Source organism: Lentzea sp. CC55 (assembly GCF_021056325.1).
Taxonomy (GTDB): domain Bacteria; phylum Actinomycetota; class Actinomycetes; order Mycobacteriales; family Pseudonocardiaceae; genus Lentzea; species Lentzea jiangxiensis.
Genome location: NZ_JAJCXE010000034.1, coordinates 112,367 through 155,891 on the forward strand (window position 1 = coordinate 112,367; position 43,525 = coordinate 155,891).

Annotated in this window: 41 protein-coding genes; 22 read left to right on the forward strand and 19 right to left on the reverse strand. The window is 72.8% G+C overall.

The features are described from left to right. The 6 genes from L6E10_RS26190 to L6E10_RS26215 all read left to right on the forward strand — a co-directional run. Positions 1-318, forward strand: a 318-nt coding sequence (locus tag L6E10_RS26190) for an STAS domain-containing protein (RefSeq protein WP_236222352.1), incomplete at its 5' end; no start/stop codon positions are given. Continuing rightward, a complete protein-coding gene (locus L6E10_RS26195) occupies positions 318-731 on the forward strand; it encodes an ATP-binding protein (protein ID WP_236222354.1) in 414 nt (137 codons plus the stop codon). The genes L6E10_RS26190 and L6E10_RS26195, both read left to right, overlap by 1 nt. Then, entirely contained in the window at positions 728-1,753 is a 1,026-nt protein-coding gene (locus L6E10_RS26200; RefSeq protein WP_236222431.1) for an ATP-binding SpoIIE family protein phosphatase, read from the forward strand. The genes L6E10_RS26195 and L6E10_RS26200 overlap by 4 nt, the downstream gene beginning before the upstream one ends. Then, the gene (locus L6E10_RS26205) at positions 1,750-3,477 is read left to right on the forward strand and encodes a hybrid sensor histidine kinase/response regulator (RefSeq protein WP_236222356.1); all 1,728 of its coding nucleotides are present in this window, start codon (positions 1,750-1,752) and stop codon (positions 3,475-3,477) included. Before L6E10_RS26200 ends, L6E10_RS26205 begins: the two co-directional genes overlap by 4 nt. After that, on the forward strand, positions 3,474-5,042 hold the full coding sequence (locus L6E10_RS26210) for a fused response regulator/phosphatase (protein WP_236222358.1): 1,569 nt from the start codon (positions 3,474-3,476) through the stop codon (positions 5,040-5,042). The genes L6E10_RS26205 and L6E10_RS26210 overlap by 4 nt, the downstream gene beginning before the upstream one ends. Further along, the gene (locus tag L6E10_RS26215; protein WP_236222360.1) at positions 5,039-5,422 is read left to right on the forward strand and encodes an ATP-binding protein; all 384 of its coding nucleotides are present in this window, start codon (positions 5,039-5,041) and stop codon (positions 5,420-5,422) included. Before L6E10_RS26210 ends, L6E10_RS26215 begins: the two co-directional genes overlap by 4 nt. 340 nt (positions 5,423-5,762) lie before the next feature. Here the strand turns inward: L6E10_RS26215 and L6E10_RS26220 are convergent, their stop codons facing one another. Next, on the reverse strand, positions 5,763-8,390 hold the full coding sequence (locus L6E10_RS26220; RefSeq protein ID WP_236222362.1) for a SpoIIE family protein phosphatase: 2,628 nt from the start codon (positions 8,388-8,390) through the stop codon (positions 5,763-5,765). 250 nt (positions 8,391-8,640) lie between these two features. On the opposite strand from L6E10_RS26220, the gene L6E10_RS26225 reads away from it, so the two are divergent. Next, on the forward strand, positions 8,641-9,732 hold the full coding sequence (locus tag L6E10_RS26225; RefSeq protein ID WP_236222364.1) for a glycosyltransferase: 1,092 nt from the start codon (positions 8,641-8,643) through the stop codon (positions 9,730-9,732). 64 nt (positions 9,733-9,796) lie between these two features. On the opposite strand, the gene L6E10_RS26230 is transcribed toward L6E10_RS26225, so the two are convergent. Beyond that, entirely contained in the window at positions 9,797-11,074 is a 1,278-nt protein-coding gene (locus L6E10_RS26230) for a sodium:proton antiporter (RefSeq protein ID WP_236222365.1), read from the reverse strand. 176 nt (positions 11,075-11,250) lie between these two features. On the opposite strand from L6E10_RS26230, the gene L6E10_RS26235 reads away from it, so the two are divergent. Further along, a complete protein-coding gene (locus tag L6E10_RS26235; protein ID WP_236222367.1) occupies positions 11,251-12,273 on the forward strand; it encodes an LLM class flavin-dependent oxidoreductase in 1,023 nt (340 codons plus the stop codon). An 82-nt stretch (positions 12,274-12,355) separates the two neighbouring features. Here L6E10_RS26235 and L6E10_RS26240 read toward each other — a convergent pair whose 3' ends face one another. Both L6E10_RS26240 and L6E10_RS26245 read right to left on the reverse strand, forming a co-directional pair. Continuing rightward, positions 12,356-13,312: a pyridoxal-phosphate dependent enzyme gene (locus L6E10_RS26240; protein ID WP_236222369.1), complete on the reverse strand. Its 957-nt coding sequence runs from the start codon at positions 13,310-13,312 to the stop codon at positions 12,356-12,358. A gap of 35 nt (positions 13,313-13,347) precedes the next feature. Next, a complete protein-coding gene (locus L6E10_RS26245; protein ID WP_236222371.1) occupies positions 13,348-13,950 on the reverse strand; it encodes a TetR/AcrR family transcriptional regulator in 603 nt (200 codons plus the stop codon). A 105-nt stretch (positions 13,951-14,055) separates the two neighbouring features. On the opposite strand from L6E10_RS26245, the gene L6E10_RS26250 reads away from it, so the two are divergent. Continuing rightward, positions 14,056-14,964 carry a DMT family transporter gene (locus tag L6E10_RS26250; protein WP_236222373.1) on the forward strand — a complete coding sequence of 303 codons (909 nt, stop codon included), beginning with the start codon at positions 14,056-14,058 and terminating at the stop codon, positions 14,962-14,964. On the opposite strand, the gene L6E10_RS26255 is transcribed toward L6E10_RS26250, so the two are convergent. Beyond that, positions 14,961-15,377: a DUF3592 domain-containing protein gene (locus L6E10_RS26255; RefSeq protein ID WP_236222374.1), complete on the reverse strand. Its 417-nt coding sequence runs from the start codon at positions 15,375-15,377 to the stop codon at positions 14,961-14,963. The genes L6E10_RS26250 and L6E10_RS26255 overlap by 4 nt on opposite strands. A gap of 230 nt (positions 15,378-15,607) precedes the next feature. Here L6E10_RS26255 and L6E10_RS26260 point away from each other — a divergent pair, with 230 nt between their 5' ends. Then, positions 15,608-16,870 carry a GAF domain-containing protein gene (locus L6E10_RS26260; RefSeq protein ID WP_236222376.1) on the forward strand — a complete coding sequence of 421 codons (1,263 nt, stop codon included), beginning with the start codon at positions 15,608-15,610 and terminating at the stop codon, positions 16,868-16,870. 196 nt (positions 16,871-17,066) lie between these two features. On the opposite strand, the gene L6E10_RS26265 is transcribed toward L6E10_RS26260, so the two are convergent. Beyond that, on the reverse strand, positions 17,067-18,050 hold the full coding sequence (locus L6E10_RS26265; protein WP_236222378.1) for a YafY family protein: 984 nt from the start codon (positions 18,048-18,050) through the stop codon (positions 17,067-17,069). 108 nt (positions 18,051-18,158) lie between these two features. Between L6E10_RS26265 and L6E10_RS26270 the strand changes: the two genes are divergently transcribed. Continuing rightward, on the forward strand, positions 18,159-18,620 hold the full coding sequence (locus L6E10_RS26270) for a VOC family protein (protein ID WP_236222380.1): 462 nt from the start codon (positions 18,159-18,161) through the stop codon (positions 18,618-18,620). Between the two features lie 36 nt (positions 18,621-18,656). Here the strand turns inward: L6E10_RS26270 and rph are convergent, their stop codons facing one another. Then, positions 18,657-21,197, reverse strand: coding sequence for a rifamycin-inactivating phosphotransferase (gene rph, locus L6E10_RS26275; protein ID WP_236222381.1), 2,541 nt, complete (start codon positions 21,195-21,197; stop codon positions 18,657-18,659). Positions 21,198-21,339: 142 nt separating this feature from the next. After that, the gene (locus tag L6E10_RS26280; protein ID WP_236222433.1) at positions 21,340-22,275 is read right to left on the reverse strand and encodes a DMT family transporter; all 936 of its coding nucleotides are present in this window, start codon (positions 22,273-22,275) and stop codon (positions 21,340-21,342) included. A gap of 89 nt (positions 22,276-22,364) precedes the next feature. Between L6E10_RS26280 and L6E10_RS26285 the strand changes: the two genes are divergently transcribed. Then, complete coding sequence (locus L6E10_RS26285; protein ID WP_236222383.1) at positions 22,365-22,919, forward strand: CGNR zinc finger domain-containing protein; 555 nt, start codon at positions 22,365-22,367, stop codon at positions 22,917-22,919. 83 nt (positions 22,920-23,002) lie between these two features. Next, complete coding sequence (locus L6E10_RS26290; RefSeq protein ID WP_236222385.1) at positions 23,003-23,392, forward strand: hypothetical protein; 390 nt, start codon at positions 23,003-23,005, stop codon at positions 23,390-23,392. 6 nt (positions 23,393-23,398) lie between these two features. On the opposite strand, the gene L6E10_RS26295 is transcribed toward L6E10_RS26290, so the two are convergent. Both L6E10_RS26295 and L6E10_RS26300 read right to left on the reverse strand, forming a co-directional pair. After that, a complete protein-coding gene (locus L6E10_RS26295) occupies positions 23,399-23,800 on the reverse strand; it encodes an ankyrin repeat domain-containing protein (protein WP_236222387.1) in 402 nt (133 codons plus the stop codon). An 11-nt stretch (positions 23,801-23,811) separates the two neighbouring features. Beyond that, positions 23,812-26,070 (reverse strand): catalase, encoded by a 2,259-nt coding sequence (locus tag L6E10_RS26300; protein WP_240011330.1) that lies wholly within the window; start codon positions 26,068-26,070, stop codon positions 23,812-23,814. Positions 26,071-26,229: 159 nt separating this feature from the next. On the opposite strand from L6E10_RS26300, the gene L6E10_RS26305 reads away from it, so the two are divergent. Continuing rightward, positions 26,230-26,748, forward strand: a complete 519-nt coding sequence (locus L6E10_RS26305; protein ID WP_236222389.1) for a hypothetical protein — start codon at positions 26,230-26,232, stop codon at positions 26,746-26,748. Here L6E10_RS26305 and L6E10_RS26310 read toward each other — a convergent pair. From L6E10_RS26310 to L6E10_RS26320, 3 genes are all read right to left on the reverse strand, one after another. Beyond that, positions 26,715-29,450 carry a BTAD domain-containing putative transcriptional regulator gene (locus L6E10_RS26310; RefSeq protein ID WP_236222390.1) on the reverse strand — a complete coding sequence of 912 codons (2,736 nt, stop codon included), beginning with the start codon at positions 29,448-29,450 and terminating at the stop codon, positions 26,715-26,717. The two genes, L6E10_RS26305 and L6E10_RS26310, sit on opposite strands and share 34 nt — an antisense overlap. Before the next feature lie 96 nt (positions 29,451-29,546). Next, positions 29,547-29,741 (reverse strand): hypothetical protein, encoded by a 195-nt coding sequence (locus L6E10_RS26315; RefSeq protein WP_236222392.1) that lies wholly within the window; start codon positions 29,739-29,741, stop codon positions 29,547-29,549. A gap of 20 nt (positions 29,742-29,761) precedes the next feature. After that, entirely contained in the window at positions 29,762-30,988 is a 1,227-nt protein-coding gene (locus L6E10_RS26320) for a putative glycoside hydrolase (protein ID WP_236222394.1), read from the reverse strand. Between the two features lie 305 nt (positions 30,989-31,293). On the opposite strand from L6E10_RS26320, the gene L6E10_RS26325 reads away from it, so the two are divergent. Then, positions 31,294-31,794, forward strand: a complete 501-nt coding sequence (locus L6E10_RS26325) for a M15 family metallopeptidase (RefSeq protein ID WP_236222395.1) — start codon at positions 31,294-31,296, stop codon at positions 31,792-31,794. Between the two features lie 7 nt (positions 31,795-31,801). Here L6E10_RS26325 and L6E10_RS26330 read toward each other — a convergent pair whose 3' ends face one another. Together L6E10_RS26330 and L6E10_RS26335 are read right to left on the reverse strand one after the other, a co-directional pair. Then, the gene (locus tag L6E10_RS26330; protein WP_236222397.1) at positions 31,802-32,365 is read right to left on the reverse strand and encodes a TetR/AcrR family transcriptional regulator; all 564 of its coding nucleotides are present in this window, start codon (positions 32,363-32,365) and stop codon (positions 31,802-31,804) included. After that, on the reverse strand, positions 32,362-33,198 hold the full coding sequence (locus L6E10_RS26335; protein ID WP_236222399.1) for an NAD(P)H-binding protein: 837 nt from the start codon (positions 33,196-33,198) through the stop codon (positions 32,362-32,364). Before L6E10_RS26335 ends, L6E10_RS26330 begins: the two co-directional genes overlap by 4 nt. Before the next feature lie 350 nt (positions 33,199-33,548). On the opposite strand from L6E10_RS26335, the gene L6E10_RS26340 reads away from it, so the two are divergent. The 7 genes from L6E10_RS26340 (at position 33,549) to L6E10_RS26370 (ending at position 38,969) form a co-directional block, all read left to right on the forward strand. Then, positions 33,549-34,187, forward strand: a complete 639-nt coding sequence (locus tag L6E10_RS26340; protein ID WP_236222402.1) for a putative sulfate exporter family transporter — start codon at positions 33,549-33,551, stop codon at positions 34,185-34,187. A 142-nt stretch (positions 34,188-34,329) separates the two neighbouring features. Then, the gene (locus L6E10_RS26345; protein WP_236222404.1) at positions 34,330-34,524 is read left to right on the forward strand and encodes a hypothetical protein; all 195 of its coding nucleotides are present in this window, start codon (positions 34,330-34,332) and stop codon (positions 34,522-34,524) included. A 151-nt stretch (positions 34,525-34,675) separates the two neighbouring features. Beyond that, positions 34,676-35,074, forward strand: coding sequence for a molybdopterin-binding protein (locus L6E10_RS26350; RefSeq protein ID WP_090096368.1), 399 nt, complete (start codon positions 34,676-34,678; stop codon positions 35,072-35,074). A 4-nt stretch (positions 35,075-35,078) separates the two neighbouring features. Then, positions 35,079-35,846, forward strand: a complete 768-nt coding sequence (modA, locus tag L6E10_RS26355; RefSeq protein WP_236222406.1) for a molybdate ABC transporter substrate-binding protein — start codon at positions 35,079-35,081, stop codon at positions 35,844-35,846. Further along, positions 35,843-36,643 carry a molybdate ABC transporter permease subunit gene (modB, locus tag L6E10_RS26360; RefSeq protein WP_236222408.1) on the forward strand — a complete coding sequence of 267 codons (801 nt, stop codon included), beginning with the start codon at positions 35,843-35,845 and terminating at the stop codon, positions 36,641-36,643. The genes modA and modB overlap by 4 nt, the downstream gene beginning before the upstream one ends. Continuing rightward, entirely contained in the window at positions 36,640-37,686 is a 1,047-nt protein-coding gene (locus L6E10_RS26365; RefSeq protein ID WP_236222410.1) for an ABC transporter ATP-binding protein, read from the forward strand. The genes modB and L6E10_RS26365 overlap by 4 nt, the downstream gene beginning before the upstream one ends. A gap of 74 nt (positions 37,687-37,760) precedes the next feature. Then, on the forward strand, positions 37,761-38,969 hold the full coding sequence (locus tag L6E10_RS26370; RefSeq protein WP_236222412.1) for a PP2C family protein-serine/threonine phosphatase: 1,209 nt from the start codon (positions 37,761-37,763) through the stop codon (positions 38,967-38,969). A gap of 1 nt (position 38,970) precedes the next feature. On the opposite strand, the gene L6E10_RS26375 is transcribed toward L6E10_RS26370, so the two are convergent. From L6E10_RS26375 to L6E10_RS26390, 4 genes are all read right to left on the reverse strand, one after another. Then, positions 38,971-39,795, reverse strand: coding sequence for a hypothetical protein (locus L6E10_RS26375; RefSeq protein WP_236222414.1), 825 nt, complete (start codon positions 39,793-39,795; stop codon positions 38,971-38,973). Positions 39,796-39,832: 37 nt separating this feature from the next. Beyond that, on the reverse strand, positions 39,833-40,408 hold the full coding sequence (locus L6E10_RS39920) for a DUF305 domain-containing protein (RefSeq protein ID WP_236222416.1): 576 nt from the start codon (positions 40,406-40,408) through the stop codon (positions 39,833-39,835). Then, entirely contained in the window at positions 40,384-41,433 is a 1,050-nt protein-coding gene (locus tag L6E10_RS26385) for a DUF1996 domain-containing protein (RefSeq protein WP_236222418.1), read from the reverse strand. Before L6E10_RS26385 ends, L6E10_RS39920 begins: the two co-directional genes overlap by 25 nt. Before the next feature lie 65 nt (positions 41,434-41,498). Next, complete coding sequence (locus tag L6E10_RS26390) at positions 41,499-43,325, reverse strand: sigma-70 family RNA polymerase sigma factor (RefSeq protein WP_236222419.1); 1,827 nt, start codon at positions 43,323-43,325, stop codon at positions 41,499-41,501. Positions 43,326-43,525: the final 200 nt, after the last annotated feature.

Consider the following 43,525-nt stretch of genomic DNA (forward strand, 5'->3'; position numbering starts at 1 on the left):
TCCATCCAGATCGACCTGCAGGACCAGAGCGTGCTGGCCCTGCAGGAAGACCTGGCGGAGAGGATCAGCGCGACCGGCGCGCACGGCGTGGTCATCGACATCTCCGCGGTGGAGATCGTCGACTCGTTCATCGGCCGGATGTTCGCCACGATCGCGTCGATCTCGCGGCTGTTCGACGCCGACACCGTCGTGGTGGGCATGCGTCCGGCCGTAGCGATCACGCTGGTGGAACTGGGTCTCACGCTCGGTGGCGTGCGCACGGCGCTGAACCTCGAACGCGGCATGAAGATCCTGGAGCAAGTCCGGCGGGACGCCTGATGCCGCCCCGGTCCGACGGCCCGGAGGAGCTGTCGATCGCCGGCGACGACGACGTGGTGCGCGTGCGCCAGCTCGTGCGCACGTACGCGCAGCAGACGAAGCTGTCGCTGGTCGACCAGACGAAGCTGGTCACCGCGGCCAGCGAGCTCGCCCGCAACACGCTGATCTACGGCGGCGGGGGCTTCGCCCGCGTCGAGGAGGTCAGCGACGGACGGCGCGCCGGCGTCCGCGCGTCGTTCCACGACGAGGGTCCCGGAATCCCCGACCTGACGCTCGCCCTGGCCGACGGCTGGAGCAGCGGGAGCGGCCTCGGCCTCGGGCTGAGCGGCGCCCGCCGCCTGGTCGACCAGTTCGACCTCGACACCGAGGTCGGCCGCGGCACGGTGGTGACGGTGGTCAAGTGGAAGAGATGACCGCGACCTGCCTGCCGCTGGTGCGCGACGAGGCCTGGCTGCCGGTCGAGGAGACCGCCCACGTGGGCAGGGTGCGGCGGACGGCCACGGCGCTCGCCGAACGGCTCGGGTTCTCCGAGTCGCGCGCCGCCGAGGTGGGTCTCGCGGTCACCGAGATCGGGACGAACCTCCACAAGCACGCCCGGCAGGGCGTCGTGCTGGTCAGGTCCGTGCGCGGTGAGCAGGACGCGGCGGTCGAGGTCCTGGCGGTGGACCGCGGCCCCGGCATCGGCGACCAGGCCCTGGCGTGGCAGGACGGGCACTCCACCGCCGGCACGCTGGGCGTGGGGCTCGGCACGGTGCGCCGGCTCGCGTCGAGCTGCGCCATGACGTCCCGACTGGGCGAGGGGACGGCGCTGGTCGCGCGATTCGCGTCCCGGGCGGGGTGGGCACCCGACTGGGGCGTGGAAAGCGCCGCCGGGGTGACCAGGCCGATCAAGAACGAGGACGTGTGCGGTGACGCGTACGCGGTGTGCCGCAGCTCCGACCGGCTGACGCTCATGATGTGCGACGGCTCGGGCCACGGACCGCTGGCGGCCGCGGCGTCCGACACGGCCGTGCGGTACTTCCAGGCGAACGCGTCCCTGCCGGCGGACCAGATGGTCACGCGGCTGCACGCGGCGTTGCGGGGCACCCGCGGCGGAGCGGTGGCGGTCGCCGACATCGACCTGGTCGCACGGACGGTGCGCTACTGCGGACTCGGCAACATCGCCGCCGCGGTGCTGGCGGACGGGCGCAAGCAGGGCATGATCTCGGTGCCGGGCGTGGCAGGCCACCAGGCGCGCACGATCCGGACGTTCGACTACGCGCTGCCGGACCGCGCGGTGGTGGTCATGCACTCCGACGGCCTCACCGAGCGCTGGGGCGTCGACCACGGCAGCGACCTGGCCAACGACCCGCCTGTGCTGATCGCGGCGACGCTGCTGCGGGAGGCCGGTGTCCGCAACGACGACGCCTGCGTGCTCGTGGCCAGACCGACATGACGACGACCGAGCTGCTGCGCCTGGTGATCGGCGACGAGCGGGACGTGTTCCTGCTGCGTCAGCGCGGTCGCCAGGTCGCGGCCGCCGTCGGGCTCGACGGGCAGAACCAGGTCCGCGTGGCGACCGCGCTGAGCGACATCGGCCGGGACCTGGTGCGGCAGGACGTGAGCACGACCGCGGTCTTCCGGCTGCGGCGCACCCGTCCCTCCGCGCTGCTCGTGGAACTGTCCTGGCAGGCCGGGGTGACGGCGTCCGGACCCGGCTGGGACACCGCGACCAGGTTGATGGACGAGCTCGTCGTGACGGCGAGCGGCGCGACGCTGGTGAAGAACGTGCACCACGTGGTCGCACCGGACGAGAACCTCCTCCGGGACCTGCGCGAGGACAGCGGCACCAGTGCGCTCGACGAGCTGCGCACCCAGAACCAGGAGCTCCTGGAGACCCTCGAGAACCTGGAGGCGAAGAGCAAGGAGCTCGAACGCCTCAACGACGAGCTCGAGGAGACCAACCGCGGCGTCGTCGCGCTCTACCAGGAGCTGTCCGGCGAGCTGGAGCAGACCAACCAGGGCGTCGTGGCCCTGTACGCGGAGCTGGACGCGAAGTCCGCCGAGCTGCGGGACGCCGCGGCCGCGCGCATCCGGTTCTGGTCCAACATCAGCCACGAGCTGCGCGCGCCGATCAACTCCGTGGTCGGCCTGACCCGGTTGCTCGCGGCTCCCGGCGGCGACCCCCTGACCACCGACCAGCGCCACCACGTCGACCTGATCAACGAGTCCGCGGCGACGTTGCTCGCGCTGGTCAACGAGCTGCTCGACACCGCCAAGGCCGAGTCGGGCAGCCTGCGGCCCCGGATGGCGCCCGTCGCGCTCGACTACGTGATCACCCAGCTGCGCTCGGCCGTGCGGCCGATGCTGCGCTCCGGCGACGTGAGCCTGGTCGTGGACGCGATCCCGGAACTGCCGTCGCTGGTCACCGACGAGACGATGCTCGTGCGGATCCTGCGCAACGTGCTGTCCAACGCGGTCAAGTTCACCAAGCGCGGCGAGATCCGCTTCACCGCGGAGAAGGGGCCCGGCCCGGACGAGATCCGGTTCGTGGTCAGCGACACCGGCATCGGCATCCCGCCCGAGGAGCAGAGCCGGGTGTTCGAGGAGTTCTACCAGGTGCCGAACGCGTTGCAGGTCGGGGCGAGCGGCACCGGGCTCGGCCTGTCGTACGCGCGCAAGCTCGCCGAGATCCTCGGCGGCACGCTGGTGCTGAGCAGCACCCCCGGCGTCGGCACCGAGGTCGTGCTGACCCTGCCGACCGCGAAGGACGAGTTCGTCCAGCCGGCGCCCGTCGCGTGCGCGCTGATCGCGGACGGCGACGAGAAGGCCCGCGCGCGGCTGCGCGACGCGGTGCGCGACATCGCCTCCGAGGTCGTCGAGGCCGAGGACGGCCGCACCGCCCTGAACCTCGCGAAGGCCCGGCGGCCGGACCTGGTCGTGGTGAGCGCGAGCGCGCCCGTGATGAGCGGCAGCGCCGTGCTGTCCGTGCTGCGCCTCGACCCGGACCTGCGGACGGTGCCCGTCGTCGTCGTGTCCGGCGACGACCCCGGTGGCCTCGCCCGCAGCGTGCACAGCCTCGGGGCCGCGATGGTGCACGAGTCGCGGATCTCCCCCGAAACGGTGGGCCGCGCGATCAGGGACGCCCAGCTCACCGCTCGCAGAACGGAGGGCCGATGAACCCGTCAGCCATGGGGGGCGGACCGGCCAGGGTTCTCGTCGTCGACGACCTGGAGGCGAGCCGGTTCATCGCGTCCAGCTGGTTGCGCCGCAGCGGGCACACGGTCGTGGAGGCGACCACCGCGGCAGAAGCTCTCACGGCGCTGGGGTCCCAGTCGTTCGACCTCGTCCTGCTGGACGTGCACCTGCCCGACATGAGCGGCTACGACGTCACCGAGAGGATCAAGGCCGACCCGCGCACGAGTTCGATCCCGGTCGTGATGCTCTCCGCGACCTACATCGAACCCGAGGACAAGGTCACCGGCCTCACCAGGGGAGCGGACGCCTACCTCACCGAGCCCGTCGACCCCGGCGAGCTGCTGGCCAACGTCGAGGCCGCGCTGCGCTACCACCGCGCCCGCGCGCTCGCCGAGCACCTCGCCGTCCGGCTCACCCGGCTCACCACGGCGACGTTCGCCATCAACGCCGCGACGACGTTCGAGGGCCTGGCCGAGGCCGCCTCGATCGGGGCGGCGGACGTGCTCGACGCGGAGGCCACGGCCGTCCTGACCAACCCGGACGGCGTCGTCTGCGTCGCGACGTTCGGCGTGCGTCAGCCGGGGGCCCGGCTCCGCCCCGGCAACGCCGACGTCGAGCAGTGGATGACGTCGCACAACCCCGGCGTCGGCGTCACGGTGGTGGAGGCCGACTCGGTGCCGTGGCACGCGGCGGTCCCGGCCGTGGCGGCGCTGGCCCGCACGAAGCTGCGCAGGCCACCCATCGGCATCGCGGTGTCGCCGTGGGCCGTGGTCAGCGACGCCGACCGCAACCTCCTGCGCCAGCTCGCCCAGGCGACGGCACTCGCGGCGGAGGGCCTGCTGACGTTCGCCGAGGAGCACTCGCTGGCGCTGACGCTGCAACGCAGCCTGTTGCCCCGCGAGCTGCCGCACAACGCCGACCTGCCGATGACGGTCCGGTACGTGCCCGCGTCGAGCAACGCCGAGATCGGCGGCGACTTCTACGACGTGATCGAGCTCGACGGCCGCATGCTGATCGCCATCGGCGACGTCTGCGGCCACTCCATCGAGGCCGCCACGGTGATGGCCGAGGTGCGCCACACCCTGCGCGCCTACGCCGTCGAGGGCCACCGCCCCGCCGAGATCCTCCGCAGGGTCGACACGCTGCTCGAACGCTTCCACCCGACCGGCGGCCTCACCACGATGTGCCTGCTGCTGGTCGACCTGGAGGCGGGCACGATGGCCGTCGCGAACGCGGGCCACGTGCCACCGCTGATCGCCGACGAGGACGGCGCCCGCTACAGCACGGTCAAGGGCCCGCTGCTCGGCATCGGCCTGGACCGCCCCGAGGCCACCGAACTGCCGTTGCCGCGCGGCACCACCGTCCTGCTCACCACCGACGGCCTCGTCGAACGCCCCGGCATCGACTTGGATGAGGGAATGGAGAGGCTGCGCGCCGCCGTCTCGCACGACGACGACATGGACGACCTCGCCGACCGCCTGCTGGCCGAGCTCGGCCAGGGCAAGCAGGACGACATCGCCCTGCTCGTGCTGCGTCGGCGCGCGTGACGCCCCCCGTCGTGGACGTGCCGGTGCGGCCGGGCATGTCGATGTCGCGGCTGAGGCACGACCTCACCACCGCCTTGGCGGACGTCGGTGAAGACCACCTCTACGACGTGCAGCTCGTGGTCACCGAGCTCGTGTCGAACGTCCTCGACCACACCCCGGGCACCGGGTGCCTGCGGATCGTGCACCACCGCGACCCGTGCGTGGTGGAGGTGGAGGTGGAGGACGAGTCGCCGATCGAGCCGGTGTACGGCCGGTCCCGGCTGGGGGAGCACCGGGGACGGGGGATCATGGTGGTGGACACCATCTCGCGGCGGTGGGGGTACCGGGTGCGGGCCGGTGGGGGCAAGACGGTGTTCGCGCTGGTGGAGTGCACGGGCTGAGTGCAGCGGCGGGCGGCGGGCGGCGGGCGTTGCTTGCGGCGCCTGGGGCTCTCAGTCGTGCCGGATCACGGTTCGGTTGCGCGCGGGCTGACTGCCGGGTGCGGTGGCCGGTGGGCGTTGCCGTTGCTTGCGGTGCCTTCGCCGGGTCCTGTTCCCGGTCGTGCCGGACCACGCCTCGGTCGTGCGCGGGCTGACTGCCGGTAGGCGTTGTCGTTGCTTGCGGCGCCTCGGACTTTCAGTCGTGCCGGACCACGCCTCGGTCGTGCGCGGGCTGACTGCCGGTGGGCGTTGCCGTCGCGTGCGGTACCTCCGCCGGCTCCCAGCCGCGCCGGACCACGGCTCAGTCGCGCGTCGTGTGGGCGAGCCCCGACAGCTCCAGGATGCGGGCCGGAGCCCCTCCCGCCACCAGCGTCAGCTCCCGCCCCCGTCCTCTCGCGGCCGCCATCGCCTGCAGCAGCAGCGCCACCCCGGAGCTGCTGAGGTACCGCAGCCCCGTGAGGTCGACCTCCACCGGTCGCGGGTCGGCCACGTCGATCCGGCTCAGCAGCGGTGAGCGCAGCTCGTCGACCGTGGCGATGTCGAGGTCGCCGGTGAGCAGGACGACCTGCGCGCGTTCGTGCGGGACGTCGGTCAGGCCGGTGGCCGTGGCGGGTGGGACCGGGCGCTTGGCGGCCGCCGGGGTGGCCGGTGGGGTGGTGGCGGGGACGTGGAAGTGGATGGTGGTGCCCCGCTCGCCCGCGTCCAGGTCGACCTCGTCGCTGAGCGCGCGGATCATGGTCAGACCCCGGCCGCGGTCGCCCTTGTCGGCCGGCTGGGGGCGCCAGTGGCCCTGGTCGGCGATCGTGACGCGCACGCCGCGGCCCGACCACTCCAGGCTCGTGTCGAAGGTGCCGCCGCCGTGGGGGTAGGCGTGGTCGACGACGTTCGCGGCTGCCTCGCCGATGGCGAGTTCGAGGTCGTACACCGCGTCGTCGGACAGGCCCGCGGCCTCCGCCCAGGCCGTGGCGGTCCGCCGGAGCGCCGACAGCTCCGAGGCCGAGGCGGGCAGGTGGCGGTGCAGCGGCGCGGGCAGGTGGCGTGCCACCACCAGTGCCACGTCGTCCGACTGGCCTTCCGCCAGCAACGCGTCGAGGACGAGCTGGACCAGTGCCTCGGGAGGCAGGGCCGCGGCGGCGTCCACGGCCGAGGTGAGCCTGCGGACACCCTCGTCCACCACCTCGTCGCGGCGTTCGACCAGGCCGTCGGTGTAGAGCACGACCGAGGCGCCCGGTGGCAGCGGCGCGGAGTGTTGTGGGTGCGCCGCAACGGATCCCGCACCGAGGACGGGGCCCGTCCTCCCGGTCAGCGTGCGGGCTCCCGAGCCGTCGACGACCACGGGTGGCGGATGGCCCGCCGACGCCCAGCAGAGCTCGCCCGAGCTCCAGTCGAAGACGCAGCACGCACACGTGCTGCCCACCGCGCCGTTGATGCGCCTCGCGAAGACGTCCAGGCGTTGCAACGACTCCGCGGGCGAGTGGCCGTCGAGGAGGTAGCCGGCGAGCGCGCTGCGCAGCTGGCCCATGACCGCCGCGGCGGCCGGCCCCTTGCCGACGACGTCACCGACCGTCAGGCCGACGCGCGTGCCGCCGAGCGGCACGACCTCGTACCAGTCGCCGCCGATCTGGGAGTGCCGCGTGGCGGGCAGGTACCGCGCGGCGCACGTGAGCCTCGGCAGCGACGGGAGCCCGCGGGGCAGCAGGCCTTCCTGCAACGCCGCCGCGATCTCGTGCTCGCGCTGCAGCAGCAGTTCGCGCTCGGCCTCGGCGCGCTGCCGCTCGGTGACGTCCCTGCCGATCGCCTGCAGGCCCGCCGGGGTCGCCTGCGTGCTGAGCTCGAGCGCGACCTCGCTGCCGTCGGCGCGGCGCATCGTCACGACCTGGGACACCGACAGGTCGGCGGGCAGGCCGTCGACGAGCAGCCGGGCGATCCCGGTGCCGACGAGCTCGTCCGCCTCGTACCCGAGCAGGTGGCCGGTCGCCGGGTTGACCGACACGAACCGCAGGTCGTGGTCCAGCAGCCAGATCGCGTCCGTGGCGCGTTCGACGAGCTGGCGGTGGCGCTGCTCGCTGTCGCGCAACGCCCGGTCGGCGTGCGTGCGCTGCATCCACTCCCAGCACCGGTTCACCACCACGGACACCAGGTCGATCTCGGCCCGCGTCCAGTGCCGGACACCGGCCTGGTGCACCGCCATCGCGGCCACGAACCGGCCGCCGCGCAGCAGGGGCAGGCAGATCACGGCGCGGATGCCCGTCTCGCGGTAGGCGGCCAGGTCCTCGGCGCCGAGCCGTTCGTCGTTCAGCGCGTCGTCCACGACCCACGGCTCACCCGCGCGCATGGCCTTCAGGGCGCCGTCGCCGAACGCCCGCATCGCGAACCGGCCCGGCAGCGGCGGCAGACCGGTGGCGTGGTCACCGCTCATGACGAAGTGGTTCTCGTCGGCCTCGGTGCGGGCGTAGGCGCAGCGGTCGACGTCCAGGTGCTCGCCCAGCAGCCTCGTGGCGAGCGACATGAGGTCTTCGGCGTCGTCGAGCAGCTGCGACTCGCGGTCGAGCAGGTCGAGGAACCGCTGCCGCTCGTCCGCCGCCTGTTGTGCGGTCACGTCGATCAGCACGCCGCTGCGCCGCGTGCCGTGCACCCGAGCCTTCTCGAGCAGCCACACGAGCTCACCGGTGGCCGTGGTGACGCGGTAGACCTTCTCGTAGTCGACGTCCGAGCCCCAGCGCAGCCGCAGGGTCTCCTCGCGGTCGTTCGCGTGCGTGATCTCCGCCCAGAAGCCGGGGTCGTCGAGCCAGCGCCGCGCCGGGTGCCCGAGGAGGCGCTCGACCGTGCCGGACAGGTACGTCAGCGCACGGCTGCGCGACTCGCCCTGCCAGACGACCACGGGGAGGTCGTCCACCAGCGCGGTCAGCTCGTGTTCCGCTTCGTTCATGTACCCGCGGCCTCCGGACGGGGTGGAGTCCACGACGCCGGCTGTTTGACGCCCTTCACCGCATCGTACGTGCACCCGACCGGTCGGCCCCGGCCCGCCTGATCTGCGGGCACCGGGGCGGTGGGCTACGGTCGGAGGTGGGTTCAACCCGCAGCCCTCCGTCCCGGCGCCGCCGTGCGGACAGGGAGGTGCTGCCGTGCACATCGCCGGTCGGCCGTGCTTCCGCCGTTCGTGAGCAGGAAGCAGACAGATGAAGATCTCCATGGTGCTCGCCGCCGGAAACCCGCACGTCGCGGACCTCTCAGCGGCTCTCATCGCGGTGGGCCACGAGGTCACCGTCCACAGCAGCGACGCCCTCGAAACCCCGGCCGACGGCCGGGAGCCCTACCTGGGCGACTACGTCGACGCCCTGCGCGCCGAGTGGGACAGCGCGCCGCCGGACCTGGTGCACGCGCACCACTGGCGTCCCGGCCTCGCCGCGGTGCTCGCCGCGCAACGGGCGGGCCTGCCGGTCGTGCAGTCGCTGCACGGTTGCGGCCGGCGGACCGACGTCGGACGGCTGCTGGGCCGGGAGTCGGCGCTGGTGCTGGCGAGCTGCGAGCAGGAGATGCTCGACCTGGCCGCCGCGGGGGTCCCGCGCTCGCGGATCTCGGTCGTCGCCCGGGGCGTCGACGTCGACCTGTTCAAGCCGCACGGCCCGGTCTTCGCGCGCAGCGGCCTGCGCCGCGTCGTCACGGTCGTGGACCCGTCGTCGGACAGCGGGGTGGCCGGCCTCGTCGCCGTGCTGCCGCGGCTGAAGGACGCCGAACTGGTCGTCGCCGGACCGATGCCGCCCGCCGCGGCGGACGTCCTGCGCGGTCGGGCGCGCAGGCTCGGCGTGGAGGAACGCGTACGGCTGCTGGGACCCGTGGCGCGTGCGGACATGCCCGCGTTGCTGAGGTCGGCGGACCTCGTGGCCTGCGTGCCGGACCGGGCGTCGTGGGACGTCTGGCCGTTGGAGGCGATGGCGTGCGGCGTGCCGGTGGTGGCCACCGACGTCGGAGGGCTCACCGACGCGGTGATCGACGGCGTGACGGGCCTCCTCGTGCCCGTGGGCGACCTCAAGCAGCTGATCAGGAGACTGCGGCTGCTCCTCGACGACGACACTCTCAGGACGTCGCTGAGCATCGCGGCGGTGGACAGGGTCGACGCCCGCCACACCTGGCCGGACGTGGCGCGCGGGGTGGACCGGCTCTACCGGCTCCTGCTCGACCCGCCGCAGCCCGTGCGTCCCCGCTCCTCCAGGAGGAGCGCGGGCGGAGCACCGGCGGCGGCGCAGACCGACGAGAACTGCACGACCTGACCGGCCGGGTCGCCTGACCGGCCAGATCGCCTGACCGGACAGCGCCACCGCGCCCCGGCCGGGGTCAGACCGGGGTCTGGGCGGCGTTGTCCGCGCCGCCCTCCTGCCGCCGCTTGCGGTCGAGCAGCCACATGACGGGTGACGCGGACAGGCCGTGGACGAGGACGGACCCGACGACGACCAGCCCCACGATCCGCCAGATCGTGTCGTGGTCCGCGAACTGGCCCTCCTGCAGCGCGTAGGTCACGTAGAACAGAGAACCGACACCGCGGACGCCGAAGAACGCGATGACCGTGCGTTCCCGCGGCCCCGTGCATCCCTTCAACAGCCCGATCCACCCCGCCAGCGGCCGCACGACCAGCACGACGGCCGCGGCGACGGCGATCTCGCGCCAGTTCGCCCCGGCGAGCAGCCCGGTGGCCGCGGCGCCGCCGAGCAGGAAGACGATCAGGACGGTGAGCATCCGCTCGGCCTGTTCGACGTAGCGGTGCAGGACCTGGTGGTAGCCGTGGTGCCGTTCCGCCGCCCTGATCGTGCAGGCGGCCACGAAGACCGCGACGAACCCGTAGCCCTCAAGCAGTTCGGTGACGCCGTACGCGAGGAACGTCGCCGCCAGTGCCACGAACCCCTCGGCGTGCTCGGCGAGGCGGAACTTCTCCGACGGCGCGGAGAAGAACAGCTTGCCCAGCAACCAGCCGATGCCCACGCCGATCGCGAGACCGCAGGCGAGCCGCCAGACGACGTCCACCCCGAGCCAGTGCCCGAGCCACGCCGACGGCGCCGCGCCCGCGACGCTGATCGCGATGGCGGCGTAGGTGAACGGGAACGCCAGCCCGTCGTTCAGCCCCGCCTCCGAGGTGAGCGCGAACCGGGCCTCGTCCTCGTCCTGGTCCGGGTTCTCGGCGGGTTCGGCGACCTGCACCTCGCTGGCGAGAACCGGGTCGGTGGGCGCGAGCGCCGCCGCCACGAGCACGGAAGACGCGACTCCGAGCCCGAGCGCGCCCCACCCGAGCAGTCCGACGGCGAGCATCGACAACGGCATCGTGATCGCGAGCAGGCGCCACGTGCTGGCCCAGCGGCGCAGCCCCGGCGGCCGGTTGAGCGCGAGACCGGCACCCATCAGCGAGATGATCACGCAGATCTCGGTGAGGTGCAGCAGCACCGTGCCGTGCTCGTCGGGATCGGGGGAGGGCAGCGCGTCGACGACCGTGAACGTGAGGGCTCCCGCGCCGAGGAAGAGCATCGGCATCGACACCGGAGCGCGGGCCAGCAGCCGGGGCAGGAGGGCGGCGGCCAGGGTCGCGAGCCCCGCGCCGGTGTACAGCAGGGAGCCAGGATCCACTGTCGGCCTTCCGCGTCGTCGGTGAACGGACGTGATACCCGTGCCGTAGCTGCGCAAACCGCGACGCGACGGGCGTCACGCCGGGCGTGACGGCCGGTCCGCCCGCGCGGAATGCCCTGAGTGGATCAGGCGTTGACAGGGCTGGACCAACTACAGGGACGGACGTACCGCACGGCATGAAGAAGATCGGTTTTCTCTCGTTCGGGCACTGGTCGGACAGCCCGCATTCGCAGACGAGGACGGCGGCGGACACGTTGCTGCAGTCCATCGACCTCGCGGTGGCAGCCGAGGAGCTGGGCGCGGACGGCGCCTACTTCCGCGTGCACCACTTCGCGAGGCAGCTCGCGTCGCCGTTCCCGCTGCTCGCGGCCGTCGGCGCCAAGACCGAGCGCATCGAGGTCGGCACCGGCGTGATCGACATGCGGTACGAGAACCCGATGTACATGGCGGAGGACGCCGGGTCCGCCGACCTCATCGCCGGCGGCAGGCTGCAGCTCGGCATCTCGCGGGGATCGCCCGAGCAGGTCGTCGACGGCTGGCGCTACTTCGGCTACCAGCCCGCCGAGGGCCAGACCGACGCCGACATGGCCCGCGGCCACACCGAGGTGTTGCTGAAGGTGCTGGAGGGCGGCGGGTTCGCCCAGCCGAACCCGCGGCCGATGTTCCCGAACCCGCCGGGACTCCTGCGGATCGAGCCGCACGCGCCGGGCCTGCGCGACCGCATCTGGTGGGGCGCCGGCTCCAACGGCACCGCGGTGTGGGCGGCCGAGCAGGGCATGAACCTGATGAGCTCCACCCTGAAGTTCGACGAGGGCGGCGCGCCGTTCCACGTCCAGCAGGCCGACCAGATCCGGGCGTTCCGCAAGGCCTGGACCGAGGCGGGCTGGGAGCGCGAGCCGCGGGTGTCGGTGTCGCGCAGCATCTTCGCCATCACCACGGACCTCGACGACGCCTACTTCGGCGGCGACGGCGAGAGCCGCGACAGCGTCGGGTTCATCGACGGCCCGAACAAGGCGATCTTCGGCCGTTCCTACGCCGCCGAACCGGACGTGCTGGTGGAGCAGCTGGCCGAGGACGAGGCGATCGCCGAGGCCGACACGCTGCTGCTGACCGTGCCGAACCAGCTCGGCGTCGAGTACAACGCGCACGTCCTGGAGAACATCCTCGTGCACGTCGCCCCGGCTCTCGGCTGGCGCTGAGGGGGCGCGGTTGTCGGAATGTTGACATTCCGACAAGTCGTTCCGGCTGCCCGGCGCCCGAGTGGTGCCGGGCAGCGGCGTTTCAGGCGTCCGCCCACTTCACGACGTCGGCGACGGCCGCGTTCCCGCCGCACACCACGATTCCCAGCCGCGCGCCTCCGCCGACGCGGTCGAGCACGGTCCGGGCGGCCGGCACCAGACATCCGGCAGCGGGCTCGGCCCACACCTTCTGCCGCTCCGCCAGCGCGATCGACCCCCGCGCCGCCTCCGCGTCCGAGACCGTCAGGACGTCCTCGAGCAGCGCGACGGCGTGGTCGTACGTCAGCTGGGACACGTGCGGCGCCGACAGCGTCGACACGACCGACGTCGGCGTGATCTCCACGGGACCGCCCGCGTCCAGCGCCCGCCGCATCGCGTCGGCGCCCTCGGTCTCGACACCCCACACGCGCACACCGGGCACGAGCGCCCGGAACGCCGTCGCCACCCCCGCCGCGAGCCCGCCCCCGCCGATGCTGACCAGCACGTCGGTGACGTCCGGCGCGTCCTGCGCGAACTCCAGTCCCACGGTGCCCTGCGCGGCCGCCACAACGGGGTCGTCGTAGGGGTGCACCAGCGTCGCACCCGCCTCCACCAGCTCGCGGAGCAGCTCGAACGCCGCCGCCAACCCGTCCGTGAGGCGCACGTCCGCTCCCGCCGCACGAGCGAGCTCGACCGACCGGGCGGGTGCCGACGAGGGCATCACGACCGTCGCCGCCACCCCCAGCTCACCCGCGACGTCGGCCAGCGCGATCCCGTGGTTGCCGCCGCTCACCCCGACCACACCCGCCGCCCGCGCCTCGTCGGACAGGGAGAGGATCTTCGCGAACGCACCGCGCGCCTTGAAGGAACCGCTGCGCTGCAACAGTTCCAGCTTCACGGTCGTCGGCACGCCCAGCAACGCCGACAGGCCGGGAGAGGGCAGGGCGGGCGTGCGCAGCACCCGTCCGTCGATCGCTTCGGCGGCGGCTCGGACGTCGCCGACGGTCAGCAGTTCAGCCACGTCGTCACCCTAATCCGAGCGGCCCGGGGTGGCGGTCACGGGCGCAGCAGTCGTTCGCTGAGCCAGGCGAGAGATGCCGTGATCTGCTGCTGGGTCAGGCCTCGGCGCCGCTGTTCCTGGTAGACCTCGGGCGCCAGCGGGGCCAGCAGGACCTCCAGCAGCGCGTCCGGGTCCGGGGCGTCGGCGAGCAGCGTTCGGACATGCGTGCGCCAGAAGCCGTAGGCGCCGGTGGCGAACCTCGCGTCTCCTGTTTCCGCGCCCAGCACGAGGTGCAGGTGGCGTTCCAGCAGGTCTGTCATGGCCGCGTAGAACGCCGCCAGCCGTTCCGCGGCCGGTGCGCCGGGGCCCAGGGGCGGCGGGCCGGTCAGGAGTTGTTGCTGGAGCCGGCGTTCGTGTTCGTCGAGCAGCGCGGCGGCCACCGAGGACGGGTCGGGGTAGCGGCGGTAGAGGGTGGCGCGGCCCACGCCGGCGGCTCGGGCGATCTCGTCCATCGTGACCTGGCGGGCGTCCTTGCCCGCGAACAGCTTTTCGGCCGCTGCCAGCACCTTCGCGCGGTTGCGGGCGGCGTCGGCGCGTTCCCTGGGCGGCGGTGGGCCCGTCGTGACCTCGTGCAGGGTCTCGTCGCCGGTGTCGACCATGAGCGGGATCCTACGGCAATGAAGTGGACGTCATGTCCGCTTACCTCCTAGGCTGGCGGACGAATATGGACACGTTGTCCGCTTATGGGGGTTTCCGTATATCTCGTGCTGTTGGCGTCCGCGTTGCTGGCCGGTGGTTTGCTGGCGGTGCAGGCGTCGGTGAACCTGCAGTTGAACAAGGCGGTGGGTACGCCCTATGGCGCGTCCACGGTGCAGCTCGGCGTCGCCACCGCGGTGCTGGCCGTGCTCGCGGTGGCGGTGGGCTCGACCGCGGCCGTGGCGCTGGTGCCGCACGTTGAGCCGTGGCACCTGCTGGGCGGGCTGGCCAGTCCGCTCTACATCACCAGCGGCATCCTGCTGTTCCCGCGGCTCGGGGCGCTCGCGACCGTCGGGCTCTTCGTGACGGGGCAGATGTTCGCGTCGTTCGTGCTGGACCTGGTGGGGCTGCTCGGTGTTCCGCGGCAGCCGTTCTCGGGTGGCGCGGTCATCGGGGCCCTGGCGGTGCTCGCGGGCATCACGGTGATCATCCGCGCGCAGGCGGCCGGGCCGGTGCGGAGGACCGGTGCGGGCTGGATCCTGCTCGGGGTGGTCGCGGGGGCGGCGCTTCCGGTGCAGGGCGCGGTGAACGCCGCGCTGCGCGGTGACCTGGGTGCGCCGATCGCCGTCGCTCTCGTCAGTTTCACCGTGGCGACGCTGACGATCTCGGCCGTGCTCCTGGTGATGCGCGCATCCGGTCGCACGCCGGCGCCGCGACTGGCGCCGTTGGGGGACATGCCGTGGTGGGGGTGGCTCGGCGGGCTGTGCGCGGCGGCCTACGTCACCGCGACGTTCCTGCTCCTGCCGGAGATCGGCGCGGCCACCACGGTCGTGCTCACGGTCACGGGGCAGCAGGTCGCCTCCGCGGTGATCGACCACCGGGGCTCCTTCCGGATGCCGCGCAGGCCGCTCACCGCCGTTCGCCTCGCCGGGCTCTCACTGCTCGTCGCCGGCTCGCTGCTCGTGCAGCTCACCTAGTCGCGCCGGCGCGGGGGAGTCCACGCGACGACGCTCGCGAACAACGCTCCGAGTGCCACCACGCCGAACATGACGCCCGCGACCCGGTGCGCCTGGTCGTTGTCGGCCAGGGCGGCGTCGGCCACCCGGCCCTCCCGGAGGTCGTACCGGACCGTCACCCGCTCGCCGGGCAGGCGGGCCGGGCCGTTCTCCGGCAGCGTCGCGACCTGCTTCGAGCCGTCCGGGAGGGGGTACTCGACCTTGACCGAGACGCTCTTGCCGGACTTCAGCCGTTCCCGCACCACCCCCTCGGTGCCGGCCCACGACCGCTGCTCGGCCGAGTTCTGGAGCACGACCACCACGCCCAGGACGGCACCCACCAGCACGGCACCGGCCACGAACCGGCCCGTGCGCGACTTCAACGTCTTCGCCACCACGCCTCCTCCGCAGAGGAGATCGTCGGGAGGAGCGGGAACGTCACAGCTGCGAGGACCGCCTACCGCGGCGGCGAAGTCGTCCGGTCGCGGATCCGTCAAGCGGGGTGACCTTCTCGTTGCGTACCATTCTTCGCACCGCCCGCGCGGCGGGAGGAGCAGACGGCGTCCGAGGTTCAGCAGCGTGCCCGGGACGCATGGCGGGAGGGCGCGCCGTGAGCGTTTTTGACATGCACGAGCCGCAAGGTTCCGTGGCGGTCGAGCAGGACGACCTGCGGGCCCTTTTCGGGCAGTCCGCGGCCGTCTACGCGGCGTTCGTGGGGCCGGAGCACGTTCTGGAGACGGCCAACCCGGCGTTCCACGCCGCTGTGGGGGAAGAGCGCGCTCTGCTCGGTCGTGCCGTGGCGGAGGTGCTGCCCGAACTGGGCGACCAGGGGTTCGTCGCGCTGCTGAACCAGGTGTACCGGAGCGGTGAGCCGAGCACGGGGCGTGACGTGCGGGTCTTGCTGGGCACCGGGCCGCACGCGCGGGAGGCGTTCTTCGACCTCACCTGCGAGCCGCGCCGCGATCGTGACGGCGGCGTGGCCGGGGTGCGCGTGATCGGCGTGGAGACCACGCAGGTCAAACACGCACAACGGCTGATGGCCGAGCACCGCGCGTTGCTGGAGCAGATCGCGCGCCAGGCGCCGCTGACCGAGGTGCTCGACGGGATGGCCCGGTGCATCGAGGAACTGACGCCCGACGAGATCCTCGTGTCGGTCCTGCTCGCCGACGCCGACGGACGGCACCTGCGGCACGGCGCCGCGCCCAGCCTGCCCGACTTCTACAACGAGGCCATCGACGGCATCGCCACCGGGGAGGGCGTCGGTTCCTGCGGCACGGCCGCGCACCGGCGGGAACCGGTGATCGCCACCGACATCGCCACCGACCCGTTCTGGGACGACTTCCGCCCGCTGGCCGAACGCGCCGGGCTCGGTGCCTGCTGGTCCACGCCGATCCTGGCGCGCGACGGGGCGCTCCTGGGCACGTTCGCCATGTACCACCGGACCGCGCGGGCCCCGCAGGAGGCGGACCTCGCGCTGGCCAGGCTCTTCGCCGACACCGCGGCCCTCGCCGTCGAACGCCACCGCAGCGAGGTGGCGCAGAGCGAGGCGGAGGCACGTGCGGAAGCGGCGCGCAGGGCGCTGGCGGAAGCCGTGCGCGCGGAACGGGAGCTGCGTGCCGAAGCCGAACGACGCGCCGACGCCGCCGCGGAGCTCAACGCCCAGATGCGGGCCGCGGCGGCCGCGCAGGCGAACGCGCCGCACCCCGAGCACTGCCAGCTGGGCGGGACGGCCGGGTGCGCCGCGGCGGCGGAGATCAAGGTGGCCGACTCGTGGGGCGACTCGGCGTGGGGGTGTCCCGCGCACGTCGAGGAGGCGTTGATCCACGTGCGGTCGGTGTTCATCGCGGGGGAGGAGATGGGCGGGCTGGCCGCCTACCTCCACCGCTGAGCGGTGGTCTGGGCCGCGCGAATGCCTCGCACAGCGAGGGCCGCAAGGGCACGTGCCGTGCGGCGAACGGGTGGGGCGGCGCGCAACGCACAGCACCGACAGCCCGTCGGCAGGAGTGGCGCGGTGCGCGGCGACAGCAACCGTGCGGCGACGGCGACCGTGCGGCGCGCGGCAACCGCGCGGTGCGGCGGCCCGTCTACTCCGAACGCTGTCCGGCCGCGCGAGCGGCACGGCCCGCCAGGTCGGCGAACGCCTCGCGCAGCGCGGGCGGCCCGACCACCTCCACCTCGGTGTCGAAGCGCGCGAGCCTGGCGGCGAGCGCTGCCCACGACCACGAGCCGGTCACCAGCCGCGTCCGGCCGGGACCGGCGTCCTCCGCCGTGTCGCCGCCGGTGAAAGGCGCCACGTCGGCGAGCGGCAGGTGCAGGACCACCTCGCCCCGGCACGGCCAGGCGCCGGTCTCCGAGCCCTTGAAGCGGGCCGACAGGAACGCGGCCACGTCACCGCCGGGCACCTCGCGCGGGGTGAAGCGCGGGCCGTTCGGCACGCGCAGGGTCATGCGGTCGGCTCGGTAGGTGCGCCAGTCCTGGCGGTCCGGGCTCCAGCCGACGAGGTACCAGCGGCCCGACCGGACGACGAGGTGGTGCGGCTGCACCCGGCGGGGTGGCTGCTCGGGCGACGGAGGGCGGCCGGGTGCGTCGTAGTCGAACCGCAGTTCCTCGCGGGCGCGGACGGCGGTGCTCAGCGCCATCAGCAGGTCGGTGTCCACCTGCGGGCCGCGGCCGGCCGGCTCCACCTCCAGCGCGTCGATGCGGGCGCGCAGCCGGGCCGGCATGACCTGGCGGACGGTGGCGAGGGCTCGGGCGGCGGCCTCCTCGATGCCCGCTCCCGTGCCCACGGCGATCCTCAGCGCGACGGCCAGGGCCACGGCCTGGTCTTCGTCGAACAGCAGGGGCGGCACCTGGCTGCCCGCTTCCAGCCGGTAGCCGCCGTCGGGGCCCTTCACGGCGTGGACGAGGTAGCCGAGCTCGCGGAGGCGGTCCACGTCGCGGCGCACGGTGCGTTCGCTGACGCCGAGCCGGTCGGCGAGCAGGAGACCCGGCCAGTCGCGGCGGACCTGCAGCAGCGACAGCAGCGACAGCAGGCGGGCCGAGGTGGTCGTCGAGGTGGCGATCGGCATGGTTTCACCCTCTCACGAGTAGCGGACGTTCCCTGTCCGGTACTGCTGACAAAGTCGTGTTCATCGCCGGAGACCTCCGGCGGCGGAACGAACCGAAGGACCGAGAAGATGTCGCTCAACGCTGTTGCCCACCTGAACTTCCGCGGCCAGGCGCGGGAGGCGCTCGAGTTCTACCGTTCGGTCTTCGGCGGGCAGCTCAACGTCATCACGTATGGAGACTTCGGGATGCCCGCCGAGGTGCCGGGTGCGGCCGGCGTGGTGTTCGGCGAGGTCGTCGCCGAGAACGGGTTCCGCGTCATGGCCTACGACGTGCCGGGCGCGGGCGAGCCGGTCGCGCCCGGCGCGCCGACCACGCGCAGGGAGAACGGCACCACCGTCACCGAGGAGCCGTTCTTCCTGTCCGTGCGCGGGGAGACCGCCGACGAGGTCGCGCCGGTCTGGAAGGGCCTCGCCGAGGGCGGCATGGTGATCGAGGAGTTCGCGGCGAGCCAGTGGTCTCCCGGGTTCGGGATGCTCGCCGACAGGTTCGGCGTCACCTGGATCGTGGACGTCGCGGTCGCCCGCGCCTGAGCCCGGTGGGGGTGGGATGCCGCGGGCATCCCACCCTCAGTCGAGGATCTCGACGTAGCCGTCGGTGCCGTTCACGCGGATGCGCTGACCGTCCCGGATGGACCGGGTGGCGCCCTCGACGCCCACGACCGCGGGCAGGCCGTACTCCCGCGCGACCACGGCGCCGTGGGTCATCAGGCCGCCCACCTCCGTCACCACGCCCGCGGCCGCCACGAACAACGGCGACCAACTGGGGTCCGTGTGCGCGGTGACCAGGACGTCACCCGGTTCGAGGCCGGCCTGGGTCATGTCCAGCACGACCCTGGCGCGGCCCTCGACGGTGCCACCGGACACCGCGAGCCCGACCAGGGCACCGGCGGGCAGGTCCTCGCGCCGGTACGTGCCCGAGATGGCCTCGCCATCCGACGTGAGCACCCGCGGGGGCGTGAGCGACTCGTGGGACGCGAACTCCTCCCTGCGCCGGCGGATCAGGGCGGAGTCGGCCCGAGAGGTCCGCGCCACCTCGTGGAACTCCTGGAACGTCAGGAAGAAGGCGTCCTCCGGCGTGTCGAGCACTCCGGCGCGCGTGAGGCGTGAGGCCTCCTCCAGCAACGCCTTCCTGTAAGCGAAGTAGCGGCTGACCATGCCGTACTTGGGGTACTCGCGGTATCCGATGAACGTCCGCAGGCGGTCGACCACCCGCTTGGTCTCGGCGGCCTTCTCCTCGCCGCCGGGCAGCACCCGCAGGCGCTCCAGGACCTCCTGCTCCTTCTTCCACGCCTCCTGCCGCCCCTGCTCGAAGCGGCGCTCACCGGCGCCCTGCTCGAAGTTCCGGACGTTGGTGAGGATCAGCGGCACGAGAGCGGCCGGACGCTCGCTCCACCGCTGCCTGGTGATGTCGATCTCGCCGACGCACCGCATGCCGTATCGCGCGAGATAGCCCTCGATCGCGTCACGCGCCTGCCGTCCGCCGGGCACGCGCGGCAGCTCCTCGAGGAAGTCGTCCCCGGCCTTCTCCAGCAACGCCACGACCTCCGGGTGCGGGCGGACGGCATCGGCGACGTCGAGGAGCGCCAGCCCCATCTCGGAGGTCACGTTGTGGGGAGCGGACAGCGACAGCGCGTCGGCGGCGTTCTTCTCGCCTAGCCACTCCCGCAGGTTCTCGTTCAGCCACCACGTCGCCTGCATCCCGGCCGTGATCACCTGGCTGCCGCGCGGGTCGAACAGCAGCCGGCGCAACTCCCGCAGGTCGGCGAGGACGAACTCGAAGAGCTCCGGTCCGGACCTGCCGCGGATCTCCCGGCGGAGCGCGGCCACGGACGCCTCGGTGGCGCCGATCAGCTCGGTGACGATGTCCGGATCGGTGTCGATCGTCGCCGGCGCGGCACCGGCGATCAGCGGCACGTCCTCGTCGGTCCGGGCAGCGGGGAGGAAGTCCTCGCGGCCGAGGACCGTCCGGATCGCGTCGTCCATCAACGGGTCGGACCTGCCGATCACGTCCAGGAAACCGGCACGGCTGGACGGCGTGGTCAGGATCGGGGTCACGTCCACGAACAACCGCCCGCCCACCACCGTCATCGGCCGGGGCGTCGTGAGCTGCCAGACGGACAGGCCCAGCGGCTTCATCGCGTCGGTCATCATCTGCTGGTGCCCGACGGACACGTAGACGTGGTTCTCGCCGTCGTCGGTCTCGGGCACGGGGAACAGCGTGGTGATCGGCCGGCTCTGCACCACCCGGAAGCCGCTGCCGTCGAGGCACCACTCGACGTCCTGCGGCCGGCCGAAGTGCGCCTCGATCCGCCGCCCGAGCCGGACGAGTTCCAGCACCTGCTCGTCCGTCAGAGCCGGTTCCCGCTGCCGTCCGGGAGCGACCGCCTCCTCGCGCGTGCCCCCGCCGGCAGCGGCGTGCAGTGCGGTCTCCTTGGCGGCGATGGACTTCTGCGCGATTCCGGTGTCCGCGACCTGGTAGACGTCCGCGTTCACCAGACCGGAGACGAACGCCTCCCCGAGGCCGAACGTCGCCTCGACGCAGGCGAGTTTCCGGTTCGACGTCGCCGGGTCGGCGGTGAAGAGCACCCCGGCCGCGTGCGGGAAGACCATCCGCTGCACGACGACGGCCATCTCGGCCCGGCGGTGGTCGATCCCGTTGCGCTCCCGGTAGGACACGGCCCGTTCGGTGAACAGCGACGCCCAGCACCAGCGGACGTGCTCCAGGACCGCGTCCGTTCCGACGACGTTGAGGTAGGTGTCCTGCTGGCCCGCGAACGACGCCGCCGGCAGGTCCTCGGCCGTGGCGCTCGACCGGACGGCGAACGCGGTCCCGCCGGGGAACCCCGCCACCGCCGCGGTGATCTCCTCGGCGACGTCGGCCGGGATCGTCACGCCCTCGAGCCGCGACCGGACCGCCTTCGCGTCGAAGTCCGCCCCGATCGAAGACGGGTCGAGAACCCGCCGGAACGCGTCGGTCGTCACGCAGAACCCCGCCGGGACGTCGATGCCGCCGATCCGCGTGAGCTCCCCGAGGTTCGCCGCTTTGCCACCGCACAGCGCCACCCGGGTGCCGTCGATGTCGCCCAGGCCCAGCACGAAACTGCCCATCTGCGTCTTCCCCCTGTTCGCAGGCTTCGGCCGCAGAGTGTGGAGCACGACCGGGGTCTTGCCGCAAGACCCCGGTTGCGCTATAAGTTGGACGTGGCGGGGAGAGGTGATCTCCTCGCTTTCGTCGTTTTCGCGGTGGGGGTCAGGCGGCGCCGACCGCGACCGCGGGCTCCTCCACCTCCGGCCGCTCGGCCCTGACCGACGCGATGCCCGCGAGGATCAGCAGGCCACCGGCGAGTTGCAGCGGGGAGAGCTCCTCACCCAGCAGGACCCATGCGAACAGCGACGCCGAGACGACCTCCAGCAGCGCGATGAACGACGCCACCCGCGAGCCGAGGATCCCGGAGGCGGTGATGCCGGACGCGTAGGCGAGCGCGGTGCCGACGACCGCGACCACGAGCAGCGGCACCCACCAGGCCGTGGTGGTGCCCAGCAGCGGCAGGTCGTCGAACGTGGCGGTGAACGGCAGCAGGCCCAGCGCGCCGACCAGCGCCAGCACGGGCGCGGCCAGCAGCAGGCCCGCACCGGCGAGCGCGACCGGGGGAAGGCCGTTGTTGGGGCGTGCGGCGATCACGAAGTAGACGGCGCACCCGATGGCGGCACCGAACGCGGCGGCGAGGCCGACCGGGTCCACGGCCCGGATCGCACCGGGCCCGATCACGAGCACGAGACCGCCGACCGCGAGCACCGAGCCGACCAGCACCACGGGCGCGGGCGTCCTCCTGCTGACCGCCCACGTGAACCCGACCAGCAGCAGCGGCGCGAGGAACTCGATCAGCAGCGCGGTCGCCACCGGGATCCGCTGGATGGCGGCGAAGTACAGCACCTGCGTGACCGCCACGCCGGCCAACCCCATGCCCAGCACCGGCCACCGCGCCTGCCACAGCACGGTCCACTTGCCGCGCAACGAGAACAGGACGAACGGCAGCAGCACGAGTCCCGCGGTGAGCGCGCGGGCCGTCACGGCGGCGGTCGGCGACCAGCCCGCCTCCAGCAGCGGTTTGACGAACGCCCCGGAGGTGCCGAACGAGAGGAACGAGATCGTGGCCGCGACCAAGCCGGCCGACTTCGACGCCATTCCCACGGTCTGCCTCCCGGCCTCGACGCTGTCATGGACTAACCTGTCCGTCACCCCTGACGCTAGGCGCGTCCGAGTGAGGAGTCAATTTGCGTTTTGCCCCTGACACGGAGGAGTCACTGGCTTTCGTCGTGGCCCTGTGCAACACCCACCCGACGGCGTCGCGCGGCGGCGAGGACGAGCTGGCCACGGTCGACGGGCTCATGGCGCTGCTCGGCCGTTTCCCCTACACGGGCCGCATCGACCGCGACGAGGCCGAGCTGCGCGAGGTCCGGGACACCCGCGAGCTGCTCAGGCACGTGTGGACGCTCAGCCGCGACGACGCCGTGGAGGCCGTCAACAAGATGCTCCGCGACGGCAAGGCGCTCCCTCACCTCGTGCGGCACGACGACCTCGACTGGCACATCCACGCCACCGAGCCCACCTCCCCGCTGGCCGAACGGATCCGCGTGGAGGCCGCGCTGGCGCTGATCGACGTGATCAGGACCGACGAGATGGACCGCCTGCGGATCTGCGCGGCCGACGACTGCGAAGGGCTGCTGCTCGACCTGTCCCGCAACGGCCTCAAGCGGTTCTGCGGCGTGCGCTGCGGCAACCGGATGAACATGATCGCCTTCCGCGAACGGCGGGCGGGGCGCGGCTGACGAGCGGTGCGCCGCGCCCCCGCCGGCGCTCGCGGGCACTACGGTGGTGATCAGCGAAGCGGCGAGAGGGGCGGGAACGCGACATGACGTCGTGGAACGAGATCGTCAACTACGTTCGGCTGCGGTACGAGGTGCTGGAGGAGACGGACGTCTGGCTGCGGTTCCGGCTCGACACCGGGAACGGGCGCACCCAGCAGGTCTCGGTGCACCACGTGCACGAGTCCGGTGTGGACTGGGTCGAGATCTCCTCCGCCGTCGGCCGGGCCGGGGAGATCGACCTCCGGCGGTTCCTCGAGCTGGCCGGTGTGTCGCTGATCGGCGGTGCGGGCGTGGTCGACGGCATCGCGCTGCTCAAGCACACCGTGCCCCTGGAGCACCTGAGCGTGCGCGAGGAGTTCGAACGCCCGCTGGCGCTGCTGGTCGCCAGTGCCGACGCGTTCGAGCACGAGCTGACCAGCGGCGACCACTTCTGAGGCCGCTCAGCCGCGCTCGCGCGCGGTGAGCAGCTCCAGCATCTCGGACAGGTCGAAGAACCGCGCCACGTCGAGCGCCGACCGCGGCCCGAGGGCGGGGTCGGCACCCGCTGCCAGCAGCAGCTCCACACTGCGCCGGGAGCGGCGGAAGACCGCCGCTCCCAGTGCCGTCTGGCCCCGGTCGTTGACCCTCCCGGTGTCGGCGCCGCGCTCCAGCAGAGCCGCGACGGTGTCCGGGTGGTCGTGGTACGCGGCCAGCACGAGCAGCGAGTCGCCCGCGCCGTTGGTGAGGTTCACCGGCACCCCCGCGTCGAGCGCCTCGGCCAGCCGGGCGGTGTCGCCGGTGCGGGCGAGGTCGAACATCGAGCGGAGGAAGGAGAGGTCCTCCTCGGTCAGCGCTTCGGTCACGAGCGGGCTCCTCAGGAGATCGTGGCGGGGAAGCGTTCCCAGACGCGGTGGGCGCCCAGCAGCGCGGCCACCTCGCCGAGCACCTTCGTCGCGTCGTCACCGACCGCGATGCCCGCACCCGCGACCCCGGAGGCCTCCAGCGCGGCCTGGCCGGCACCCCACGCGCCGATGGCCTTGGCGTGCCGGAAGCACTCCTGGACCATCAGGACGACGCGCGGGTCGACGAGACCGCCGGGCGCACCGGCCTTCGCGTCACGGGCGGGCACCGCGTCCGGTCCGGGGGGCGGGCTGCCCGCGAGCAGCAGGGCGTCGAACTCGACCGACCGCGCCGTGAGGAACGTGCGCTGCGCCACCAGGCCGGAGTCCCCGATCGGGCCGCCGGTCGGCGCGATCAGCAACGGCACCATCCCGGCCGCCAGGATCGTCTCGCGGACCGTGCGCACACCGTCGAGGTCGGCCGGGTCGACCACGATGCCGATCATGCGGCCGTCGGTCGGCCAGGTCTTCCCGACCTGCGACAGGGCGGGGCTGGGCGCGACCTTCCTCGGCCGGACGGTCGGCGCCGGTGCCGGGAGCCCGAGACCCTTCGCCACCTCGGCGCACAGCGTCGGGTCGACGTTCGCGAGCACCCGCAGCTGGCGTTCCTTGATCGCCTGCTCGTAGCACTTGCCGAGCTCGAAGGTGAACGCGCGCACCAGGTGTTCCTTCTCGACCGGCGACAGGCTCAGCCAGAACAGCCTCGGCTGCGTGTAGTGGTCGGAGAACGAGGCGGGCGACTGCCGGACCTTGGCCGCCTTCGGCAACGGCTGCGCGACCTCGACGAACGGCCGATCCGCGGCCGAGGCCTCGAACGGGTTGCCGCCGTCGAGGGTGTTCGGCTTGTACGGCGCCACGCCCGCGTGCACCGCGTGCTGGTGGTACCCGTCGCGGAACATGTCGTTGACCGGCACGTGCGGGCGGTTGATCGGGATCTGGTTGAAGTTCGGCCCGGCGAGCCTCGTCAGCTGCGTGTCGAGGTAGGAGAACAGCCGGGACTGGAACAGCGGGTCGTCGGTGACGTCGATGCCCGGCACCAGGTTGCCGAGGTGGAACGCGACCTGCTCGGTCTCGGCGAAGAAGTTCATCGTGTTGCGGTTGAGCGTGAGCAGGCCGATCGGCTGCACCGGCGCGAGCTCCTCCGGCACGATCTTCGTCGAGTCGAGCAGGTCGATGCCCTCGAACGTCTGCCGCGGCGTGTCCGGGAAGAGCTGCACGCCGAGCTCCCACTGCGGGTGCGCGCCGGACTCGATGGCGTCGGCGAGGTCGCGGCGGTGGAAGTCCGGGTCGATGCCGTTGATCATCTGCGCCTCCTCCCACACCAGGGAGTGCACGCCGAGCTTGGGCTTCCAGTGGAACTTCGCGAGCGTGGTCTCGCCCTCGGCGTTGACCAGCCGGAACGTGTGGACGCCGAAGCCCTCCATCGTCCGGTAGGAGCGTGGGATGCCGCGGTCGGACATGTTCCACATGACGTGGTGGGTGGCCTCGGTGTGCGTCGAGACGAAGTCCCAGAACGTGTCGTGCGCGCTCTGCGCCTGCGGGATCTCCCGGTCCGGGTGCGGCTTGCCCGCGTGGATGATGTCGGGGAACTTGATCCCGTCCTGGATGAAGAAGACCGGGATGTTGTTGCCCACGAGGTCGAAGTTGCCCTCCTGGGTGTAGAACTTCGTCGCGAACCCGCGGGTGTCGCGCACGGTGTCCGCCGAGCCGCGCGACCCCAGCACGGTCGAGAACCGCACGAACACCTGCGTCTCGACGCCGTCACCCAGGAACGCGGCCTTGCAGACGTTCGAGGCGGTGCCGTAGCCGACGAACGTGCCGTGCGCGCCATAGCCACGGGCGTGCACCACGCGCTCGGGAATGCGCTCGTGGTCGAAGTGCATGATCTTTTCGCGCAGGTGGTGGTCCTGCAGCAGCGTCGGGCCGCGGTCGCCGGCCTTCAGCGAGTGGTCGGTGTCGTACAGCCGCGCACCGGCCGAGGTGGTGAGGAACTCGCCCTGCTGCCCCATGCTGAGCTTCGGCGCACCGGTCGGCGCACCCGTCGGGGACACCGTCTCCGGCCCCGTCTGGTCGGGCTTGGGTGGCAGCGGCGCGCGGGGCTCGGTCGGCTCGTCGAGCGACGGCGGCTCGCTGTTGGGGACGCCGGGGATGGGCGGGTTCACCATCTCGGTGACCTTGTCCACCGCCTTCTCGACGGCCGCCTTCACGAGCTTGCCTGGCTTCTTGCTGGCCAACTGCATCCTCCTCAGAACAAGCAACGTACGAAGGCGTTACCCGCGATCCCGCCGTCTATGCGTGATCGCCGTGTATTGGCGATGTATCGGTCGTGGATGCAGCCCCGGGACGCTGCCGTGGCAGTGCAGTCGTTGCAGTCGTTCGGAAAAGGGGATGTCATGCGGTTCACCAAGATGACGGCGGCGGTCGCCGGCCTGCTGGGTGCGGCTCTGATCGGCACGGCGGCGCCGGCCGGTGCGGCGGGCCAGGAGGTGTTCAGCCCGAGCGTCGAGGTCGCGCAGCCGTGGCTCGAGGACACGGCCTCCGTGAGCGTCGCCGAGGGCGACGTCTCGATCCAGCAGACGGCGGCCGGCGCCATCAGGTGGATGTCCGACCGCCGCGGCAGCACCGCGTACGAGGGCTACTGCGAGCGTGCCGTGCGGCTCGCGTGGAACCGCAGCACGCACCACGCGTCGGCCATCGCGCACTGGCGTTCGTCGGACGGCACGCGCCGCACCACCGGCACCCCGCCGAAGGGCGCGTTCGTCTTCTGGAACACGAGCCAGTACGGCCACGCGGGCATCGCGGACGGCAACGGCGGCTTCTGGTCGACCAGCGTCGGCGGCAGGATCGGCCACGCGAGCTCGGTCGGCTACTTCCGCAACTACCTCGGCTGGAAGCCCGGCAACAGCAACTGATCGAGTGCGCCCGCCGCGCGTGCCAGCGTGCGCAGCGCGGCGGGCTCGCCCTCGCGGTTGCCCGTGCGGCGGTAGGTCTCGAGCGCCTGGTACACCAGGTCGTGCGCCGCCCGCGGATGACCGTTCGACAGCAACGCCTCGGCCAGCTCGACCTGGGCGAACGCCGTGCACCGCTCGTCGGTGAGGTCCATCAGGATCGTCACGGCCCGGCGCGCGCTGACCAGTTCCGCGTCGTGTTCGCCGGTGTCTCGGTACAGCGCCGCGAGCCGGACCAGCACGAGCGCCTCCCGGTGCGCGTCACCGAGGTCCGCGGCGAGCCGCCGGGCACCGGTCAGCCACGCCCGTGCCTCCTCCGGCGAGCCCAGGGCGCCGTGCACCGCGCCGATCGACGCCCGCACGTGCGCGACGGAGTGCAGGTCACCGGCGGACTCCAGCAACGCCAGGGCCTCGCGGTAGCGGACCATCGACCGCTCGTGCTCCGCCCGCAGCCGGTGCACCACGCCGAGGCCCGCCACCGCGGTGCCCTGGCCGCGTTCGTCGCCGGCCGAGCGGTAGAGGTCCCGCGCGGCGAGCAGGTCGCGTTCGGCGTCCGCGAACTCGTCGCGGTAGATGTGCACCTGGGCCAGGCCCCGCAGCAACGCCGCCTCGCCCGCCGCGTTCCCGGCCGCGCGGACGCACCGCAACGCCCTCGTGTGCGTCCGTGCCCAGTCCTCGTAGTGGCTGTGCAGGTCGAAGAACGGCACGCAGGCCGCCGCGAGCTGCCACGCCACGTCGTCGAGCCCGGCGGAGGCCGCGAGGTCGACCAGCCCGCACAACGTCCTGCGCTCCGCCTCGAACCACGCGACCGGCTCGGCCAGCAGGTGCTCCGGCGCGCGCACCCGGTCCACGGCCGCGATCGTCGTGCCGAACGTGACGGGCAGCCGGTGCGCCGCCGTGACCGCGAGCCACAGCCACGCCCGCACCGTCCGCTCCAGGGCGCTGTGGCGGTCGGGCGCCGCGCCGGCGAGTTCCAGCGCGTGGCAGCGCAGCAGGTCGTGCAACCGGTAGCGGGGCTGGCCGATGCCGTCCGCACCGCACGACTCCAGCAGGTTCGCGTCGACCAGCTCGTCGAGGACGTCCTGGCTGTCCGGCTCGCCGAGCAGCGTCTCGACCACCCAGCCGGGGAAGTCGTGCGGACCGAGCAGCGCCAGCCGCACGAACGCCCGGTGCTCCCGGTCGGCGAGCTGCCGGACGCTGAGGTCAAAGCTCGCCCGCACGGCCAGCTCCCCGGAGCTCAGCTCGCGCAGCCGCGTCGACTCGTCCACCAGCCGTTCCCGCAGCACCTGCATCGACCACCCGCCGCGGCCCGCGAGCCGTGCGCCCGCCACCCGGATCGCGAGAGGCAGGTGACCGCACGCCAGGGCGACGGCCGCGGCCTCGGCGGGCTGGGCCCGCACGCGGTCCTCGCCCGCGATGCCCGCGAGCAGAGCGATGGCCTCGTCCGGGGCGAACGGCCGCAGCTCCACCTGCACCGCGCCGGGCAGCTCCGGCAACCGGCGCCGGCTCGTCACCAGCACCGCGCACCCGGCGCCCGCGGGCAGCAGCGGCGCGACCTGGCTCACCGACGCGGCGTCGTCGAGCACCACCAGCACGCGCGTGCCGGCGAGCCGCGAGCGGTAGAGCGCGGCGCGGGCGGTGAGCTGCGACGGCAGCCCGGCACCGATGATCCCGAAGGCGTGCAACAACTCCGTGATGACGTCGCCCGGATCGCGCGGCTCGCCGGTGGTGCCCGCGAGGTCGACGTGGAGCTGACCGTCCGGGAAGTGGTCGCCGACCAGGTGCGCCACCCGGAGCGCGAGCGTGGACTTGCCGACGCCGGGTGGTCCGGTCACCGCCGCCACGGGAGCGGACAGCGAGTCGTGCCGCAACGCCGCCGCCAGCACGCCGATCTCGTCGTCCCGGCCGCGGAAGTCCGACACCGACGGCGGCAGCTGCCGGATCGGCGTGCCCGCGGGTTCCTCCCGCAGCACCGCGAGCTGGGCCTCGCGCAACGCCGGTCCCGGTTCCAGGCCGAGCTCGTCCGCGAGGCGCGTGCGCATGTCCGAGTAGGCCTGCAACGCCTCGGCCCGCCGGTTGTCCCGCCGCAACGCGACCACGAGCTGCGCGCAGACGCTCTCGCGGTAGGGGTGCTCCGCCAGCAACGTCCGCAGTTCGGGAATCGCGGTGGTGATCTCACCCCGCGCCACCTGCAACGTGAGCCGCTGCTCGGTCGTGGCGAGCCTCGCCTCCTGCAACCGGGCGATCGCGGGTGCCCACGCGTCGTGGTCCGGCAGGTCCTCCAGCGGCCGGCCGCGCCACAGCGACTCCGCCCTCCGCAGCAGCTCCAGCGCGGCGCCGGGCCTGCGGCGCGCGTCGGCCACCAGCTCGTCGAACTGGAGCGCGTCGAGCTCGTCCGGCCGCACGGCCAGCACGTAGCCGGTGCCGTGGGTGCGCAGGTGGTCGCCGAGGACCTTGCGCAGCTGCCAGACGTAAGTGCGCACGTTCGACACCGCCGACCGCGGCCGGGAGACCGGCCACAGCGCCTCCACGAGCTGGTCGAGCGAGACCCCGGTGTTCGCGTGCAGCGCCAGGTGCGCGAGCAGCACCCGTTGCCGGACCCCGCCCAGACCTTCGCGGCGGCCGTCCCGCCACACCTCGAGCGGCCCCAGCACCCGCACGCTCACCCCGCTGATGGCTCCTCCGCTCCCCGGGCCCTCCGGCGGGAGGGCGGTGGTGCCAGCGGCGGCGTCGTGCGGCTTCCCGGGAACTGCGGCAGTTCGTCAACCGGCGGCACCATTCCGACGCTTGCGCCACTCGACCAGTTCCGCGCCGATGCATGCCCCGAGGAAAGAGACCGCCGCGCTGAGGAGCCACCTCGCGGAGTCGTAGAACACGACCGCGAGCACGGCCAGCACGACGAAGACGACAGCTCGGAAGAGGAATGTAAGACGGCGCCCACGCTTGATCCGGTCCACGCCTGCGGATACCCCGTGCGTCAGCACTTCGCACGCAGCAGCGCGCCGCTCGTGCCCGGCAGCTTCACCGACTCGACCTGCTTGCCGTCCTGGTCGGTGTGGGGGCGCTGGAGCCGCACCTCGATCTCGCGGCTCCCGGTCGGGTTGGCGTTGACCACGACCGCACCGCAGGTGAAGTCCCGGCGGTAGACCTTGTCGGCCACCGTCCGGTACGCGCCGGCCGGCTGGCCGAGGTGCCAGTCGTACTCGGCGTGCCACGGCGTCGGGTCGCCGTAACCGTCGGTCTTCGCGATCTCGGCGATCGCGGTGTTGCCGTTCGCGGTCATGAACATGCCGGCCACCGCGTACCGGAACGCCTTCGCGTCGCCCACGTCGAAGTGCGGCTGCACCCACGTCATCTTCCCGGCGGCCTCGTTGGCGGCGATCTGCGCGACCTGCTTGCTCCAGCCCTGCGCGTAGTCCTCCAGCAGCTGGTTGCTCGCGAACGCGAGCCACCACTCGTCGAACGCGCCGTCGAGGAAGGCGCTGTAGGTCTCCCAGCCGCCCGGCTGCAGGCGGGCGTTGGCGAGGTTGCCGACCGCGAGCAGCCCCGCGGCCGAGAACCCGGCCCTGACCTCGGCGAGCATGCCCGTGTAGGCCCACTGGAACGACGCGTGGTCCGGGTACTTCGCCGGGCACGTCCCCCGGTGGTAGGCGTCGCAGGTGAAGAGGGCGTTGTCCAGGAACACCCCGTCGAACCCCGTGGCCTTGGCGTTCGAGACGACCGCGCTCACCCACGCCCTGCGGTAGCCGGGGTCGCCGACGTCCATCTGCCAGTGGCCCTCGTAGCCGGAGTAGACCAGCTCCCTGCCGTCGGGCCCGCGCAGGAACCACTCGGGGTGGGTGGCGCGGACCCGGCAGTAACCGAGCCCGGCGGGCAGTTGGTCGTCGTCCTCGCCGTTCTTGCAGGCGTAGGAACGGGTGGAGGAGAGGTCCTTGTAGACGTAGACCTTCACCGCCGGGTTCACGGCCTTGAGCTTGCGGAGGAGGTCGCCCTCCCAGGCGTTGAGCACGATGTGCGCGCGCCGTTTCGCCTCGACGGCGATGGTGGCGTCGTCGACCGGGGTGCTGTTCATGTGCAGCCAGAAGGACTGAGCGCGCCCTGCGGCAGAGGCTTCCCGCGCGGCCAGCGGTGGCACCGCGGAGCCGATGAGGAGAGCCGCCACGAGCAGGAGGGAACTCCCTGCGATGCCTGTTCGCTCGAGCATTGTTCCTCCTGGCCCGGGAAAGTCCTGCTCCCTCTCGCAGCAGTGCGTTTCCGGGGTGCCCGTTCTCCGGTTCACGGGCGGTACTTGCGCGGTAAACCACCTCTTGTGGTCCGGGGCCGGGTCCGAACGACACCGAGGGTGTGCTCGGAACTCCTGGCCGCGCGGTGGTGCGGCCAAGAGGGCGGCATCCGTTGCGGAACTCGCACACTCCGCGTGCGGGGCGATGACATCGGCCGGGCAGGGTCGGAGGAGTCGGAGTCCGCACCATTCACGGGAGATCAGCGGTGGTACTGCGAACTGTTCCGGTGGCCGCGCTCGTTCTCGCGGTGGCGGCCTGCGCACCCGCAGCGGATCCCCCGCCCATCGGCACCACCGGGGACGGCCGCATCCCGGCGAACGAGAGCATCTCGCTGGACGACAGCGGCCACGCCGCCCTCGCGAACCTCGACCCCGCGCTGCTGGCCGCGGTGCGGGCCGCTGCCGCCGACGCGGCGGTGCGCGGGGTCGAGCTGAGGGTGACGTCGGGCTGGCGCAGCAGGGAGTACCAGCAGCGGCTGCTGGACGAGGCCGTCGCCCGCCACCGCAGCGAGGAGGAGGCCAGGAAGCTCGTGCACCCGCCGGACAGGTCCAAGCACGTGACGGGGCAGGCGATCGACATCGGGCCCACCAACGCCGCCGACTGGTTGATCCAGCACGGCGCGGACTACGGGCTGTGCCAGGCGTACGCCAACGAGATGTGGCACTTCGAGCTGCTGACCACGCCTGGTGGTAGCTGCCCGCAGGCGCGGGGCAGCGCGAGCGGATGAGCGCCCGTCAGCGGCAGGCCGCCTCGATCAGCGCCGCCAGCGACCTCGCGGCCCTCTGCTCACCGCTGATCCCGCGCAGCATCGCCGCCCCGAGGGCCTCGCCCGCCCCGACCAAGCCGATGCACCGGCGCTTGAGCTCGGCCGGGGACAGCGACGAGTGCGGCTTCAGCACCGACGCGAACAGCCGCACGTAACCGTCGAGCAGCTCGTGGTGCACGGCGACCTTCTCCGCGCTGCCCTCCAGCGCCGCGCCGATGGCGTGCCACTCGCCGCCCGTGTCGAGGAAGCAGCGGATGTACGCCACCGCCAGGACGTCCGCGGTCTCCCGCAGATCGCGCCCCCTCGCGAGCTCGGTGCGCAGCGCCTGCACCTGTTCGGCGTCGACCGTCCGGTACAGCTCGATGAGCAGCACCGACCGCGAGGGGAAGTGGTCGTACACGACCGGTTTCGACACGCCCGCCTGGTCGGACAGGCGGGCCAGCGTCAACCGGTCCGCGCCTTCCTCGCGGACCATCCGGCGGGCCGTGGCGAGGAGCTGGTCGCGGCGTTCCTGCTTCGAGAGGCGCTTCACGGCGTCAGGTCGGCCCGGTGGTCCGCGGCGAAGGCGGCGAGGGTGCGCGCGGGCCGGCCCGTGACCTTCTCGACCACGTCCGTCACGCCGGCGAACACGCCGTCCCGCACCCGGTCGAGCGTCCAGACGAACTCTTCGCGCTCGAAGCCTTCGAGACCGGAGACCGCCTCGTCGGCCGTGACCTCCTGGTGCGCGATCGGGCGACCGAGCGCCTCGGTGAGCACGGCGGCGGTCCGGGGGAGCGTGAGCGACTCCGGGCCCGTCAGTTCGTAGACCTGGCCGTCGTGACCCTCGTCGAGCAGCGCGCACTCGGCGACCGCGGCGATGTCCCGCGCGTCGATCCACGCCAGGCTCGCGCCCGCCCCGGCGAACGGCAGCCGCCCGTGCCCGGTGATCTCGCCGCGGTAGAACCGGTCGTCGGTCAGCACCTGCATGAACCAGCTCGGCCGCAGGAACGTCCACGGGTGCCCGCTCTTCCGGACAGCGCTTTCCGCCCGCACGGACCAGTCGCCCGGTTCGAACGAGTCGACGTCGCGCTCGGACAGCAGCACGATCCTCGTGGTGGTGGGAATCCTGGTGAGCAGGGAGGAGATGAGCTCCGGGGCGTCCGGGCGGTCGGGCCGCACCAGGAACACCGCGTCGACGCCCTCGACCGCGGCGTCCCAGCCGCCGGGGTCGTCCCACGAGAACGCCGTCGGGACCACGCCCCCGAGGGTCACGGACGACGGGTTGCTGCTCCCGCCCAGGACCTCGACGCCGGGGCGGGCCGCGAGCAGAGCGGCGAGCGGGACTCCGGTCTTGCCGCGGACTCCCGTGATCAGAACGCGGGGCATGGCAGCTTCTCCTTCGCGGTCTCGGCTGAACTGCTTCTGGTGTCGCCACCACCGTACCTACTTTTTGTAGGTTGCGCGGATCGCTGTGCGCCGTCCCACATCGCGGGAGCCCTTGCCGCACCTGCCCCGCTGCTCTGACCACGGCCGCCACCACGAGTGGACGGAGGGACGGCGTGAGCGCGGAAGAGGGTGCCGGCCGCGAGCGCAGGCGCGCGGTGAACGAGGATTGGGGGCGACGATCGCCGGACTGGTGCTGCTGGTCCCGGTGCTGGCGCGGGTCGTGCCCGGCTGGCTGGTGCCGTGATGGCGGAAGTCGGGACGGGGCGACGTCCCGGGCGGCCGTCGTCGTGGTGCCGGCGGCGCTGACCCGCTACCCGGAGCAGAACGTCCCGGTGTTCACCAAGGGCACGTGGCTCGGCGGCATCGCGAAGAGCGTCGAGTACCCGGTCGGCGCGATCCTGCTCGGACTGCTGGGCAACGCGGTGCTGACCGGTCCGGGGGTGCGGGCAAGTCTCGCCGCGGGGTTCCGCACGGAGTTCTTCGTCAAGACCGGCCTGGTGCTGCTCGGCGCGTCGATCAACTTCGCGGTGCTCGTCGAGGCGGCCGGGCCCGCGGTCGCCCAGGCGTTCCTGCTCATCGCGCCGGTCTTCGGCTTCACGTGGTGGCTCGGCGGCAAGCTCGGCCTCGACTCGAAGCTGCGGGCGCTGCTGTCGTCGGCCGTGTCGATCTGCGGCGTGAGCGCGGCCATCGCGGCGGCGGGCGCGGTGCGGGCCAAGCGCGAACCTCTCGCGTGCACGGCGAGCCTGGTCATCGTCTTCGCGCTGCCGTCGATCTTCGTCCTGCCGTTGCCGGTCGACGCCCTCGGGCTGTCCCCGGCGGTGAGCGCCGCGGTGGTGCTGGTCGGTGAGGAGGCGTTGCGGATCGCCACGATCGTCAAGACGACGCAGAACGCGTTGCTCGGCATCGTCGCGGTGGCGCTGACCGCGTAGTTCGCGCTGGAGGTCGACCGGACCGGTGACGTGAAGGTGAGCGGCCGGGCGCTGTGGGAGCGCTTCCCCAAGTTCGTGCCCGGGTTCCTAGCGGCGTCGGTCATCGTCACGGTGTTCCTGGAGTCCGGCGGCGACAAAGCCGGTGATCACCGCGGTCGACGACCTGCGCACGCTGTTCCTGGTCCTGGCGTTCGTGTCGATCGGCCCGGAGTTCCGGGTGGCGCCGCTGCGCGAGGCCGGGTGGAAGCCGATCGGTGTGTTCGCCGGCGCGCCCGCGTTCAACCTGGCCGTGGGTCTCGGCCTGGCCGGCGTGCTGTTCGCGGGGTTCGCCGGGTAGAGGTGCGCGGTGCTGCCGGTGCGTTGCCGACGGCACCGCTCTTCGTCGTGGCCGTGGTGGCGGGCAGCTCGTTCGCGACCGCGGCGAAGCCCAGCTCGCCCCACCACGATCCAGGTCTTGCATCCGCAAAAGCGGAGTTTAGGATGTTCTCATGCCGAATCTGCGGATAAGCGAGGCCGCCGGGCTGCTCGGCGTCAGCGACGACACCGTGCGGCGGTGGATCGACAACGGGCGCCTGACGTCCACGACGCTCGAGAACGGCCGCAAGGCCATCGACGGCAAGGAGCTCGCGGCGTTCGCGCAGCGGCTGACGGAGTCGTCCGAACCCGGCGTCACCGTCGCCGCCTCGGCCCGCAACCGGATGCGGGGGATCGTCACCCGCGTCGTCAAGGACGGCGTGATGGCGCAGGTCGAGATGCAGGCAGGGCCGTTCCGCGTCGTGTCGCTGATGAGCCGCGAGGCCGCCGACGAGCTGGGGCTCGAGGCGGGCAGCGTCGCCGTCGCGTCCATCAAGTCCACCAACGTCGTCGTGGAGATCCCGGAGGCCTGAGCCCATGCGCGCAAGCATGCTCGTCACCGCCGGTGCGGTGCTGGTCCTGGTCGGATGCGGCCCAGCCACTCCGTCCACACCGGACAGCGGGGAGGTGGGCGGCGGCATCACCGTCTTCGCCGCGGCGTCACTGACGGAGACGTTCACCCGGCTGGGCGAGGACTTCGAGGCCGCGAACCCCGGCACGGAGGTCAGGTTCAACTTCGCCGCCAGTTCGGCGCTCGCCCGGCAGCTCGGCCAGGGCGCGCCCGCGGACGTGTTCGCCTCGGCGGCGCCCGCGAACATGAAGCAGGTCACCGACACCGGGGCCGTCACGGACACGCCCACGACGTTCGCGAGGAACAAGCTCGCGATCGCGGTGCCGAAGGGCAACCCCGGCAAGATCGCCGGACTCGCCGACTTCGCCGTGGCCGACAGGAAGATCGCCCTGTGCGCCGAGCAGGTGCCGTGTGGCGCGGCGTCCAGGAAGGTGTTCGACGCCGCCAAGGTGACGCCCGCGCCGGACACGCTGGAGCAGGACGTGAAGGCCGTGCTCACCAAGGTCACGCTCGGGGAGGTCGACGGAGCGCTGGTCTACCGGACCGACGTCAGGGCCGCGGGTGGGGAGGTCGAGGGGATCGACTTCGCCGAGGCCGGCCAAGCCGTCAACGACTACCCGATCGCGCCGGTCGCCCAGGCCCGCAACGCGGCCACCGCCAAGGCCTTCGTCGCGTTCGTGCTGTCCGACCGGGGCCGTTCGGTGCTCGACCAGGCCGGTTTCGTCCTCCCGTGACGCGTCATCGGGCCAGGGGCCGGCTTCCGGTCGTCCTCGCGCTTCCCGCCTTCATCGGCCTGGCGTTCCTGCTGGTGCCGCTGGCCGGGCTGCTGATCAGGGCACCGTGGGGCAGCCTGTCCGGCCGGCTCCTCAGCGCCGAGGTCGGCCAGGCGCTGAGGCTGTCGCTGATCTGCGCCTCGCTCGCCACGGTGCTGTGCCTGCTGCTCGGCATCCCGCTCGCCTGGGTGCTGGCGAGGTCCGGGTTGCCGGGCCGCGGGTTCCTCCGAGCGCTGGTGACGGTGCCGCTCGTGCTGCCACCGGTGGTCGGCGGTGTGGCGTTGCTGCTCGTGCTGGGCCGTCGCGGCCTGGTCGGGCAGCACCTCGACGCGTGGTTCGGGATCTCGCTGCCGTTCACCACGGCCGGGGTCGTCGTGGCCGAGGCCTTCGTGGCCATGCCGTTCCTGGTGATCTCGGTCGAGGGAGCGCTGCGGGCCGCGGATCCCCGGTTCGAGGAGGCCGCGGCCACGCTCGGAGCGTCCCGCTGGCTCACCTTCCGGCGCGTGACGCTGCCGTCCGTGCTTCCCGGTGTGGTGGCCGGTGGCGTGCTGTGCTGGGCACGCGCGCTCGGCGAGTTCGGCGCGACGATCACGTTCGCGGGCAACTTCCCCGGCGAGACGACGACCATGCCGCTCGCGGTGTACCTCGCCCTCGAAACGGATCCGGACGCCGCGATCGTGCTGAGCATCGTGCTGCTGCTGGTGTCCGTCGGGGTGCTGGCCGGTCTGCGCGACCGGTGGATCAGCGGGCCGACATGACCCTGCGCGCCGAACTCCGCGTCACGCGCGGGAACTTCACCCTCGACCTCGACGTGACCATCGCGCCGGGGGAGGTCGTCGCCCTGCTCGGCCCGAACGGCGCCGGCAAGTCCACCGCGCTGCGGGCGCTGGCGGGACTGCTGCCGCTGACGTCGGGGCGCATCACGGCCGGGGAGTCCACCTGGGACTCCCCGGAGACGTTCGTCCCGCCGGAGAAGCGCCCGATCGGTGTGGTGTTCCAGGACTACCTCCTCTTCGCGCACATGTCCGCGTTGGAGAACGTGGCTTTCGGCCTCCGGGCGCGCGGCACCCGGCGCGCCGAGGCGAGGGCGGAGGCCGCGCGCTGGCTCGGCCGCGTGGGGCTGGCCGGCCACGCCCGGGCCAGACCCCGTTCCCTGTCGGGAGGTCAGGCCCAGCGCGTCGCCCTCGCCCGGGCGCTCGCCACGGGCCCGAGCCTGCTGCTGCTCGACGAACCGCTCGCCGCGCTCGACGCGAGCACCCGCCTGCAGGTGCGGTCGGAACTGGGCCGGCACCTCGCGGACTTCGGCGGCCACACCCTGCTGGTGACGCACGACCCGCTCGACGCCATGGTCCTCGCGGACCGGCTGGTGATCCTCGAGGACGGACGCGCCGTCCAGGAGGGCCCGCCCACCGAGGTGGCCAGGCAGCCGCGCACCGACTACGCCGCGAACCTCGTCGGCCTGAACTTCTACCGCGGCACGGCCTCCGGCACCGCGGTGGACCTGGACGGCGGCGGCAGGCTCACCATCCCGGCGCCGGTCGACGGACCGGTGCACGTGGTGTTCCCGCCGACCGCGGTCAGCCTGCACCCGCGGCGGCCGACCGGCAGCCCGCGCAACGCCTGGCCCGTCACCGTCGCCGCGATCGAGCAGCACGCCCACACCACCCGCGTGCGGCTCGACGGCGCCCCGGCCGTGCTCGCCGACATCACCACGGCGACGCTCGCCGATCTGCGGCTGCGGCCCGGTGACGAGCTGTGGGCCGCCGTGAAAGCCACCGAGACGCACACCTACCCGGTCTGACGACCCGGGGACGTGCGAGGCGTCCGTCCACCCCGGGCAGTACTGTCGTGGGGACAGGGTGACGGAGAGGTGGCATGGTCGAGTCCGGAAGTGCACCGATCCGCCTGCGCGTCCTCGACGCCGTCACGGACAGCGCGCTCAAGGAGTTCGAGCTCGACAAGCTCCTGGAGGTGCTGCTGGAGCGGACCCGCGAGCTGCTCGCGGTCGACACCGCCACCGTCCTGCTGGCGGACCGCGGCGGCGCGCAGCTCGTCGCCAGGGCGACCACCGGGCTCGAGGAGGAAGTCTTCCAGGGCACGCGCGTGGCCGTCGGCAAGGGCTTCGCCGGTCGCGTCGCCCAGCTCCGGGAACCTGTGCAGATCGAGCACGTCGACCCCTCCACCGTGGTCAACCCGCTGCTGTGGGAGCACGGTCTGCGCGCGCTGCTCGGCGTGCCGATGATCGCCGAGGGCGAGCTGACCGGGGTCCTGCACGTCGGCAGCACCACCTCGCGCCGGTTCACCGACGAGGAGGTCGACGCGCTGCAGCTCGTCGCCGACCGCCTGGCCGTGGCCGTCTACGTGGACCGCACGCGGTCCGAGCGCGCCGCCGCCACGCTGTTGCAGGAGAGCCTGCTGCCCGCGAGCCTGCCGGCCCCCGAGGGCTGGGACCTCGCGGCGCGGTACGTGGCCGGCGCGGAGAGCGGTGTCGGCGGTGACTGGTACGACGTGTTCGAACTGCCCGGCGACCGCATCGGCGTGGTCATCGGCGACGTCGTCGGCAACGGCCTGCGGGCCGCCGTCGTGATGGGACGGCTGCGCAGCGCCTTGCGCGCCTACGCCCTGGAGTACCTCGACCCCGCGCAGGTGCTGAGCAAGCTCGACCGCAAGGCGAGCCACTTCGAGCACAACACGATGGCCACCGTCGCCTACGCGATCATCGACACGGCCACCCACCGCATGACGCTCGCCGTCGCCGGGCACCTGCCGCCGGTCATCGCCGTGCCGGGTGAACAGACCCGGTTCGCGTCGACCCACGTCGGCCCGCCCGTCGGGTTCGACCTCGGCACCTCCGGCCGCCGCAGCACCGGCGTCGACGTCCCGCCGGGCACCCTCGTCGTCCTCTACACCGACGGGTTGGTGGAGCGCCGCGGGCAGGACCTCGACTCCGGCATGGAGCACCTGCGGCAGGCGGTGAGCGCGGTGGAGCCGGAGGCCGCGTGCATCAAGGTGATGGCCGCGATGGTGGGCGACCAGCCGGCGACCGACGACATCGCGCTGGTGGCGATCCGGCGCCGCGGGTGACCTACGGGTGGTGCGAGCGCGGCACCGGGTTCGCACGGGTCCAGTCGTCGACGTGGAACGGCCTCCGCGCGCCCGGCAGGGCCTTCGCCGCGTGTGCGGCCACCTCGGCCGGCAGCGGTCCGCCGGTCAGGGAGAGCCGGGAGCAGTAGTCCGCCGCGAACGCCGCCGCGACCTCCTCGGCGGTGAGCGCCGGGACGTAGTCGGCCAGCCCCGCGATGGAGCTGCGCCGCAGGTCGTAGCCGAGCGCCTCGGAGACGTCCGTGATCACCGCCCGCACCCGGTCGGAGACCACGACCTGGACGACCGTGCTGAACAGCGAACCGGTGGCGGTCACGCGCTGGGCCGAGCCGACGACCTTCGCGGTGCCGCCGACGTTGATGCTGTGCTCGCCTGGGCAGTACTCACCGTCCACCTCGCCGATGCGGGCGTCGACGTCGCCCAGGCCGCGGAGCACCCGCACGTGGCTCCCGGCGTTCGCGGCGAAGGTCGCGCTGCCCGCGTGCCGGATGCCGGTCGTGCGGTCGAGGTGGTCGACCACGACGGCGCCGCTGTCGTAGGCGACCATGCGCCCGCCCGGTGACCGGACGACCGTCTCGAAGCCCGCCGCCCTGGCGACCTCGGTGGCGTCGGCGATGCCGGGGGAGCGCAGGTCGCGGCCGCTGAACGCGACGGTCGGGCCGTGCGGCACGTACACGTGGACGAGCTCGGACCAGGCCGCACCGGGGGTGCGCAGGAGCAGCGCCGGGGTCACCAGCTCGGTGACGGCGTGACCGGCGCTCCCGGTCACGAGCAGCCGGGCGTGGTCGGGGTTCTCAGCGGTCGGCACACCGCGATTCTCGGCCACGTCCCGGCCGGGCACCCGGTCAGGGCGCTCCCAGGAGCGCGAGGAACTCCGCTCGTGAACGGTCGATGCGCGCGCCCAGCTCCCGTGCCGTCGCGCTGGTGCCGGAGGTGAGCTCGGCACGCGCCACGGTGCGCGCCTCCTCGGACTGCGTGCGCAGCAACGCTTCCAGGTGCTCGTCGAACGCCTCGCCGTCGGCGGTCCCGGCGGCCGCCAGCTCGGCGGCCGTGATCATGCCGGGCATGTCGTGGCCCTCGTGCTGACCGGACTCCTGCCGGCCTGCGCGGGCGAGCAGCTCCCGCGCCAGGGCCAGCTCGGCGCGGTAGTCCTCGCCGAGCCGGTCCGCCACCGGGCGCAGCGCCGAACCGGGCCTGGTGGCCGTCAGGGCGAGCGCGGCGAGCGCGGACTCGTTCTGCGGGATCACCAGGTCCACGAACGCCAGGTCCGTTGCGCTCAGGTCCGCGGCGGCCGGGTCCACGGCGGCCGGACTCGCGGGTGCACCGGGCGGTGCGGGCTGCGAAGTCCCGCAGCCCGTCACCACCACCAGCGCCGCCGCGACGGCGAGAGCTCGCACTACGGGCGGCCGTTCGGTCCGCACTTGACGATCCGGTTGATGCAGTCGCGCACGCGCTGCGCCATCTCGGCCTGCGGCCAGGCGTTGAAGAAGTCGCCGTGCATCGTGAAACCGGGGCCGGACGACAGCTTGAACCGCGCCGGGTCACCGCTGGCCGGGTAGCGCAGCACCTGGCGCAGCTTCGGCACGGGCACCGGGTGCGTGGCCGGGCAGTCGCCCGCGACCGGGTAGGACATGTGGCTCTTGTGGTCGGGCGAGTCGAGGTCCTTGCCGTTCCAGCACTGCGGGAAGTCCAGGTAGGACTCGATCATCGTGCCGGCCGGGCAGTTCACGAAGTCCTTGGAGGCGCCGACGTGGCCCGCGTGCAGGCACGACCAGCGCGACTGCGTGCCGGCGTCCGGCGCGGTGGCCTTGGCGTTGCCCGCGACGATCCGCAGCCCGTACGGCAGCGGCTGGGTGCGCGCGATCACGTCGTCGCGCACGCCCTCACCGAGGTAGTAGAACGTCGTGCCGGTCGGTTCGACGGGCTGGCCGTCGACCAGCAGCGTCGGCACCCAGTACGACGAGAGGTCGGCCTTCGGGCTGCACGTGCTGGTGGCCTTCTCCAGGCTCGCGATGTCCGAGTGCGCGTTGGTCGAGACGTTGCCGAAGAAGCTGTGCAGGTGTGACGCGCCGGGCAGGTTCGGCATGACGATCGGGTCGTCCGGGAGCCGGTGCGTGAACGGGCACTCGGCGACGAACTCGGCGACGCGCACGGCGTTCGGGGGGATCGGTTCCTGCGGCGGCGGGGGAGCGGCGGCCTTGGTGGTCGCCGGCGCTGCCGCAGGAACCGAAGTGCCGGGCAGCGCGGGCGCGGACGTCGCCGGAGCGGCCGTCTGGTGCTGCGAGGTGGTGGTGGTCGTGGTCGTCGTCGAGACGGCGCTCGGCCGCGGCTTGGGCGGCGAGAAGAACATCGCGTTCGCGGTGACCGCGGACGCCACGACACCCGCCACGGCGAGGGCGGCGATCAGCACGCGTCGCCGCAGCCGGGAGGTGGGGACGGGGGACATGGAGAAGTCCTTTCGGGCAGGGGCTACTGACACAGGGGTGGTGCGGGAGCGGCGGGCGGAGGGACTCAGCCCGCGTCGCGGTAGGCCTGACCGGCCTGGTTCGGGGTGCCACCGGGGGCGTAGAGGCCGGTGCCCGGCTTGTCGGCGGGCAGCGCGAACCACGCGTACCGCTCGACGTAGGGGAGGCCTTCCATCATGGCGCTGGAGCCGCGGGCGAACGCCGCGAGCTGCGCCTGGGTCGGGTAGCGCGGTGAGCCGCCGGAGAAGTCGATGAGCGCGTACTCGGTGAGCCACACCGGCTTGCCGTACCGCTTGTGCACCGCTTCGAGGTAGTTCTTCAGGTGGCCGACGGCGGCGTCGCCGAAGTCCGAGCCGTACCAGTGCACCGCGATGAAGTCGACGCGCAGGCCGCGCTGGGCGGCACCGGTCATGAACCGGTCGAGCCAGCCACCCGCCTTGTCGCCGCTGTGCGCGACGGCGGGGCTGCCGAGCCGCAGCCCGGTCGCCGCCAGCTTGGGCCACAGGTCGAGCGCCTGCTCCGGCGTCATGTTCGCCTGCTCGGGGAAGTCGGGCTCGTTGAACCCGAGCAGCACCCTGCCGCCTGCCTTCGCGCGGGCGATCGTGGCGTCGTCGGTGAACTTGGCGCCCCAGATCATCGGCACGAACTCGACGTTCTTCGGCGCGGTGACGCCGTCCGGGTGCACGGCCCAGTTGTAGTACCAGCCGGCCCGCACGTCGCCGAGCGCCTTGCCGACGCCGTCGAAGTTCCAGGTGCTGACGCCCTTCTTCACCGACGCCGCGACGGCGGTCGGGGGAGCGGCGGGCACCGGCGGCGGGGTGGTGGTCGTCGTCGTGGTCGTGGTCGCGGGTGCCGACGAGGTGGTCGTCGTCGTGGTGGTCGTGGGCGCGACCGACGTGCTGGTGACGGTGACCTGCGCGACCGGTTCCTCACGAGAGGGCAGCACGGCGACCACGATCCCCGCGGCCACCACCGCTGCCGCCGCGGCCGCGATGGGCTTGATGAGCGCGCCCTTGAACAGCAGCCCGATCTTGCTCGTCGTGACCGGGTCCGCGGGAACGGCCGAGATGGAGGTCTGGGTGCCGGCGAGCGCCGCCGGGTCGAACGCGAGCGCGGCGGGCAGCGGCACCAGCGGCAGCCGGGCGATCAGCCCCTCGACCGACGCGAGGTCGTACCCGCAGCGCTCGCACCGGCGGCAGCTGCGGCTGTGCCGGGCGATCCGCTTGCGCCACAACGCACTCGGGTCACCGTCCCAGTCGGCCAGCACCTCGGCCAGCTCGGGACAGCGAGGCGTGCTCTCCAGCGTCCGCACGACGATGCGCGCCGCGTCCAGCTGCGCCTTGACCCGCTGCACGCGCACGGCCGTGTGCTGCGGCGTGAGCTCGAGCGCCTCGGCGACCTCCGCACGGGTGAGCCGCCCGGCAGCCTCCAGCCACCAGAGGCTGAGCAGCTCGCGTTCGTCCGCGCTGAGCCACCGCGTGGCCGCGACCACCTCGCGCCGCTGCCCCGACAGCTGCAGGCGCATGATCGTGAGGTCGACGAAGTCCGCACCGGGGTCCGCCACGTCCTCCGGCACCGGTCCGGTGACCGGCACGCGCTGCTGTTCGCGGTGGCGCAGCCGGATCTGGTTCATGGCGATCACGACCAGCCACGACCGGAACCCCGCCGGGTCCCGCAACCCGGCCAACCCGTGCACCGCCCGCAACATCGTCTCCTGGACGACGTCGTCGGTGTCGGCGTGCCCGCCGAGCGCGTGGCCCACGATGTTGTAGACGAGGGGCAGGTACCCGCTCACCAGGTCGTCGAGCGCGCGCTGGTCACCGTCGCGCGCGGCCACCACCGTCGCGACGCCGGGTTCCTCGGCCACCGCCATGCCCACCTCACTTGCCGGTCCAGAAGTCCTCTGACCAGGAGATGTCCTCGGGACGCGGCAATAACGAAAAATTCTCGACGAGTTGGATCCGGCTGGGGACGGGCTCGTCGGGCAGGGGAAGTAGAGCACGGTGGGGTGGCGGGCCGTGTGAGGCCGGGCGAGCCGGGGCCGGGTGGGCGCGGGGGGTGTTGGCGGGCCGG

Excerpts from the sequence above, each read along its gene's own strand:
- L6E10_RS26350 (WP_090096368.1), top strand. The coding sequence starts at position 34,676 with ATGCCGAATCTGCGGATAAGCGAGGCCGCCGGGCTGCTCGGCGTCAGC.
- L6E10_RS26260 (WP_236222376.1), top strand. The coding sequence starts at position 15,608 with ATGCACGAGCCGCAAGGTTCCGTGGCGGTCGAGCAGGACGACCTGCGG.
- L6E10_RS26270 (WP_236222380.1), top strand. The coding sequence starts at position 18,159 with ATGTCGCTCAACGCTGTTGCCCACCTGAACTTCCGCGGCCAGGCGCGG.
- L6E10_RS26205 (WP_236222356.1), top strand. The coding sequence starts at position 1,750 with ATGACGACGACCGAGCTGCTGCGCCTGGTGATCGGCGACGAGCGGGAC.
- L6E10_RS26220 (WP_236222362.1), bottom strand. The coding sequence starts at position 8,390 with ATGAACGAAGCGGAACACGAGCTGACCGCGCTGGTGGACGACCTCCCC.
- L6E10_RS26370 (WP_236222412.1), top strand. The coding sequence starts at position 37,761 with ATGGTCGAGTCCGGAAGTGCACCGATCCGCCTGCGCGTCCTCGACGCC.
- L6E10_RS26320 (WP_236222394.1), bottom strand. The coding sequence starts at position 30,988 with ATGCTCGAGCGAACAGGCATCGCAGGGAGTTCCCTCCTGCTCGTGGCG.
- L6E10_RS26245 (WP_236222371.1), bottom strand. The coding sequence starts at position 13,950 with ATGGTCGACACCGGCGACGAGACCCTGCACGAGGTCACGACGGGCCCA.
- L6E10_RS26290 (WP_236222385.1), top strand. The coding sequence starts at position 23,003 with ATGACGTCGTGGAACGAGATCGTCAACTACGTTCGGCTGCGGTACGAG.
- L6E10_RS26390 (WP_236222419.1), bottom strand. The coding sequence starts at position 43,325 with ATGGCGGTGGCCGAGGAACCCGGCGTCGCGACGGTGGTGGCCGCGCGC.
- L6E10_RS26225 (WP_236222364.1), top strand. The coding sequence starts at position 8,641 with ATGAAGATCTCCATGGTGCTCGCCGCCGGAAACCCGCACGTCGCGGAC.
- rph (WP_236222381.1), bottom strand. The coding sequence starts at position 21,197 with ATGGGCAGTTTCGTGCTGGGCCTGGGCGACATCGACGGCACCCGGGTG.
- L6E10_RS26280 (WP_236222433.1), bottom strand. The coding sequence starts at position 22,275 with ATGGCGTCGAAGTCGGCCGGCTTGGTCGCGGCCACGATCTCGTTCCTC.
- L6E10_RS26265 (WP_236222378.1), bottom strand. The coding sequence starts at position 18,050 with ATGCCGATCGCCACCTCGACGACCACCTCGGCCCGCCTGCTGTCGCTG.
- L6E10_RS26235 (WP_236222367.1), top strand. The coding sequence starts at position 11,251 with ATGAAGAAGATCGGTTTTCTCTCGTTCGGGCACTGGTCGGACAGCCCG.
- L6E10_RS26210 (WP_236222358.1), top strand. The coding sequence starts at position 3,474 with ATGAACCCGTCAGCCATGGGGGGCGGACCGGCCAGGGTTCTCGTCGTC.
- L6E10_RS26195 (WP_236222354.1), top strand. The coding sequence starts at position 318 with ATGCCGCCCCGGTCCGACGGCCCGGAGGAGCTGTCGATCGCCGGCGAC.
- L6E10_RS26200 (WP_236222431.1), top strand. The coding sequence starts at position 728 with ATGACCGCGACCTGCCTGCCGCTGGTGCGCGACGAGGCCTGGCTGCCG.
- L6E10_RS26385 (WP_236222418.1), bottom strand. The coding sequence starts at position 41,433 with ATGTCCCCCGTCCCCACCTCCCGGCTGCGGCGACGCGTGCTGATCGCC.
- modA (WP_236222406.1), top strand. The coding sequence starts at position 35,079 with ATGCGCGCAAGCATGCTCGTCACCGCCGGTGCGGTGCTGGTCCTGGTC.
- L6E10_RS26335 (WP_236222399.1), bottom strand. The coding sequence starts at position 33,198 with ATGCCCCGCGTTCTGATCACGGGAGTCCGCGGCAAGACCGGAGTCCCG.
- L6E10_RS26365 (WP_236222410.1), top strand. The coding sequence starts at position 36,640 with ATGACCCTGCGCGCCGAACTCCGCGTCACGCGCGGGAACTTCACCCTC.
- L6E10_RS26305 (WP_236222389.1), top strand. The coding sequence starts at position 26,230 with ATGCGGTTCACCAAGATGACGGCGGCGGTCGCCGGCCTGCTGGGTGCG.